The organism is Leifsonia sp. Root1293 (genome assembly GCF_001425325.1).
Lineage (GTDB): Bacteria > Actinomycetota > Actinomycetes > Actinomycetales > Microbacteriaceae > Orlajensenia.
The window spans coordinates 56,724-113,165 of record NZ_LMEH01000002.1 but is presented as its reverse complement, the minus strand read 5'-3'; the positions used below and the strand labels follow the sequence as shown (position 1 = coordinate 113,165).

52 protein-coding genes (1 of these 52 cut by a window edge) are annotated in these 56,442 nt (G+C 69.2%); 27 read left to right on the top strand and 25 right to left on the bottom strand.

The window, feature by feature from the left end; all coding sequences use genetic code 11:
• Together ASC59_RS12345 and ASC59_RS12340 are read left to right on the top strand one after the other, a co-directional pair.
• Positions 1–336: the 3' end of a GAP family protein gene (locus ASC59_RS12345; RefSeq protein WP_055823555.1), read on the top strand. Its footprint begins 336 nt before the window's first position; 336 of the gene's 672 nt are visible here — the last part of the coding sequence; the start codon falls outside the window, past its left edge; the stop codon is at positions 334–336.
• Positions 337–446: 110 nt separating this feature from the next.
• Positions 447–2,606 carry an ATP-dependent Clp protease ATP-binding subunit gene (locus ASC59_RS12340; protein ID WP_082513656.1) on the top strand — a complete coding sequence of 720 codons (2,160 nt, stop codon included), beginning with the start codon at positions 447–449 and terminating at the stop codon, positions 2,604–2,606.
• A gap of 7 nt (positions 2,607–2,613) precedes the next feature.
• Here the strand turns inward: ASC59_RS12340 and ASC59_RS12335 are convergent, their stop codons facing one another.
• Positions 2,614–3,930 carry an MFS transporter gene (locus tag ASC59_RS12335; protein ID WP_082513655.1) on the bottom strand — a complete coding sequence of 439 codons (1,317 nt, stop codon included), beginning with the start codon at positions 3,928–3,930 and terminating at the stop codon, positions 2,614–2,616.
• A gap of 132 nt (positions 3,931–4,062) precedes the next feature.
• On the opposite strand from ASC59_RS12335, the gene ASC59_RS12330 reads away from it, so the two are divergent.
• Positions 4,063–5,112 carry a zinc-dependent alcohol dehydrogenase family protein gene (locus tag ASC59_RS12330; RefSeq protein ID WP_055823551.1) on the top strand — a complete coding sequence of 350 codons (1,050 nt, stop codon included), beginning with the start codon at positions 4,063–4,065 and terminating at the stop codon, positions 5,110–5,112.
• Positions 5,109–5,576, top strand: a complete 468-nt coding sequence (locus ASC59_RS12325; protein WP_055823547.1) for a heme-degrading domain-containing protein — start codon at positions 5,109–5,111, stop codon at positions 5,574–5,576. Before ASC59_RS12330 ends, ASC59_RS12325 begins: the two co-directional genes overlap by 4 nt.
• Positions 5,577–5,801: 225 nt before the next feature.
• On the opposite strand, the gene ASC59_RS12320 is transcribed toward ASC59_RS12325, so the two are convergent.
• Entirely contained in the window at positions 5,802–6,392 is a 591-nt protein-coding gene (locus ASC59_RS12320) for a nitroreductase family protein (protein WP_055823545.1), read from the bottom strand.
• Positions 6,393–6,529: 137 nt separating this feature from the next.
• A complete protein-coding gene (locus ASC59_RS12315) occupies positions 6,530–7,600 on the bottom strand; it encodes a threonine aldolase family protein (protein WP_055823543.1) in 1,071 nt (356 codons plus the stop codon).
• Between the two features lie 80 nt (positions 7,601–7,680).
• Between ASC59_RS12315 and ASC59_RS12310 the strand changes: the two genes are divergently transcribed.
• Positions 7,681–8,301 (top strand): TetR/AcrR family transcriptional regulator, encoded by a 621-nt coding sequence (locus ASC59_RS12310; protein ID WP_082513654.1) that lies wholly within the window; start codon positions 7,681–7,683, stop codon positions 8,299–8,301.
• A gap of 94 nt (positions 8,302–8,395) precedes the next feature.
• On the opposite strand, the gene ASC59_RS12305 is transcribed toward ASC59_RS12310, so the two are convergent.
• The 6 genes from ASC59_RS12305 to ASC59_RS12280 form a co-directional block, all read right to left on the bottom strand.
• Positions 8,396–9,508 (bottom strand): ABC transporter permease, encoded by a 1,113-nt coding sequence (locus tag ASC59_RS12305; protein ID WP_055823537.1) that lies wholly within the window; start codon positions 9,506–9,508, stop codon positions 8,396–8,398.
• Positions 9,505–10,389 carry an ABC transporter ATP-binding protein gene (locus ASC59_RS12300; RefSeq protein WP_055823534.1) on the bottom strand — a complete coding sequence of 295 codons (885 nt, stop codon included), beginning with the start codon at positions 10,387–10,389 and terminating at the stop codon, positions 9,505–9,507. The genes ASC59_RS12305 and ASC59_RS12300 overlap by 4 nt, the downstream gene beginning before the upstream one ends.
• A 226-nt stretch (positions 10,390–10,615) precedes the next feature.
• Positions 10,616–11,335, bottom strand: coding sequence for a response regulator (locus tag ASC59_RS12295; RefSeq protein ID WP_055823531.1), 720 nt, complete (start codon positions 11,333–11,335; stop codon positions 10,616–10,618).
• Positions 11,332–12,726, bottom strand: coding sequence for a sensor histidine kinase (locus tag ASC59_RS12290; RefSeq protein WP_082513653.1), 1,395 nt, complete (start codon positions 12,724–12,726; stop codon positions 11,332–11,334). Before ASC59_RS12290 ends, ASC59_RS12295 begins: the two co-directional genes overlap by 4 nt.
• A gap of 67 nt (positions 12,727–12,793) precedes the next feature.
• The gene (locus ASC59_RS12285; RefSeq protein WP_055823528.1) at positions 12,794–13,180 is read right to left on the bottom strand and encodes a phage holin family protein; all 387 of its coding nucleotides are present in this window, start codon (positions 13,178–13,180) and stop codon (positions 12,794–12,796) included.
• Between the two features lie 33 nt (positions 13,181–13,213).
• Positions 13,214–14,842, bottom strand: a complete 1,629-nt coding sequence (locus tag ASC59_RS12280; protein WP_055823525.1) for an FAD-dependent oxidoreductase — start codon at positions 14,840–14,842, stop codon at positions 13,214–13,216.
• 103 nt (positions 14,843–14,945) lie between these two features.
• Between ASC59_RS12280 and ASC59_RS12275 the strand changes: the two genes are divergently transcribed.
• Both ASC59_RS12275 and ASC59_RS12270 read left to right on the top strand, forming a co-directional pair.
• Positions 14,946–16,241, top strand: coding sequence for an MFS transporter (locus ASC59_RS12275; protein WP_055823522.1), 1,296 nt, complete (start codon positions 14,946–14,948; stop codon positions 16,239–16,241).
• A 211-nt stretch (positions 16,242–16,452) separates the two neighbouring features.
• A complete protein-coding gene (locus ASC59_RS12270; RefSeq protein ID WP_055823519.1) occupies positions 16,453–18,612 on the top strand; it encodes a M1 family metallopeptidase in 2,160 nt (719 codons plus the stop codon).
• Positions 18,613–18,737: 125 nt separating this feature from the next.
• Here the strand turns inward: ASC59_RS12270 and ASC59_RS12265 are convergent, their stop codons facing one another.
• The gene (locus ASC59_RS12265) at positions 18,738–20,180 is read right to left on the bottom strand and encodes a DUF6421 family protein (RefSeq protein WP_055823517.1); all 1,443 of its coding nucleotides are present in this window, start codon (positions 20,178–20,180) and stop codon (positions 18,738–18,740) included.
• 273 nt (positions 20,181–20,453) lie between these two features.
• On the opposite strand from ASC59_RS12265, the gene ASC59_RS17520 reads away from it, so the two are divergent.
• Positions 20,454–20,990: a hypothetical protein gene (locus ASC59_RS17520; RefSeq protein WP_055823515.1), complete on the top strand. Its 537-nt coding sequence runs from the start codon at positions 20,454–20,456 to the stop codon at positions 20,988–20,990.
• Positions 20,991–21,056: 66 nt separating this feature from the next.
• Positions 21,057–21,818 (top strand): DNA alkylation repair protein, encoded by a 762-nt coding sequence (locus ASC59_RS12255; RefSeq protein WP_055823511.1) that lies wholly within the window; start codon positions 21,057–21,059, stop codon positions 21,816–21,818.
• A 378-nt stretch (positions 21,819–22,196) separates the two neighbouring features.
• Here ASC59_RS12255 and acs read toward each other — a convergent pair whose 3' ends face one another.
• From acs to ASC59_RS12230, 5 genes are all read right to left on the bottom strand, one after another.
• Complete coding sequence (acs, locus tag ASC59_RS12250; protein ID WP_055825425.1) at positions 22,197–24,179, bottom strand: acetate--CoA ligase; 1,983 nt, start codon at positions 24,177–24,179, stop codon at positions 22,197–22,199.
• Between the two features lie 137 nt (positions 24,180–24,316).
• Positions 24,317–25,222, bottom strand: coding sequence for an ABC transporter permease (locus tag ASC59_RS12245; protein ID WP_082513652.1), 906 nt, complete (start codon positions 25,220–25,222; stop codon positions 24,317–24,319).
• A gap of 77 nt (positions 25,223–25,299) precedes the next feature.
• Positions 25,300–26,358, bottom strand: a complete 1,059-nt coding sequence (locus ASC59_RS12240) for an aliphatic sulfonate ABC transporter substrate-binding protein (protein ID WP_055823508.1) — start codon at positions 26,356–26,358, stop codon at positions 25,300–25,302.
• A 99-nt stretch (positions 26,359–26,457) separates the two neighbouring features.
• Positions 26,458–27,303, bottom strand: a complete 846-nt coding sequence (locus tag ASC59_RS12235) for an ABC transporter ATP-binding protein (protein WP_055823507.1) — start codon at positions 27,301–27,303, stop codon at positions 26,458–26,460.
• A gap of 89 nt (positions 27,304–27,392) precedes the next feature.
• Positions 27,393–27,881, bottom strand: coding sequence for a GNAT family N-acetyltransferase (locus tag ASC59_RS12230; protein WP_055823501.1), 489 nt, complete (start codon positions 27,879–27,881; stop codon positions 27,393–27,395).
• A 69-nt stretch (positions 27,882–27,950) separates the two neighbouring features.
• Between ASC59_RS12230 and ASC59_RS12225 the strand changes: the two genes are divergently transcribed.
• Entirely contained in the window at positions 27,951–28,787 is an 837-nt protein-coding gene (locus ASC59_RS12225) for an SDR family oxidoreductase (RefSeq protein WP_055823498.1), read from the top strand.
• Here ASC59_RS12225 and ASC59_RS12220 read toward each other — a convergent pair.
• Entirely contained in the window at positions 28,784–29,620 is an 837-nt protein-coding gene (locus ASC59_RS12220; protein ID WP_055823495.1) for an exodeoxyribonuclease III, read from the bottom strand. The two genes, ASC59_RS12225 and ASC59_RS12220, sit on opposite strands and share 4 nt — an antisense overlap.
• Positions 29,621–29,934: 314 nt before the next feature.
• Between ASC59_RS12220 and ASC59_RS12215 the strand changes: the two genes are divergently transcribed.
• From ASC59_RS12215 to ASC59_RS12140, 16 genes are all read left to right on the top strand, one after another.
• Positions 29,935–30,453 (top strand): cell wall protein, encoded by a 519-nt coding sequence (locus ASC59_RS12215; protein WP_235492717.1) that lies wholly within the window; start codon positions 29,935–29,937, stop codon positions 30,451–30,453.
• Positions 30,454–30,457: 4 nt separating this feature from the next.
• A complete protein-coding gene (locus ASC59_RS12210; protein WP_157488126.1) occupies positions 30,458–32,242 on the top strand; it encodes a DUF4012 domain-containing protein in 1,785 nt (594 codons plus the stop codon).
• 99 nt (positions 32,243–32,341) lie between these two features.
• On the top strand, positions 32,342–33,418 hold the full coding sequence (locus ASC59_RS12205) for a LacI family DNA-binding transcriptional regulator (RefSeq protein ID WP_055823474.1): 1,077 nt from the start codon (positions 32,342–32,344) through the stop codon (positions 33,416–33,418).
• 40 nt (positions 33,419–33,458) lie between these two features.
• Entirely contained in the window at positions 33,459–34,739 is a 1,281-nt protein-coding gene (locus tag ASC59_RS12200) for an ABC transporter substrate-binding protein (protein ID WP_055823472.1), read from the top strand.
• An 8-nt stretch (positions 34,740–34,747) separates the two neighbouring features.
• Complete coding sequence (locus ASC59_RS12195) at positions 34,748–35,692, top strand: carbohydrate ABC transporter permease (RefSeq protein WP_055823469.1); 945 nt, start codon at positions 34,748–34,750, stop codon at positions 35,690–35,692.
• Entirely contained in the window at positions 35,689–36,522 is an 834-nt protein-coding gene (locus tag ASC59_RS12190) for a carbohydrate ABC transporter permease (RefSeq protein ID WP_055823467.1), read from the top strand. The genes ASC59_RS12195 and ASC59_RS12190 overlap by 4 nt, the downstream gene beginning before the upstream one ends.
• A gap of 2 nt (positions 36,523–36,524) precedes the next feature.
• A complete protein-coding gene (locus ASC59_RS12185) occupies positions 36,525–37,613 on the top strand; it encodes a glycoside hydrolase family 130 protein (RefSeq protein ID WP_442915098.1) in 1,089 nt (362 codons plus the stop codon).
• Positions 37,610–39,631 (top strand): hypothetical protein, encoded by a 2,022-nt coding sequence (locus tag ASC59_RS12180; RefSeq protein WP_055823462.1) that lies wholly within the window; start codon positions 37,610–37,612, stop codon positions 39,629–39,631. The genes ASC59_RS12185 and ASC59_RS12180 overlap by 4 nt, the downstream gene beginning before the upstream one ends.
• Positions 39,632–39,696: 65 nt before the next feature.
• A complete protein-coding gene (locus ASC59_RS12175; RefSeq protein WP_055825421.1) occupies positions 39,697–40,668 on the top strand; it encodes a TIGR03557 family F420-dependent LLM class oxidoreductase in 972 nt (323 codons plus the stop codon).
• A 2-nt stretch (positions 40,669–40,670) separates the two neighbouring features.
• A complete protein-coding gene (gene cofE / locus ASC59_RS12170) occupies positions 40,671–41,441 on the top strand; it encodes a coenzyme F420-0:L-glutamate ligase (RefSeq protein ID WP_055823459.1) in 771 nt (256 codons plus the stop codon).
• 49 nt (positions 41,442–41,490) lie between these two features.
• Positions 41,491–42,510 carry a glucose-6-phosphate dehydrogenase (coenzyme-F420) gene (gene fgd, locus ASC59_RS12165; RefSeq protein WP_055823456.1) on the top strand — a complete coding sequence of 340 codons (1,020 nt, stop codon included), beginning with the start codon at positions 41,491–41,493 and terminating at the stop codon, positions 42,508–42,510.
• Complete coding sequence (cofC, locus tag ASC59_RS12160) at positions 42,507–43,136, top strand: 2-phospho-L-lactate guanylyltransferase (RefSeq protein ID WP_055823453.1); 630 nt, start codon at positions 42,507–42,509, stop codon at positions 43,134–43,136. The genes fgd and cofC overlap by 4 nt, the downstream gene beginning before the upstream one ends.
• Positions 43,133–43,918, top strand: coding sequence for an SGNH/GDSL hydrolase family protein (locus ASC59_RS12155; protein WP_055823449.1), 786 nt, complete (start codon positions 43,133–43,135; stop codon positions 43,916–43,918). Before cofC ends, ASC59_RS12155 begins: the two co-directional genes overlap by 4 nt.
• 70 nt (positions 43,919–43,988) lie before the next feature.
• The gene (locus ASC59_RS12150) at positions 43,989–45,098 is read left to right on the top strand and encodes a LolA family protein (RefSeq protein WP_082513651.1); all 1,110 of its coding nucleotides are present in this window, start codon (positions 43,989–43,991) and stop codon (positions 45,096–45,098) included.
• On the top strand, positions 45,079–46,053 hold the full coding sequence (locus ASC59_RS17660) for an ABC transporter ATP-binding protein (RefSeq protein WP_055823444.1): 975 nt from the start codon (positions 45,079–45,081) through the stop codon (positions 46,051–46,053). The genes ASC59_RS12150 and ASC59_RS17660 overlap by 20 nt, the downstream gene beginning before the upstream one ends.
• A 4-nt stretch (positions 46,054–46,057) precedes the next feature.
• Positions 46,058–46,855 (top strand): ABC transporter permease, encoded by a 798-nt coding sequence (locus ASC59_RS12140; protein ID WP_442915108.1) that lies wholly within the window; start codon positions 46,058–46,060, stop codon positions 46,853–46,855.
• A 15-nt stretch (positions 46,856–46,870) separates the two neighbouring features.
• On the opposite strand, the gene ASC59_RS12135 is transcribed toward ASC59_RS12140, so the two are convergent.
• Genes ASC59_RS12135 through ASC59_RS12115 form a run of 5 tightly spaced genes read right to left on the bottom strand, consistent with a single transcriptional unit; the run spans position 46,871 to position 51,297 of the window.
• Positions 46,871–47,530 carry a histidine phosphatase family protein gene (locus tag ASC59_RS12135; protein WP_235492715.1) on the bottom strand — a complete coding sequence of 220 codons (660 nt, stop codon included), beginning with the start codon at positions 47,528–47,530 and terminating at the stop codon, positions 46,871–46,873.
• A 2-nt stretch (positions 47,531–47,532) separates the two neighbouring features.
• A complete protein-coding gene (gene cofD / locus ASC59_RS12130; RefSeq protein ID WP_055823440.1) occupies positions 47,533–48,531 on the bottom strand; it encodes a 2-phospho-L-lactate transferase in 999 nt (332 codons plus the stop codon).
• Positions 48,528–49,388 (bottom strand): ABC transporter ATP-binding protein, encoded by an 861-nt coding sequence (locus ASC59_RS12125; protein WP_055823438.1) that lies wholly within the window; start codon positions 49,386–49,388, stop codon positions 48,528–48,530. Before ASC59_RS12125 ends, cofD begins: the two co-directional genes overlap by 4 nt.
• Complete coding sequence (locus ASC59_RS12120) at positions 49,385–50,458, bottom strand: putative F420-0 ABC transporter permease subunit (RefSeq protein ID WP_082513649.1); 1,074 nt, start codon at positions 50,456–50,458, stop codon at positions 49,385–49,387. Before ASC59_RS12120 ends, ASC59_RS12125 begins: the two co-directional genes overlap by 4 nt.
• Complete coding sequence (locus tag ASC59_RS12115) at positions 50,458–51,297, bottom strand: putative F420-0 ABC transporter substrate-binding protein (protein ID WP_442915097.1); 840 nt, start codon at positions 51,295–51,297, stop codon at positions 50,458–50,460. Before ASC59_RS12115 ends, ASC59_RS12120 begins: the two co-directional genes overlap by 1 nt.
• Before the next feature lie 484 nt (positions 51,298–51,781).
• On the opposite strand from ASC59_RS12115, the gene ASC59_RS12110 reads away from it, so the two are divergent.
• The gene (locus tag ASC59_RS12110; RefSeq protein ID WP_157488119.1) at positions 51,782–52,732 is read left to right on the top strand and encodes a hypothetical protein; all 951 of its coding nucleotides are present in this window, start codon (positions 51,782–51,784) and stop codon (positions 52,730–52,732) included.
• 124 nt (positions 52,733–52,856) lie between these two features.
• Here ASC59_RS12110 and ASC59_RS12105 read toward each other — a convergent pair whose 3' ends face one another.
• The 4 genes from ASC59_RS12105 to ASC59_RS12090 form a co-directional block, all read right to left on the bottom strand.
• Positions 52,857–53,618, bottom strand: coding sequence for a hypothetical protein (locus tag ASC59_RS12105; protein ID WP_055823429.1), 762 nt, complete (start codon positions 53,616–53,618; stop codon positions 52,857–52,859).
• The gene (locus tag ASC59_RS12100) at positions 53,615–54,520 is read right to left on the bottom strand and encodes an ABC transporter ATP-binding protein (RefSeq protein ID WP_055823426.1); all 906 of its coding nucleotides are present in this window, start codon (positions 54,518–54,520) and stop codon (positions 53,615–53,617) included. The genes ASC59_RS12105 and ASC59_RS12100 overlap by 4 nt, the downstream gene beginning before the upstream one ends.
• Entirely contained in the window at positions 54,517–54,876 is a 360-nt protein-coding gene (locus ASC59_RS12095; protein WP_055823423.1) for a GntR family transcriptional regulator, read from the bottom strand. Before ASC59_RS12095 ends, ASC59_RS12100 begins: the two co-directional genes overlap by 4 nt.
• Before the next feature lie 100 nt (positions 54,877–54,976).
• Positions 54,977–56,377 carry an aminotransferase class I/II-fold pyridoxal phosphate-dependent enzyme gene (locus ASC59_RS12090; protein ID WP_055823421.1) on the bottom strand — a complete coding sequence of 467 codons (1,401 nt, stop codon included), beginning with the start codon at positions 56,375–56,377 and terminating at the stop codon, positions 54,977–54,979.
• Positions 56,378–56,442 lie beyond the last annotated feature (65 nt).

Genomic DNA, 56,442 nt, shown 5'->3' with positions numbered 1-56,442 from the left:
ATCGACACGATGACCACCACCCGTGGCTTCATCCTCGGGTTCGTGCTCGCCGCGGTGAACCCCAAGAACCTGCTCATGGCCGTCGGGGCCGGCGTCACCATCGGAACGGCCGGCCTCGAGATCGGCGAGATCGTCGTCGTCACCATCGTCTTCGTGATCATCGCCGCCATCACAGTGGCGCTGCCCGTGATCGCGTACCTGGCGGCATCGTCGAAGATGGCGGCACCCCTCGAAGCACTGCGCGCTTGGCTGGTGCAGAACAACGCCACGGTGATGGCCGTTCTGCTGCTCGTGATCGGCGTCGTGATGATCGGCAAGGGTATCGGCAGCTTCTAGGGCGACATCCGAAAGTCCCGATCCGGCCCGAAATAACGCGACACTCGTGGAATACATCGCCGCGCGATAAAGTTGATATAAGCAGACTCAACTTATCGATTGGAACTGCCATGGCGAACATGCAGGGCGCGCCGAGCTCTCAGGAGGAGCAGAAGTCGGCGCTGGAACAGTACGGCATCGACCTCACGGCCATCGCGGCGGCCGGCAAGCTCGACCCCGTGATCGGACGGGACGCCGAGATCCGGCGCGTCAGCCAGGTGCTGACTCGTCGCACGAAGAACAACCCCGTGCTCATCGGCGAGCCGGGCGTCGGAAAGACCGCTGTCGTCGAGGGCCTCGCCCAGCGCATCGTCGCGGGAGACGTCGCCGAGTCGCTGAAGAACAAGCGACTCGTCTCGCTCGACATCTCGGCCCTCGTCGCCGGTGCGATGTACCGCGGCCAGTTCGAGGAGCGCCTGAAGGCCGTGCTCAAAGAGATCAACGACGCCGCCGGTGAGATCATCACCTTCGTCGACGAGCTGCACCTGCTCATGGGCGCCGGAGGCGGAGAGGGCTCCGTCGCGGCGTCGAACATGCTGAAGCCCATGCTGGCTCGCGGCGAGCTGCGCCTCATCGGAGCCACGACCCTCAACGAGTACCGCGAGTACATCGAGAAGGACGCCGCGCTCGAACGGCGCTTCCAGCAGGTGTACGTCGGCGAGCCATCCGTCGAGGACACCGTCGCCATCCTGCGAGGACTGAAGGGTCGGTACGAGGCCCATCACGGTGTCACGATCACGGATGCCGCCCTCGTCGCCGCGGCATCCCTCAGCAATCGCTACATCTCGGCCAGGCAGCTGCCCGACAAGGCCATCGACCTCGTCGACGAGGCCATGAGCCGGCTCAAGATGGAGATCGACTCGTCGCCCGTGGAGATCGACCAGCTCAAGCGCGCCGTCGACCGGATGCGGCTCGAGGAGCTCGCGCTCAAGAAGGAGAAGGACGACGCCTCGAAGGCGCGCCTGGCCAAGCTCCGCGACGAGCTCGTCGAGAAGGAGCACGAACTGCTCGGCCTCGAGGAGCGATGGACGCGGGAGCGCGCATCGCTCAACCGTGTCGGCGACCTCAAGAAGCAGCTCGACGAGGCGTACACCGCCCGTGACCGCGCCATGCGCGAGGCGAACTACGCCGAGGCGTCACGGCTGGAGTACACCACCATCAAGGAGTTGCAGGAGCACCTGCTGGCAGCAGAGCAGGCCGAGAGCGCTCCGGACGAGGAGCGGATGGTCAACGAGCAGGTGACCGAGGAGGACATCGCCGCCGTGATCGCGGCCTGGACGGGCATTCCCGTCGGCCGCCTGCTTCAGGGCGAGACCGAGAAGCTACTGCACCTCGAGAGCGAGCTGGGTCGTCGTCTCATCGGGCAGAAGCCCGCCGTCGCCGCGGTGGCGGATGCCGTCCGCCGGTCGCGCGCCGGCATCAGCGACCCGAACCGGCCCACGGGCTCCTTCCTGTTCCTCGGCCCGACGGGTGTCGGCAAGACCGAGCTGGCCAAGGCGCTCGCCGACTTCCTGTTCGATGACGAGCGTGCCATGGTGCGCATCGACATGTCGGAGTACGGCGAGAAGCACAGCGTCTCGCGACTCGTCGGTGCCCCTCCCGGCTACATCGGCTACGAGCAGGGCGGCCAGCTGACCGAGGCCGTGCGGCGTCGGCCGTACTCGGTCATCCTGCTCGACGAGGTGGAGAAGGCGCATCCGGAGGTCTTCGACATCCTCCTGCAGGTGCTCGACGACGGCAGGCTCACCGACGGTCAGGGTCGCACCGTCGACTTCCGCAACGTCATCCTCGTGCTCACCTCGAACCTCGGGTCGCAGATCCTCATCGACCCGTCCATCGAGTGGGAGGAGAAGGAGCGCGCCGTGCAACAGCTCGTGCGCCAGGCCTTCAAGCCGGAGTTCGTCAACCGCCTCGACGACATCGTGGTGTTCTCCGCGCTGTCGCAGGACGAGCTGGCAGAGATCGTGAACCTCTACATCGACAGGTTGTCGACGAGGTTGGGCGAGCGTCGCCTGCAGCTCGGAGTGACTCCGGATGCCCGGGCGTGGCTGGCCGAACGCGGCTACGACCCGATCTACGGAGCTCGGCCGCTCCGCCGTCTCATGCAGCACGAGATCGACGACAGGCTGGCCCGGGCGCTGCTGGGCGGCGTGATCCGCGACGGCGACAGCGTGCTGGTCGGCCTCGCCGACGACGGGGAGTCCCTGACGGTCGAACGCGCCGAGGCGTAGTCGCTGCTCAGTCGGCGGCGTGAGTGTCGGCGTCGGCAGCACCCGTGGGCTCGGCCGAGCCCACGGGCCCGGCGCCCTCGTGCGCGGTGACGCCGTTGGCGCTCGCCGGAATGCGGCGCTCGAGCACTGCGGCGAGAACGCAGATGGCCGCGCAGCCGGCGACCATGAGTGCGATGTACCAGCCTCCGAGGTCGGCGTCGAGCAGGAGCCCTGCTGCCACAGGGCCCGTGATGGCTCCGCCCTGGAAGGCCGCCGAGTTGACGGCGTTGTACCGTCCGCGGGTGCGGTCTGTCGCGAGGTCGTTGTAGACGGCGGGAACCGTCGGCTGCAGGAGCGTCTCGCCGAAGGCGAAGATCCCCATGAAGGCGAGCACGCCGATCGCGGCGGCGAGGGAATCGGGAAGCAGCCCGGTCGCGCCGAGCACCAGCCAGGACGCCCCCCACACAGCGGCCATCACCTGCATGGCGCGCGTGCGTCGGCGCCCGGTCAGCCGTTTCAGCACGGCGAACTGCAGCAGCACGATCACGGCGGTGTTCACGGCGAAGGCGAAGCCGATCACCTGCGTCGACACCCCGGACACCTGCCGGGCGAATGCGGGGAACCCGGCCTCCATCTGTCCGTAGCCGATGAACACGGAGACGAAGGTGAGCAGGGTCAGCCAGCGGATGGCGGGCTGCCGGAGGATCTCCCGGTACCCGCTGGTCGGGGCGTCGTCCCCATCGGATGGGCTCTGCGTGTTGATGCGCCGCAGCGGTCCGAGCAGCAGCGCCATCGGGACGAGCGAGCTCGCGGCATCGATGAGGAAGACCGTGACGAAGGTGCCGGGGTCGGCCACATCGACGTAGAAGCCGCCGATGATGCCTCCGACCCCGATGCCGAGGTTCACGAGGGCGAAGTTGACGCCGAAGTACTGCTGGCGCAGGTCGCCCTGCACGACCGTCGCGATGAGGGCGTTGATGCCCGGCCACGAGACTCCGAAGTTCACGCCGATCAGCACCAGTGCCACGGCCGCCACGGCAGGGTCGGTCGAGAAGGCGAGCAGCGTGCATCCGGCCACCATCGAGGTCAGCCCGACGAGCAGCACGATCCTCGCGCCGAAGCGGTCGATGAGGGTGCCGCCGGGCCCGGTGACGATGAGGCCGGTCAGGGCGATCAGGCTCATCAGCGCACCCGAGAGCCCGAGGTCGAACCCGCGCACCTCGTGCAGGTAGATGATCGTGAACGGCAGGGTGAGACCTCGGCCGAACGTCGAGATCGCCACAGTGGACAACAGCCACCGCCCGGCCGTGGGCAGGGCGCGCCAGAATTCCGCGATACCGCTCATGGATCAAGTCTTGCGGATGCCGCCGACACGGTGCCAGCAGTGCGCCGAGTCCCGGCACCCGTCGGCCGTATCCGTGCTCGTATCCGTCGCCCCGACCCTCGGTGACCCGCGTCGGAGGCATAGGCTCGAGACATGCTGGCTACCCTCATCTATGGCGAACGTGACATCCGGGTCGAAGAGGTCGCAGACCCCGTTCTCTCCACGGGCGGTGACGCCATCGTGCGCGTCGTCGCCGCGTGCGTGTGCGGCTCCGACCTCTGGCCGTACCGGGGAGTGACCCCGACAGACGAACCGCACCGCATCGGTCATGAGTTCGTCGGCATCGTCGAGGAGGTGGGCCCGGACGTCGCCCGGATCAAGCCGGGCGACTTCGTGATCGCGCCGTTCTACGTCTGCGACGGCACCTGCGTGAACTGCCTCAACGGCGTCAGCACCTCGTGCCTGCAGGGCGGCTGGTGGGGTGGCGACGACAGGGTCGGCGGGTTCGCCGACGGCGGGCAGGGCGAGCGCATCCGCGTGCCCCTCGCCGACGGGACCCTGTTCGCGCTCGAGGAGCAGCCTGACGAGGCCCTCATTCCGAGCCTGCTCACCCTCAGCGACGTATTCGGCACCGGGCATCACGCGGCGGTGTCGGCGGGCGTCGGTCCGGGATCCGTCGTGGCCGTCGTGGGAGACGGAGCGGTCGGCCTCTGCGCCATCCTCGCGGCGAAGCGCCTGGGCGCCACCACGATCGTCGCGATGTCGCGGCACGCCGACCGCCAGGCCATCGCCCGCGAGTTCGGCGCCACCCACATCGTGGAGGAGCGCGGGGACGCCGGCGTGAAGGCCGTCAAGGCGCTCACCGGCGGCATCGGGGCAGACCAGGTTCTCGAGTGCGTCGGCACCAAGGAGTCGATGGACCAGGCGCTGCGCTCGACTCGTCCCGGCGGCATGGTGGGCTACGTCGGTGTTCCGAACGGCGGCCCCGAGCTTCCCGTGCGCAGCATGTTCGGCCGCAACGTGGGCGTGAACGGCGGGGTCGCGCCCGTGCGCGGCTACATCGCCGAGCTGCTGCCCGACGTGCTCTCCGGCAAGCTCAACCCGGGTCTGGTGTTCGACCTGACGCTCCCGTTGACGGATGCCGCAGAGGCCTACGCCGCGATGGACGAGCGCCGCGCCACGAAGGTGATGCTGCGCCCATGAGCTTCTACGACGATCTCCTCGCCCAGGAGCAGGAACTCCAGTTCGCCTCGTTCACTCACGACGATGCGTGGACGTTGGGCAGCGGCATCCGTGCTGCGGCGCACGAGGCGGCGCTGCCCGTCGCCATCGCCGTCTGGTTCGGCCCCCAGCGGGTGTTCCATGCGGCGCTGCCCGGGGCGAACGCCGACAACGACGTCTGGCTCGAACGCAAGTACCGCGTGGTGCAGCGCTACGGCCGCGCGTCGATGGCCGTCGGCGAGATGTTCCGCGAGGGCGGCAAGAACTTCGACGTCGACTCGCGGCTCGACCCGCGGGAGTACGCGGCGCACGGCGGCGTCGTGCCGATCAGCATCCGGAACGCCGGCATCATCGGTGCCGTGGGAGTGTCGGGACTGCCGCAGCGCGACGACCACGCGCTCGTGGTCGAGCATCTGCGGAGCCTGCTGGCCGCGCACCGGCTCTAGCGCGCGCAGCACCGGTGGTTGAGTAGCGCCGACGAAGTCGACGCGCACCCCGGTGGTTGAGTAGCGCCGACGAAGTCGACGCGTACCCCGGTGGTTGAGTAGCGCCGGCGAAGTCGACGCGTATCGAAACCATGATCTCGATACACGGCCGACTTCGTCGGGCGCTACTCGATCGGCGACATACGCGGCCGACTTCGTCGGGCGCTACTCGATCAGCGACACGGCTTACGCGGACTTCAGCACGATCTCGTCGAGCGACAGGCGCGTGCGCGGAGCGACCTCGCGCTCACGCAGGGCGTCGGGAAGCGACGCGGCGTCGCCGAGCACGCCGAGAGCCGTGATCGAGACGATCTCGAAGCGCTCCTCGAGACCGAGGGCCTCGTGCAGCGCGGCGATCTCGATGCCGCCCATCTGGTGGGTGTGCAGGCCCTCGTGCTGCGCCTGCACGGTGAGGTGGGCGACGGCCTGGCCGAGGTCGTAGCGCGCGAAGGGGCGCGGCTTGCCCTCGGGGTCGATGATCTCGGCGATGTTCACGATGAGAACGGCTGCCGAGTCCGCCCAGACCTTGTTGAAGCCCATGAGGTTCTCGTGCACCGTGGTGAAGACGTCGCTTCCCCGGCTCGCCACGACGAAGCGCCACGGCTGCACGTTGTTGGCCGAGGGGGCCCAGCGGGCGGCCTCGAGGATGGAGTGCAGGGCGGCGGGATCGACCACCGCTGTCGGGTCGTACGCGCGCGGGCTCCAGCGCTCGACGAGCGGGGTGATGAGAGCAGCCGTGGTGTCGGCGTGACGCGAGGTGTCTGTGATGAGAGTCATCGGGAGAGCAGCTTTCCAGTGGATGCGAATGGGCCGGGGCGACGCTGTCCCACGCTCTACAACACCACGCGCCGCTGCTTATTCCATGAGTGCGCATGGAACGGCACCCCACCGGCAGCGCCGGTGGCGGCGCGAGACTACGCCGTGGTCTCCCGGGCGATCGCCGCGACGAACGTGTCGATGTCGGCCTCCGTGGTGTCGAAGCCGCACATCCAGCGCACCTCGTTCTTCGCGGCGTCCCAGTCGTAGAACCGGAACTGCGACCGCAGCCTGTCGGCCACGCCGTCGGGGAGGATCGCGAACACGCCGTTGGCCTCCGTCGCCTGCGAGAACGAGACCCCGCGGATGCTCCCATCGGCCACGCCCGCCTCGATGGAGGAGCGGAGGCGCGCCGCCATGGCGTTCGCCTGTGAGGCGTTGCGGTGCCAGAGGTCTCCCTCGAGGAGGGCGATCAACTGCGCCGAGATGAAGCGCATCTTCGAGGCGAGCTGCATGTTCATCTTGCGGAGGTAGATGAGTCCGTCGGATGCGGCCGGGTCGAGGACGACGATGGCCTCACCGAACATCAGGCCGTTCTTGGTGCCGCCGAAGCTCAGCATGTCCACTCCGGCATCGCGGGTGAAGGCGCGGAAGTCCTGGTCGAGCGCGGCTGCCGCGTTGGCGAGCCTGGCTCCGTCCATGTGCAGCTTCATGCCGTGGATGTGGGTGTACTCGGCGATCGCCGCGATCTCGTCGACCGAGTACAGCGTCCCGAGTTCGGTCGACTGAGTGATCGAGACCGCGAGGGGCTGTGCGCGGTGTTCGTCTCCCCAGCCCCATGCCTGCTGGGCGATGAGCTCGGGGGTCAGCTTGCCGTCTGGGGTGTCGACCGTGAGCAGCTTGATGCCGCCGATGCGCTCGGGGGCTGCATTCTCATCGGTGTTGATGTGCGCGGTCGATGCACAGACCACGGCGCCCCAGCGGGGGAGCATCGACTGCAGGGCGTTCACGTTCGCCCCCGTGCCGTTGAACACCGGGAAGGCCTGCACCCCGGGTCCGAAGTGCTGGGCGAAGACCTCCTGCAACCGCTCCGTGTAGGCGTCCTCGCCGTAGGAGATCTGGTGGCCGCCGTTGGCGGCCGCGATGGCCTCGAGGATCTCCGGGTGCACGCCGGAGTAGTTGTCGGAGGCGAAGCCGCGGATGTTCGGGTCGTGGAGCGTTTCAGTCACCCGTCCATCCTCCCATCGACGTCGAGTGCCTCGTGACTGGGTACGCTGGGGCAGCGCCTCGTGGCGCGGACGTGAGGCGGATGATGGCGACGGATGCAGGGACACGGCGTCGCTCGCGCGCCGACACCGCCCGAGCCATCGAGGGTTCGGCGATCGCCCTGGTGCTGGCGCACGGCTATGCCGACGTGACCGTCGACATGATCTGCGACGCCGCGAAGGTCTCGCAGCGCACCTTCTTCAACTACTTCAAGACCAAGGATGCCGCCCTCCTCGGCAATGCGCTGCCCGAGGTCGACGCCGCCAGGGCTCGCGCCTTCGCCGATTCGACCGGCCCCTTCCTCGCCGAGGCGATCGCGCTGATCCGGGTGGACACCGAGTTCGTGTTCGACGACGAGAAGATGTTCGCCGACCGCATCCGGGCGATCTCGTCGCACCCCGAGCTGCTGGCCCGCCAGATGGAACGGCTCGCCGGCATCGAGACGGAACTGCGTCAGCTCATCGGCGCCAGGCTCACGCGGCAGCATCCGGAGCTCGATGCAGCCGACCTCGCCCTGCAGACCGATTTCATCACCAACATCGTGGCCGGGGCCATGCGGTTCCTCGGGCAGGCGATCGCCCGGTCGATCGAGAGCGGTGAGCCGCCCCTCGACCAGGCCAGGCTCGGCAGCCTCATCGCCGACGTGCTGCCGCGCCTCGGCTGACGGCCGGGTCTCCCCGACCGCCAGCCGACCGGCCGCAGCCCTCCCCCGAGGGATCGCAGCCGCCGGACGGATTCCCCCGAATCCGGCCGGACGTTCAGCCCTTGATCGCGTCGGCCAGCTTCACGCGGCCGCCCATCTTGAGCAGGGAGTTGGAGTAGACGCGCTCGCCGATCCAGAGCACAACGGCCGTCGTGACGAGCAGGATGCCGAGCGACAGGAACGGCTCCCACCATTCCGCCTGTCCGAGGAAGATGCGCATCGGCATCCCGACGGGAGCCGAGAACGGGATGTAGCTCATGATGGCGAGCACCGTGGCGTTGTCGTTGAAGAAGATCACCAGGAAGTACGGGATCATCACCAGCATGGTCACCGGAGAGGTGACGCTGCCCACGTCTTCGGCACGGGACACGAGCGCCGCTGTGGCTGCGAAGAGGGCGGCGAGCATGACGAAGCCGACCAGGAAGAAGATCACGAACCAGACCACCGACTCGCCGAGGCCGCCGATGAGCACGCGTTGGCCGGTGACCATCAGCCCGCCTATGGCGATCACCGCTATCGCGACGATCTGGCCGATGGCCAGCACGCTGTTGCCGATCACCTTGCCGGCGAGCAGAGCCCGCACGGGAACCGTCGACAGCAGGATCTCGACCACTCGGGTCTGCTTCTCCTCGACGACGCTCTGCGCGATGGTCGAGCCGAAGGTGATGGCCGACATGAAGAACACCAGGCCGAAGCCGAGAGCGACGATGTAGGTGAGGAACGGATCGGGCGCGTTCGGGTCGAGCAACTCGACGCCCGGAGCAACGCTCAACGTCGAGACGACGGTATTGGGGATGGAGTCGTAGCCGATGACGGTCACCCCGGTTCCGCCCGATCCCGGCACGACGATGGCTTCGATGTCCCCGTCGCGCAGCATCTTCTCGGCGGCGGCCCGGTCATCGGCAGGCACGACGTCGAGCTTGGTCTCGCCGACGAGCTGCGCGGCCGAGCCGATCACGGCCACCTTCGGCTCCGACTGGTTCGCGCTGGCGATGCTGCCGAACAGCACCGATGCGAGCACGGCCAGCATGAGGATGCCGGTCGAGATGAGGAACGCCTTGCTGCGCAGGCGCATGCGGATCTCGCGACCCGCGACGAGGGCGATGCTCGACCCGAGCGATGGCGCCGTGTAGTCGGTGGTTCTGGTGGTGCTCTGGGTGGTGCTCATCGCACGACCTCCTTGAAGATCTGGGCCAGGGTGACCTTCTGACGACCGAAGCTGACGACGTCGCCGTGCGTCAGCGCTTCACGCAGCACCGCCTGGCGGGCGGCATCCGTCTCGGCCTCGAACAGGGCATAGCCGCCGTCGAACTCGATCACCCGGATGCCGGGGAGGCCGCGCAGCCACCCGACGTCGCTGTCGAGCAGCAGCTCGTAGGTGGCCGGTGCGTGGATGTCGCGCAGTTCGGAACGGGGTCCGGCGGCGCGGATGCGTCCGTCGGCGATGATCACCAGGTCGTCGCAGAGCCGCTCGACGATGTCGAGCTGGTGGGAGGAGAACAGCACGGGCGCTCCCTGACCGGCGTAGTCGGTCAGCACCGCCTGGACGGCCTCGACGGCGATGGGGTCGAGGCCGGAGAACGGCTCGTCCAGCACGAGCACATCCGGGTGGTGGACGAGCGCCGCGGCGATCTGGGCGCGCTGCTGGTTTCCGAGCGACAGGCTCTCGACGGTGTCGTCGATGCGCTCGGCGAGCCCGAGCCGCTCGAGGAGGTCGAGGGCGTTGCGGCGAGCGGATGCCGGATTCCAGCCGTGCAGCCGGCCGAAGTAGACGATCTGCTCGAGCACCTTCATCTTCGGGTACAGGCCGCGTTCCTCGGGCATGTAGCCGAAGCGGCGCCGGTCGACGGCCGTGAGTGGAGACCCGTCGGAGGTGACGGTGCCAGCGTCGGCCCCGAGCACCCCGAGGATGATGCGCATGGCCGTGGTCTTGCCTGCGCCGTTGCCGCCGACGAAGCCGGTCATCCGGCCGTCGCCGACCGTGAAGCTCACGTCGTCGAGAGCGGTGCGTTCGCCGTAGCGTTTGGTGATGTGCGTCAGTTCGAGCATGGCTCAACGCTACGGACGCCGTACGGCGTGCGCATCCGTCTCACGGATGGTTCGCATCCTCGATCTGGGCGGCGGTATCACCCGTGCGGCGGAGGTCGACGCTTCGAGCGCGGCAGTTCACAGGAGCGCGTCAGTGCACAGGATGAGGAGCACGTTGAGGGCTGTGCGCCGGGCATCCTGCTCGTGGTCCTGTAAAGGAAAGCCGGCTTCGGCGCGGCCCGCCGCGCTACTCGGCGGGCCGCACCACGCCGTTCTCGTAGGCGTAGACGACCGCGTGCACCCGGTCGCGCAGGCCGAGCTTCTGCAGCACCTTCGACACATGGGTCTTCACCGTCGCCTCGCCCACGAAGATGCGGGAGGCGATCTCCGCGTTCGAGAGCCCCTCGGCCAGCAGCACCAGCACCTCCTGCTCACGGTCGGTGAGCGGCGTCGCCGGTGTCGCAGACCGCGTGGTCGGCGGTTCCGGGGCATGCGGAATCTCAACGGATGCGCCGCTCGAGGCGCCCCCGTCCCCGCCTCCGCTCCCGCCTCCGAACGCGGCGATCACACGCCTGGTCACGGCGGGCGAGAGCAGCGCCTCGCCGCGCGCGATCACCTGCACGGCCTCGATGAGGTCCTCGGGCGTGGAGTTCTTGAGGAGGAAGCCGCTGGCTCCGGCCCGCAGCGCCGTGAACAGGTAGTCCTCGCGGTTGAAGGTTGTGAGCACGAGCACCGCCGAGTGCAGTGCGGCATCCGTCGTGATGATGCGGGTGGCCTCGAGGCCGTCCATGCCGGGCATCTGCACGTCCATGCAGACGACGTCGGGGCGCAGCTCTCGGGTGCGTTCGACGGCCTCCGCGCCCGATGCGGCCTCGCCCACGACCTCGATGCCCGGCTCCGAGGCGAGGATGGTGCGGAATCCTCCGCGCACCAGAGCCTGGTCGTCGACGATCAGCACCCGGATCATGCGCCGCCCTCGCGTCCGGATGCCGCGGCCTCAGCCCCGGCGCCCACGCCGATCCCCAGAGGGAAGCGCGCTCGCACGAGCCAGCCGCCTCGGCTGCGCGGCCCGGCCTCGACGACGCCGCCGACGGCATCGGCGCGTTCCAGCATGCCGATGATGCCGAGACCGGACCCCGTGCCGCCGCGAACGTGCGCCCGCCCGGCCGCGGTGGAGAGCCCGGTGTTCGCGACCTCGAGCTCGAGAGCGTCGTCGAGATAGCGCAGTCGCACATCGGCCGTCGCCCCGGCGCCGGCGTGCTTGCGCGCGTTCGTGAGTGCCTCCTGCGTGATCCTGTATGCGGTGAGTTCCACCGTCGCCGGCACCGGGCGTTCGGCACCGATCACCGTGAAGGCGGCCGGCAGTCCGGCCGCCTCGGCCTGGCCGACGAGCGCCGGCAGCTGAGCCAGCCCGTGCGTGCTGGCGGCATCCGTCATCGCGACCGCCCCGGTGTCGAGACTGTCGTCGCGCAGGGTCCCGAGCAGGCGGTGGAGCTCGTCGACCGCTGAGCGCGCGCTGTCCTCGATGGCGCTCAGGGCATCGGATGCCGCCCGGGGATCCGTCGCGACGACGCGACGTGCCGCCCCGGCCTGAACCCCCATGACGGAGACGTGGTGGGCGACGACGTCGTGCAACTCCCTGGCGATGCGCACCCGCTCGAGAGCGACGGCCTGCCCCTCGGCCCGGGCGCGGGCTCCGGCCAGCTCGGCCGTGCGTTGCGCGAGGGCGGCCCGCTCCCTGGCGGCGCGGTAGGCGGAGTCGCCGAAGTACCAGGCGCCCCAGAAGAACAGGAGGTTCGTGAAGATCTGGATGGCGCCGAAGGCGATGTAGGGCGACATGAAGCCGTCCCCGTCGGTCGACCGCTCCAGGTCGGGGAGGTAGTCCTGCACGGCCGAGAAGAAGATGAGCTGCCAGAACAGCCAGGCGAACATGCCCACCACGATCAGTCCGCGCGTGATGTTGGCGAGCAGGCGGCTGCGCCCCCACGCCCCCACCGTGTACACGGAGATGAACAGCACGATCTGGCTGATCAGCAGCTCGGCGACCTGCCCGATCACGCCCGCGGCGTAGACGATGCTCACCACGACGGCGATGATCTCGGGGAACCGGCGGCGTGCGGCGAGCGGCAGGCTCATTCCGGCAGCCCAGAGCAGAGCCAGCCACCACGGTTCGTCGGCGTAGGTGCCGCTCGCCCTGTAGAAGACCAGGCTCACGGCGCTCCCGACGAGCAGAACCAGGGCCAGGATCGCGTCGTTCCTGTAGCCGTGGGTGTCCGGCCTGGGACGCACCCACTCGACGCCCTCGATGACCGCGGGCGCTCCGGGGCCGGCGGTGGGCGCTGCGGTGGAGGAGCTCATGCCTTCACGCTAGCGAAACGGCGGTGGGGCGCCATCCGTCGCGCGGGGGAGAGGCGACCTTCAGCGGTCAGCGAGCGGATGCCGTCTTCGGCGCCGGGAGCACGTACTTCAGCAGCAGCCAGGTGGCGAGGGCGGTGATGACCCAGACGATGACTGTGGCCAGGATCCATGCGAAGACGCCGTCGAAGCTCAGTCCGTCGGTGACCAGCGATGCGACCAGCAGGGCCACGAAGGTCGACAGGAGGCCGGCGATCCCTGCGACGACAGGCGCCTGACGCGACGTCAGCTTGCGCACGAGCCATTCGACGAGCGCCTGCACGAGCGCGAACACCACGATGGCCACGAAGAATCCGGCCGTATGCAGGTGGAAGTCGGGGATGATCAAGGAGGCCACAAGCAGGCCGAGCGCCGCGCTCCCGAGGAAGATCGCCGCTCGGATCAGGATTCGCACCATGTGATGACGGTAGCGGCTCGACGCCCGCGACCGCTACGCCGGTTCGGCCGCCCGCTGGAGGGCCAGGTACTGGTGCACCATCGCGATCGCCATCCCGCCCTCGCCGACTCCTGCCGCCACCCGCTTGACCGACCCGGAGCGGACGTCGCCGATGGCGAAGACTCCCGGGGCGCTGGTCTCGAGGGCGAAGGGGCGACGTCGCCCCGTCCACTCCGGCGAGTCTGCGGCATCCGGTCCGGTGAGGATGAAACCGTCGGCGTCGCAGGCGACGGCTGCCGGGAGCCACTCCGTGGAGGCGTCGGCGCCGATCATCACGAAGACGATCGAGAAGGCCCTGCGGGTCGTCGTGCCCGATGCCCGGTCGATCACGTCGACACCGGTGAGGCTGGACTCGCCGTGCAGCGCGACCACCTCGCTGCGCGTCTCGACGCTGATGGCGTCGGTCTCACCGATCTGATCGATCAGGTACTGCGACATGCTCGATTCGAGCGACTGACCGCGCACCAGCATGGTGACCGAGCGGGCGTGCCGCGAGAAGAAGATCGCCGCCTGGCCGGCCGAATTGCCCGCACCGATGATGCAGACCTCTGCACCCTGTGCGAGAGCAGAGTCGCTGCGCGCTGCGCCGTAATAGACCCCGTTGCCCAGGAAGTGCTCGACCTCGGGCAGAGGCAGCGTTCTCCAGTCGACTCCGGTGGCCACGATGACGACGGGGGAGCGCAACACGTCACCTCCGTCGAGCACGATCTCGTTGCTGTCGGGCCGCAGCGCCTCGACCGTGCGTGTGACCACGATCTCCGCACCCAACCGGCGGGCCTGGGCGAGCGCCCGGCTGGCGAGGTCGTCGCCCGAGATGCCATAGGGGAAGCCGGTGTAGTTCTCGATGCGGGTCGAGGTGCCGGCCTGGCCACCCGGGGCGAGGGATTCGATGACCACGGTGCGCAGGCCCTCGGCGGCGCCGTTGACCGCGGCTGTCAGGCCGGCCGGGCCGGCGCCGAGGATCACGACGTCGTAGTCCGTGGCCGTCGGCTCGACGGTGAGCCCCACGGCGATGGCCAGGTCGCGCATCTCGGGGGCGATCAGGCGGTCGCCATTCGCCAACTCGACCACGGGATAGCTCGCTCCGGCGACGGCCGCGTCGAGCACCACCCGCTCGTAGGACACCTGGTTGCGCGTGAGGAATCCAGCGACCCTGTGCAGCCGGGCGTCGAAGCGCGGCCCGATCAGGCGCACCTCGATGGCCGGCTTCTCGGCCGCGAGTTCCTGCAGGGAGTCGACGTATCGTCGAGCGAGGACGGCCACCTTTTGCGGAACCGACGGAGCCATCGCAGCCAGCGTATAGAACGCCCTCACGTCGAGCTTGATGATGCGCGACGCCTGCGTGGTGCGGCCGCTCGCCGGGAACTGCGTGCTGAACGTCATCGGCACCTCGCCGAAGAACTGCCCGGGCTCCCGCACGCCGATCACGCGCTCCCGTCCGTTGACGATCTTGGTGATCTCGGCGCGGCCGTCCACCACGATGAAGAGTGCTCGCTCGTCGCCCTCGTGCGCGAAGTACTCTCCGGATGGCACGTGGATGTCCTCCACCACGCCGGCCAGGTATTCCAGCGCTTCGGTTCCCACGGGGCCGAAGAGCTGGCGGAGTTCGTCGACGGAGATCATGGGCCGAAGCTAACGGGCCGAGGCGGATGCCGTCAACGAGATCAGCTGCCTGCATCCGCGGCGCACTAGCGGAAGAGGCCGTATCGGGTGGACCATGGGCAGAATGAACCCCGCCGCCCGCCGCGTCCAGCGCATCTACCTGGTTCTCATGCTGGGCAATACCCTGGCGGCATCGCTCATCTGGGGCATCAACACCCTGTTCCTGCTCGACGCCGGTCTCACGAACTTCGAGGCATTCGCCGCCAACGCCTTCTTCACTGCCGGCATGGTGCTGTTCGAGGTGCCGACCGGAGTGGTCGCCGACACTGTGGGGCGCAAGGCTTCGTACCTGCTCGGCACGGTGACACTCGCCATCACGACAGCCATGTACTGGATGCTCTGGGTGTGGCACGCCCCCTTCGTCTGGTGGGCGATCGTGTCGGTGCTGCTCGGCCTCGGATTCACCTTCTTCTCGGGTGCCGTGGACGCGTGGCTGGTGGATGCGCTCGCGTTCACGGGGTTCACCGGTTCTCTCGAGGGGGTGTTCGGGCGAGGGCTGATCGTGACGGGCATCGCCATGTTCACGGGCTCCGTCCTCGGCGGCTTCATCGCGCAGCTGACGAACCTCGGGGTGCCCTTCGTGCTCCGGGCTGTCGTGCTCGTGATCATGTTCATCGTGGCTGCGCTGGTGATGAAGGATCTCGGCTTCACGCCCGACCGTTCGGAAGGGCCGATCCTGGCGACCCGCACCGTGCTGCGGGCATCCATCCAGTACGGCCTGAAGAAGCGATCGGTGCGCTTCATGATCCTGGCGGCGCCCTTCGCGTCTGGCGTCGGAATCTACGCCTTCTACGCACTGCAGCCGTACCTGCTCGAGCTCTACGGCGACACCAGCGCCTACGGGATCGCGGGTCTCGCGGCCGCCATCCTCTCGCTCGCGCAGGTGGCGGGAGGCGTGCTCGCCCCGCGAGTGCGCGGCATGGTCCGCAAGCGCACGACCGTCGTGATCTCGGCATCCGTCGCCAGTGTCTGCCTGCTCATCGCCCTGGGCCTCAACTCGATCTTCTGGCTGGCCCTGGTGCTGCTGGTGCTCTGGGGCTTCGTCTTCGCCGTCGTCGGCCCGGTGCGCCAGGCCTACCTCAACGGCATGATCCCGTCGAAGCAGCGCGCCACGGTGCTCTCGTTCGATTCCCTGTTCGGCAGCGCCGGCGGCGTCGTCATCCAGCCGGCCCTCGGTCGGGCGGCCGACCTGTGGGGCTACGGCACGTCCCTCGTGATCGGCGGCGTCATCGAACTCGCCGCGATTCCGTTCCTGGTCGCGAGCCGGGCCCAGAACGATCCGTCGGACACGGCGGCCTCGGTGTCGGATGCCGACCCAGGGCCTGTCGCTGATGCCGACCCGGCGGTGCCGCAGCCCTGAGGCCCCGCGCCGCCGCCGGCCTCGTGCTGGAAAGCGAGGACTTTCCGCGTTTCCGGCGCGCCTTCGAGTCGTTCGGGCCTGCTTTCGCGAGAAGTTCCTCGCTTTCCAGAACGTCATCACGCGCTGACGGCAACCGGCCCTTGTGAGGATTCCTCAACAGGTCCACCATGGGCTGGTACGGTCTCCCGCCCGACGACTGCTAGGTATTCCGATGTCTCATCGCACGCTCCCCTTCATCGCCATCCTCGCCGGCGCGGCGCTGGCGATCACCCCGGCACTTGCGGCCTCGGCGGCTCCGTCGAGCGCTCCGATCGCCGCGAAACCGAGCCCTGGTGCACCGGGCATCGGCGACCCGTACTTCCCGCTGTCGGGAAACGGCGGCTACGACGTGAAGCACTACGGCCTGAACATCGACTACGTCCCATCGACCGATCTGCTCACCGGGCACGCGCTCATCACGGCCAAGGCGACGCAGAACCTGAGCCGGTTCGACCTCGATCTGCACGGGTTGAGCGTGAAGTCGATCACGGTCAACGGGAGGAAGGCCACCTGGAAGCGTTCCGGCGACGAGCTCGTGGTGACGCCGGCCTCGACTCTCCGGAAGGGGTTCCCGTTCTTCACGACGGTCTCCTATGCCGGCGTCCCGCAGCTCTACGAGGACTCGGTCCTCGGAACCGCCGGCTTCTTCAACACCGACGACGGCACCCTCGTAGCCGGCCAGCCGTTCGTGGCGGCGAGCTGGTTCCCCTCGAACGACCACCCGGCCGACAAGGCCCTGTACTCCATCCGGATCACGGTCCCCCGGGGCGTCGAGGCGATCTCGAACGGCAAGCTGCTGGGTCACGGGCGCATCGGGAACAAGGACCAGTGGGTCTGGAATGTCGACGAGCCCATGGCCAGCTACCTGGCGACGGCCACCATCGGCCAGTTCGACATCGATCAACGCGACGTCGCCGGGATCCACTACCTCGACGCCATCGATCCCGACCTGTTCGCGGCGCCGGTCACTCCCCGCACCGGCACGGCCTTCGCCTACACCCAGAGGGCCGACGACGCCTACAAGCGGCTCGGCCGCACCATCGCAGTCCCGGCCGCGGGTGGTTCGCTGACCTTCTGGATGGACCGCTCGGTCGAGCAGGGCTGGGACTTCACCTTCGTCGAGGCTGCTCCGACCGGCACCGACGATTGGACCACACTGCCCGAGGCATCCGGTATCACGACCCCGGATGCCGGGAACTCGGGCTGCGCCGACCTTCTCGCGCAGCATCCGTTCCTCGCCCACTACCTCGGCGACGACGGCTCGGGCGACGCCTGCCTGCCCTCGGGAACCACCGGCACCTGGTCGGCCGCAACGGGATCGGGCGACGGCTGGGAACTCTGGACGATCGATCTCGGCGACTACGCCGGCCAGTCGATCGACCTGTCGATCGCCTCCGTCAGCGACTACACCTTCCAGGGCGACGGCGTGGCTCTCGACGACGTCACCGGCCCCGGCGGGCAGGGGACGACCTCGTTCGAGGCGGATGCCGACCCGCTCGACGGCTGGACTGTTCCGGGCGCGCCAGAGGGCAGCCCCGGCAACCTCAACGACTGGATCGCGACGAGTGAAGGGCCTGCCCCGGTCGGCGAGCAGGTCAGCGCGAGTCTGGCCCGGGAGCCCGAGGTCATCGGCTTCCTGGCGGCGCAGTTCGGCCCGTATCCCTTCGACGAGGCCGGTGGGATCGTCGACGACGCCCAAGGCCTCGGCTTCGCTCTCGAGAACCAGACCCGGCCCATCTACGACCAGTCCTTTTTCAGCGGCGCGCCGGAGCAGGGAGACGGTGTCGTCGTGCACGAACTGGCTCACCAGTGGTTCGGCGACGACGTGGCGCTGAAGCGCTGGAGCGACATCTGGCTGAACGAGGGCTTCGCCACCTACGCCGAATGGCTGTGGGCCGAGCACGAGGGCTACGCAGATCCGCAGGCGTACTTCGACGACCTGTACTCGATACCTTCCGACGACGAGTTCTGGAGCCTCACCATCGGTGATCCGGGACCGGACGCCATCTTCGACGGCGAGGTCTACGACCGGGGTGCCATGACGGTGCACGCGCTGCGACTCACCGTCGGCGACGATGCCTTCTTCGACATCCTGCAGACGTGGACGCGGGAGCATTCGGGCGGCACCGGCACGACGGCGCAGTTCATCGCGCTCGCCGAGTCGGTCTCAGGCGCGGACCTCGGCGGTCTCTTCGACGCCTGGCTGTTCACGGGTGAGAAGCCAGCGGCACCGGATGCGGCAGCCGATGCGCGCACCTTCGGGGCGCCGGGCGCTCACGTGAAGCTGCTCGCGCCCTCGCATCCGGAGCAGCGCAAGTCGCCGGTCGAGTAGCCCGCGAGCGAAGCAAGCAGGCGTATCGAGACCACGCCCCACCGCGGAATCCACGGAGGGGGCGTGATCTCGACACGCGTTCGACTTCGTCGGTCGCTACTCGCTCAGCGGGCGGCGAGTGCCGGTCAGGCCGTGGCGGCCGTGATCCCGACGGTCGACTCGATGACGGTCTTCATCTTCTTGTCGAGCGCCTCGAAGAACATCGACAGCGGGAACTCGTCGTCGAGCACGAGATCGGTGTAGCCCTTCGGAGCTCCGGCGAGCACCTCGAGCGGCAGCCCACGGGCCCAGTTCGACGCCGGGTTCGGCGTCAGCACCCCGGCAACGAGGTCGTAGGCAGCGAGCCAGTGCGCGGTCTTCGGGCGGTCGATCGATTTCCAGTAGAGCTCGTCGATGGCGTCGCCGAGAGCGACGACGGCATCCGGAACAGCCTCCCAGTCGAAGGTCAGCTGGGTGTCGGTCCAGTGCAGCACGTGGTGCTGGTGCAGCCAGGCGAACAGCAACTGACCGCCGAGGCCGTCGTAGTTGCGCACGCGCGAGCCGGTGATCGAGAAGCGGAAGATGCGGTCGAAGATCACCGCGTACTGAACCAGCGTCGAATGGTGCAGCGTCTCGGCGTCGATCTCGCCGAGAGTCTCCCCCTGGGCGACGCGTGCACGCAGTGCCCGGGTGATCTTCACCGACTCCCGGAACGCCGTGAGGTCGCAGCGCAGCTCCTCGAGCGAGTAGAGGAAGAAGGGCATCCGCTGCTTGATCATGAACGGGTCGAACGGCAGGTCGCCGCGCATGTGCGTGCGGTCGTGGATGAGGTCCCACATCACGAAGGTCTCCTCCGTGAGCCGCTGGTCGTCGAGCATGGCCGCGGCATCATCGGGCAGGTCGAGCTTGGTGATCTCGGATGCCGCCCGCACGACGCGGCGGTAGCGCGCTGCCTCGCGGTCCTGGAAGATCGCGCCCCACGTGAACGTGGGGATGGCGCGCATGGCGACGGTCTCGGGGAACAGGACCGCCGAGTTGGTGTCGTAACCGGGCGTGAAGTCGACGAAGCGGATGGGCACGAACAGCTTGTTCCCGTAGTCGCCGGCCTCGAGCGCCGAGATGAACTCGGGCCAGATGACCTCGACCAGTACGGCCTCGACGAAGCGGTTGGTCGAGCCGTTCTGCGTGTACATCGGGAAGACGACGAGGTGACGCAGGCCGTCGATGCGGTGCTGCTGCGGCTGGAACGCCATCAGCGAGTCATGGAAGTCGGGAACGCCGAAGCCCTCGGCGGCCCAGCGCTCGAAGTCCACGACGAGGGCGTCGAGATAGGCGGCGTCGTGCGGGAAGGCCGGGGCCAGCTCGGTCACGGCGCTCGTGAGCATCGACACCAGGCCGTGAGCGTGCGCGTGAGCCTCGGCATCCGGAACCGAACCGTCCTTGACCTGCAGGGTCTGCAGTGTGGTCGCGGCATCCTTCAGGCGGAGCCAGGCGGGATGGGTCTCGACCTCCGCGGCGAGGTGGCGCACATCCTCGAGGACCTCGGGCTCTCCGATGACGGCCTGCGTTGACAGCGTGGCGTTGGACAATGTGAACCTCCGATCCTTCTGGGCGCGCAGGGGAATCCCCGCTCATCCAAGGCTAGACGGGCTGACCGGGCGTTTTCTTGAGGGTCGACGCGGCTTTACTGCGTGCGTTCCGAGTGGCGAGCGGATTCCCGCTGCTGCGCGCAACGGATGCGGCGGAGCGTCATGTGCTGTCATGGCGGGGTCGCTTCACAGCTTGCTCATAGGCTGGTCATAGCGTGCGTGCCTAACGTGGCCCGCATCCACAACCCTTCGAAGAAGTCAGAGGTTCGTTTCGTGTCAACTCCCCGCTCCAGCAGCATCTCGCCGGCCAAGCTCGCCCTGCCGATCATCACCCTCGTGCTTGCGCTCGTTGCGGCCGTGGTGGGCTACGTGCAGACGACCACCGGCCTGGCCGACCTCAGCAAGGCGCTCGAGAGCCAGACCGCCACGGCGACAGACGTCTACGGCGGCCAGTCCGCCATCGGTGTGGCCTCCGCCATCCTCTCCGCCGGAATCATCGGCGTCGTCATCTCCCTCGCCGCCATCGGCATCCTCATCGGCCTCAACGGTTTCCGCCGTGACGTCGTGGTCGAGGACGTGATCCTCGACGAGGAGTTCCTCGACGATGACGTCGACGGCATCGACGAACTCCAGCTCGACCAGGCCGCTGCGCCTGCTGCGCCCGCCGCCCCGGCTGCCGCTGCACCCGCCGCTCCCGTTCACGCCGAGCCCGCCATCGTGACCGAGCCCGCTGCCGCTCCGGCTAAGCCCGCCGAGCCCGCCGCGGCTCCGGCCGAGCCGGCCGAGCCCGAGGCGCCGGCCGCTCGCTAGTCGGCACCGCACTCTCGACGGCCGCGGACTGCGGTGCGTCATCCGTCAGCGGTAGAGTCCGCTGGCATGACGGATGCCGTACCCCAGACCGCGGCCGTCGTGGTCTCTGCACTGGCCGAGCTCGCCGATCCCGCACGAGCGGCGAGCAGCCAGGGCTTCTTCAAGACGGCGCCGGGCCAGTACGGCGCGGGTGACGTCTTCCTCGGCGTCACGGTTCCGGCTCAGCGCCGGGTGGCGAAGCTCGTCCCGTCGCTGCCGCTGGCTGAGCTCGAAGTGCTGCTCGATTCCGAGGTGCACGAACACCGCCTGACCGGCCTGATCATCGCAGGCAACAGGTTCGAGCGCGCGTCGCGGACGGGCTCGCGCGACGAGACGCGGCGTGCCGAGCTCGCGGACTGGTATCTGGCGGCGGTGCATCGTGGCCGGGTGAACAACTGGGACCTCGTCGACTCATCGGCCGCTGTTATCCTCGGCGGGTGGTTGTTCGACCGCTCACGTGACGTGCTGTTCGAGCTCGCGGGAAGCCCCGTGCTCTGGGAACGCCGCGTGGCCATCATCGCGACACAGGGATTCATCAACCGCGGCGACGCATCGACCACACTGGAGCTCTCGCCCCTGCTCCTCGGCGACACCGAGGATCTCATGCACAAGGCCGTCGGCTGGATGCTGCGCGAGGTCGGCAAGCGCGTCGATCGCGAGCTGCTGATCGGCTTCCTCGACGAGTACGCCGGGCGGATGCCGCGCAAGGCGCTCTCTTACGCCACCGAGCACCTCGCCCCGGAGCAGCGCGCGCACTACAGGGCCGTGCCGCGTACGCACGCCCGCTGATCGAGTGGGCCGCGAGCCCAACCCCGCTGATCGAGGGGGCCGCATCCAAACCTCGCTGATCGAGTAGGCCGCGAGCGGAGCGAGCAGCCGTATCGAGATCGCATTCTCCGACCGTTCCCGCAGCGGCGCCAGCATCCTGCCGCCTGACAGGTGGTCTCGATACGCGTCCTCGCTGCGCGCGGTCGCTACTCGACCAACGGGGGCGTGACAGGTGGTCTCGATACGCGTCCTCGCTGCGCNGACAGGTGGTCTCGATACGCGTCCTCGCTGCGCGCGGTCGCTACTCGACCAACGGGGGCGTGACAGGTGGTCTCGATACGCGTCCTCGCTGCGCKCGGTCGCYACTCGACCAACGGGAGGGGACCCCAACGGTGGGACTCAGCGACCGGTGGCAGCCACGAGCTCCGCGATGCGACCCGGCACGCTCTCGTCCTGCAGCGACGTGGTGTCCCCGAGCGGGCGCCCATCCACGATGTCGACGAGCAGGCGCCGCATGATCTTGCCCGAGCGGGTCTTCGGCAGGTCGGGCACCAGCACGATGTCGCGCGGCTTGGCGATCGGACCGATGAGGTGCGCCACATGGCGGCGCAGCTCGTCGAGCAGCTCGGCGTCATCGAGCGCACCGGAGGACGGCACGACGAAGGCGGCGATAGCCTCGCCCGTGAGCGCATCCGTCACCCCCACAGCACCGGCCTCGCCTACGGCCGGGTGCGCGACGAGCGCCGATTCGATCTCGATCGTCGACAGTCTGTGGCCGGACACGTTGATCACGTCGTCGACGCGTCCCAGCAGCCAGATGTCGCCGTCGGCGTCGTACTTGGCGCCGTCGCCGGAGAAGAACAGGCCCTGTTCGGCGAAACGCGCCCAGTACGAGTCGCGGTAGCGCTCGGGGTTGCCCCAGATCGTGCGGGCCATGCCGGGCCAGGTGCCCGCGATCACGAGATAGCCGCCGGTTCCCCGCTCGACCTCGGCGCCGTTCTCGTCGACGACGGATGCCCGCAGCCCCGGCAACGCTCGCAGGGCGGATCCGGGCTTCAACGTGGAGACCCCGGGAAGCGGCGCCATGATGGCCGCACCGGTCTCCGACTGCCACCAGGTGTCGACGATCGGCGCACGACCGGCGCCGATGGTGTCGCGGAACCACATCCAGGCCTCGGGATTGATCGCCTCGCCGACGGATCCGAGCAGGCGGATGCTCGACAGGTCGTGCGCGGCCGGAACACCGTCGGGGAACCAGGTCATCAGGCTGCGGATCAGCGTGGGCGCCGTGTAGTACGTCGAGACGCCGTACCGCTCGATGATCTCGAAGTGCCGCCCCGGATGAGGCGTGTTGGGCGTTCCCTCGTAGATGACGCTCGTGACGCCGTTCGAGAGTGGACCGTAGAGCACGTAGCTGTGCGCCGTCACCCAGGCCAGGTCGGCAGTGCACCAGTACACATCGGTCTCGGGCTTGGCGTCGAAGACGGCCCAGTGCGTGTACGACGCGTGCGTGAGGTAGCCGCCGCTCGTGTGAACGAGGCCCTTGGGCTTCCCCGTCGTCCCGCTCGTGTAGATGATGAACAGCGCAGTCTCGGCGTCGAAGAACTCGGGCGTGTGCACGTCGGATGCCGCTGAGACGACGTCGTGCCACCAGACGTCGCGGCCCTCGGTCCACGGGATGTCGGGCGTCTCATCGCCGGTGCGGCGGATGACGAGCACGTGCTCGATCGACGCGACACCCGCGACGGCGGCATCCGCGGCCTCCTTGACGGCCACGGCCCGGCCGCGACGGAACTGGCCGTCGGTCGTGATGAGCAGCTTCGCCCCGGTGTCCTCCACCCGGAAACGGAGGGCCTCGGCCGAGAAGCCGCCGAAGACGAGGGAGTGCACGGCTCCGATGCGCGCGATGGCCAGGGTGGCGATCACGGTCTCGAGCAGCACGGGCAGGTAGACGACCACACGGTCGCCCTGCGTGATGCCGAGGGCGGTGAGGGCGTTGGCTGCTCGAGCGACCTCGCGCTGCAGCTCGGCGTAGCTGAGGGAACGGCGGTCGCCGCGCTCGCCCTCGAAGTGGAGGGCGATGCGCTCGCCGTGGCCGGCGTCGACGTGCCTGTCGACGCAGTTCACGGCGACGTTGAGGCGTCCGCCCGAGAACCACTCGGCACGCGGGACCGAGAGCTCGCCTGCGGCATCCGGCACCGCGGGCTCCCAGCTGTGATCCGTGTGCCAGGGCTCGGCCCAGTCGAGGCGTTCGGCCTGCTCGGCCCAGAAGGCGATGGGGTCGGATGCCGCCCGCTCGTACTCGGAGTGCTGAACGTTCGCCTGTGCGGCGAACTCCGCCGCTGCCGGGAACCGGCGCTGCTCGTCGAGGAGGGCGCTGATCGTCGCCGACGTGCTGGAAAGCGAGGAACTTCTCGCGGAAACAGGCCCGAGCGGCTCGGAATCGAGCCCGGAGGCCCGAAAGTCCTCGCTTTCCAGCGACGGGGCCGGGCGGGCGGCGGCGGCGGCGGTGAGGTCGTCTACGCCCACTTGCGCACCGCCCACTTCTCGAAGAGGCCGACCAGAGCGTCGGTCAGCTTGCCCAGGAGGGCGAGCAGGATGATGGCGAGGAAGATGCGGTCGATGCGTCCGCTCTGCCCGGAATCGAGCAGGAGGAAGCCCAGCCCCATCGACGACGCGATGAGCTCGGCGGCCACGAGGAACAGCCAGGACTGGGCGAGGGCGAGGCGGAGTCCCGAGATGACCGACGGAACCACGGCGGGGAGCTGCACCGTCGTGAACAGCCGAACGCCGCTGAGGCCGAAGGCCCGGCCGGCCTCGATGAGGTGGCGGTCGACGTGCCGCAGGGCGGACGCGACGATCGTGTACACGGGGAAGAATGCGCCGATCGCGATGAGGATGATCTTCGATTCCTCGCCGATCTTGAACCACAGGATGAGCAGCGGGATCCAGGCGAGCGACGGCACGGCCCGAATGGCGCCGAGCGTGGGAGCGAGCAGGATGTCGGCCAGGCGCGAGAGGCCGACGATGGCTCCGATGAGGAGGCCGAGCGCCCCGCCGATGGCGAAGCCGAGCAGCACGCGCTGGGTGGAGATCGCCACGTAGAGTCCGAGCAGTCCGCGTTGGGCGAGGTCGACCGCGGAGAGCCACACCATCTCGGGCGACGGAAGCTGCGAGATCGGCACCAGCCCGGTCGTGGATGCCACCTGCCAGGCCGCGAGGATGAGCACCGGAAGGATGGCGCCGCCGACGATCACGAACCAGCGCCGGTTGGTGAGGCGCCTGCGCCCGTTCGGCCGCGGATCGGTTTCGCGCTGGGGCCGTCGGATGCCGGCATCCGGAGCGGCGGGTCGCTCGGCGAAGGAGCTGCCGAAGACTCCAGCGACCACCTGCGTGGGCGCATCGGCATCGGTCTGATAGCTCATCGGTCTCTCCTCTCGGGTGCGGGAACTCGTACCTGGCTCGTGCGGAGCACCGGGCGGTGCCCCGCACGAGCCGGTGGCTAGCCGATCGCGTCGGCGTCGGCGGCCTTCGCGTAGGTGTCGTTCACGATGGTGTCGATGGCGTCGTCGACCTGCTTCTGGGTCTGCACGTCGCCGTTCTCGACGAACACGGGGCCGATGGTCGTCAGCACCGCGATCTGGGCGTCGCCGGGAACGTTGTCGACGTCGAGGTTCGAGCGCTCCGAGATGACCTTGGTGGCCACGGCCGGGTCGAGTCCGGCGACGGATGCCAGGATCTCAGCGGTCTTCTCGGGGTTCTCGAGCGCCCACGCGCGAGCGTGCTCGTAGGCGTTCACGACGGTCTGGGCGACATCGGGCTTGGACTCGAGGAACGACTCTGTGGCGTTGAGGAAGCCATAGCTGTTGAAGTCGACGTTGCGGTAGATGAGCTGCGCGCCCGACTCCTCGGCGCCGGCCATGATCGGGTCGAGCCCCGCCCACGCGTCGACGGAGCCGTTCTGCAGCGCCGCCCAGCCGTCGGCGTGCTGCAGGTTCTGCACCGTCACGTCGGAAGCCGTCAGGCCGGCCTCCTCGAGCGACTGCAGCAGGAAGAAGTACGGGTCGGTGCCCTTGGTCGCAGCGACCTGCTTGCCCTTGAGCTCCGCAACGTCTGTGATGGGCGAGTCCTTGCCGACCACGATGGCAGACCACTCGGGCTGCGAGTAGATGTCGATGACCTGGATGGGCGAACCGTTCGAACGGGCGAGCAGAGCAGCCGAGCCCGCGGTCGATCCCACGTCGATGGCGCCGGCGCGCAGGGCCTCGTTCGCCTTGTTCGAGCCGGCGGACTGCACCCAGTTGACGGTGATGTCCTGGTCGGCCAGGGCGTCCTCGAGCCAGCCCTGGTCCTTGATGACGAGGCTCAGCGGGTTGTAGGTGGCGAAGTCGATGTTGAGGGTTCCGCCCTGGGTGACGACGGCGTCGCCGTCGGTCGAGCTGCTCTCGGCCGGTGCTGCCGCCGAGCCCTCACCGGCGACGCATCCGGTGAGCATGAGAGCGACGGATGCCGCTGCGGCGACGATGGCCGCGGTCGTTGATGTCTTGCGAAGGAAGGTCATGGCGTATCTCTCCTGGTGCTGTGAAACGGGGACGTGGTGCAGGGAGGTGCTGTGGTGCCGGAGTGCTGATGCTTCGGTGATGTGAGTCCTGGTGCGTGTTCAGTACGGGAAAGCGGGGATGGTGGTGCTGCTCGCGATGCCCCGCGCGTGCCCGTGCCGATCGATGCCGAGGCCAGCGAGCAGGCGGGCGCGCAGCTCGGCGAGCTCCGCGGAGCCGCGGTCGCGCGGACGGCGCCCGGGCACGGTGACGGTCTCGAGCACCGATGCCGCGGCATCGCCGTCGGCCCGTCCGAGGAGCACGATGCGGTCTGCCAACTGCAGCGCCTCGTCGACGTCGTGGGTGACGAGCAGCACTGTGGTGGGCTCGGTCGCATGGATGTCGAGGAGCAGGTCCTGCATCTTCAGGCGGGTCAGGGCGTCGAGCGCTCCGAACGGCTCGTCGAGCAGCAGCACTCCGGGGCGCCGGGCCAATGCGCGGGCGAGCGACGCCCGCTGGGCCATGCCACCCGAGACCTCCCGCGGCCGCTGGGTGGCGGCATCCGCGAGGCCGACGAGCTCGAGCAGGTGCGCGACCCCGGATCGAGCGGCGCCCTTGGCAGTGCCCCGCGGAACGCCGAGTGCGACGTTGTCGGCGATGCTGCGCCAGGGGAGCAACCGCGGCTCCTGGAAGCCGACGGCGGTGCGGGCGTCGTACGTGGCGACGGGTGTGCCGTCGATCCTGACGCTGCCCGAGGTCTGGGTGTCGAGTCCGCCGGCGATGCGCAGCAGGGTGGACTTGCCGCATCCGCTCGCCCCGATGATCGCGACGATCTCACCGGGCTCCACGCGGAGGTCGACGTCGGCGAGCACCGGTCTCGTGGGATCGAATGCCCGCCCGACCCCTGCGAACTCGACTGACACCGCAACGCCGGCGGGCGTCGCGGGAGTCACGGAATCGGAGGACATCCTCCGAAATTACCCACCGTATGCAGGCACCCGCCGGGTCGGCGAGACACGACGTAACAGTGCGTTGCCCGACGTCGCAGTGCGCCTCGCTAGAGCGTCTTGCGCATGTGCACGCTGGTGACGGCGTACCCGACGCGGTCGTAGAGCCGGCGCGCGGTGTCGTTGCCTCCGAAGACGTTGAGCCCGATGGCGCCGACTCCGGCGGCCCTGGCGACGTCTTCCGCGAGCTCCATTGCCGCCTCGGCGATTCCGCGACGCCGGAAGGCCTCGTGCACCTCGATGTCCCAGATCCACCAGTCGCCGTTGGAGCCCTCGCCCGTCGGCCCGATCCACAGCCAGCCGGCGTCCTTGCCGTCGTGCTCGGCGCCGACGGTGATGGTGAAGATGCGGTGGCCCTCGGCGGGCTTGTCGCCCGGAAAGAACCGCGCCCGGGAGCCGGCCGCGGCGGCTGCGGCTGCCTCAGGGGTGTCGCCGGCATCGATGCGTGCCTGCTCGTAGAGCGAGATCGACAGCGGCAGCCACTCGGCGAGCTGCTCCGGTGTCTTGTCGACCAGGGTGACGGATGCCGCGGGGTTCATGGCTCCATTCTGTTCGACGTCGGCGGTCGCTGAAGGCTCGCGACCATCGTGTCCTGAGACAATGAAGCCATGACGAGAACCGTGCGTGGCGCATCCGTACTGATCACCGGGGCGGCCATGGGCATGGGGCGCCTGTACGCGGAACGAGCCGTCGCAGAAGGGGCGGCATCCGTCGTGCTCTGGGATCGCGACGCCCAGGCCCTGGCCCAGACGGTCGGCGATCTCGGAGCGGCATCGAAGGGTCGCACCCGCATCCACTCCTACGTCGTGGACGTGGCCGATCTCGGTGCCATCGCCAAGGCCGCCCAGAAGGTGCGCAAGGAGGTCGGCAATCCCGACGTGCTCATCAACAACGCCGGCGTGGTTCGAGGCAACGGCTACTTCTGGGAGACCGACAACGGCGACGACACCCGCCCGACCATGCAGGTGAACGCCCTCGCCCCGATGTACATCACCCGCGAGTTCCTGCCCGGCATGGTGGCCCGCGCCTATCGCGCCTCGCGCATCGTCAACATCGCCTCGGCTGCCGGCCTGATATCGAACCCCCGCATGAGCGTCTATGCGGCGTCGAAGGCCGCGCTCATCGGCTGGAGCGATTCGTTGCGACTCGAGCTGGTGCGCGACGACCATGCGAACGTGAAGGTCACCACTGTGGCACCCAGCTACATCTCCACCGGAATGTTCGAGGGCGCCCGCGGGCCGCTGCTGACGCCGGTCATGACGCCGGAATACGTCGTCGACCAGGTCTGGAAGGCGATGCTCGCCGGTCGCCCGATGCTCATGCTGCCGTGGACGGTCGGGTTCTCGAAGGTTCTGCGGGGCGTGCTGCCCGGAGCCGCCTTCGACGCCGTCGCCGGCCGATTCTTCGGTGTCCATCGCTCGATGGACCGCTTCACCGGCCGCTAGAAGATCATCGGCCGATCGTCGTCGTCGCCCGCGAGCTCGATGTCGACGAGCACGGGAACATGGTCGCTGGGAGCATCGCCCTTGCGCTCGTTGCGGTGGATCGATGCATCCGTCACGAGATCGGCGAAGGCCGCCGAACCGAGGATGAAATCGATGCGCAGGCCCTCGTTGCGCGGGAACCGCAGCTGCTTGTAGTCCCAGTACGTGTAGCCGGTGGGCAGGATCGGGCGCACGACATCGCTGAGTCCGGCCGCCTCGAGCGCGGCGAACGCGGCACGCTCCGGTGGCGAGATGTGCGTCGACAGGCCGGGGACGAGCGCTGGATCGCCCACGTCGGCGTCGGTCGGAGCGACATTGAAGTCGCCCATGAGGGCGAGGGGCAGGTGCGGATCGGATGCGAGCGCATCGCGCGTGTACGCCGCGAGCGCCGCGTACCAGTCGAGCTTGTACGTGTAGTGCGGGTCATCCAGCGAGCGCCCGTTGGGCACGTACAGGCTCCAGAGGCGCATGCCGTCGATGGTGACGCCCATCGCGCGCGCCTCCTGCGGCTGATCGGGACCCTCGATGCCCTTGAGGAACCCCGGCATGGCGGGAAAGGCGTGCTCGACGTCGGTGATCGGCGTGCGGCTCGCGAAGGCCACGCCGTTCCACTGGCTCAGTCCGTGCGCGACGACCTCGTAGCCCGCCTCCTCGAACTGCTCGTAGGGGAACTGCTCCGGCTTGCACTTGATCTCCTGCATCGCGAGCACGTCGACGTCTTCACGCACCATCCAGTCGACGGTGCGGCCAACGCGGGCGCGGATCGAGTTGACATTCCAGGTGGCGATGCGCATACCGAGAACGCTACCGGCTGCCCATGACGCAGATCGAACCCGCAGAAGTCGAGGATGCGTCACCACAATTGGGGGGCGCCCGAACGGGGGTCGGGGGCATAGGGTGGGCAGCGTCTATCACCCGAAGACAGACCGGAACCCGAATCCGAAATGCGGAGGCCATTGTGCTCCGAAGTATCCCTGCTGCCCTATTTCTCGCTGCCGCCATCGTGCTCACGCCGACAGTGGCTCATGCGGAGGACTATGTCCCCCGCACACCTCCGGTGGAGCCATCCATCGCCGGATCGGTGGCCACGAGTGTCTGCGATGGGGACGTGCCGTACATCGTGTACGACGTCGTCCTCACCGATCCCGACAACAAGGCCACCAGCCACACCGCCTACCTCACGTTGTCCGGAGGGGGTCAGACCGAGACGTTCCTGCTCGGTGAGATCGTCGACGGCACCCTGAGCGGAAGCATGCTCTGGCCAGGCGCCAGCGTCGGCCCGAACGGAGAGCCGACCGGCTGGCCCGGTTGGATGCAGATCGACGGCACGTGGGTGCAGACCGATGGCAACTTCGGCTGGACCCGCGGCGTCACCTCGGCCGAGATCACGGTCAACCCCGAGACGACCGTGCCGCTGAGCTACCCGGCCGCGTCACCGAACTGCGTCATGGCTCCTCCCGGAACCGACCCGACGCCTCCGGGATCGACCACGACCTCGGCGTCCGGAACCGGACTGGCCGAAACGGGCGTGAGCCCGGTGCTGCTGCCTCTCGGCGTCGGCTCGGTCCTGGTGATCCTCGCCGGCCTCGTGTTCTTCCTCGCGCGCCGTCGCACCAGCACTCGCTGACAGCGTGAGTGAGGACGTGCCGGCAGGCGAGCCGGCCACTGCGACACGTCGTCGTGGCCGGCTCGCCTGGCTGATCGTCGGTGTCGTGCTCGTCGCGGTCGTCGGTGCAGTCATCTGGGTCGGCGTGCGCGGTTGGCTGGCCAAGGGCGAGCTGGAGTCCGCGGCGGCCGCAGCCGAGAAGCTGCAGGCCCAGATCGTCTCCGGCGACACCGTTGCGGCGGGCGAGAGCGCCGATCGTCTGGTGGCGCACACCCACGAGGCCGCCGGGCTGACCGGCGACCCCGTCTGGGCGCTGGCCGAGGTCGTACCCGTCGTCGGGCCGAACCTGAGTGCTGTTCGGGTGGTGTCGGCACAGCTCGACGCCGCATCCAGTGAAGCCATCCTGCCGCTCACGAAACTGGCGCAGTCCGTCTTCGCCGAATCGTTCCGCCCGGTCGACGGCCGTATCGATCTCGAGCCTCTCATTGCCGCGCGTCCGGCTGCCCACTCGGCGCGAACCGTGCTGACGGATGCCGCTGCAGCGGTCGACGAGATCGACGACGACGGTCTCCTCGGCCCGGTCGCGACGGCCAAGGACTCGCTGGCCGCAGCGCTCGGCAAGGCGGCCGGTCTGAGCGCGACCCTCGACGACGCGCTGGTGGTCGCCCCGGTAATGCTGGGTGCCAACGGGCCGCGCAACTACCTCGTGCTGTTCCAGAACAACGCCGAACTCCGCAGTGCCGGGGGAATCCCCGGAGCGTTCGCGCTCGTTCACGCTGAAGACGGGCTGCTGCAGCTGGTCAGGCAGGCGAGCACCACGGACTTCTCGCCGAAGGACGGACCTCCGCTTCCCGCGCCCGCCGCGATGTCCGCCGTCTTCGGCGACGGCATGAGCAGCCACATCCAGGACGTCACGATGACGCCGGACTTCACTGTGAGCGCCGACCTCGCGTCCTCCATGTGGGAGCGGAAGTTCGGCGGCACCGTCGACGGCGTCATCGCCGTCGATCCGGTCGCCCTGAGCTACCTGCTGGGAGCGACGGGCCCCGTGACCCTGGGCGACGGCTCGCAGCTCACGAAGGAGAACGCCGTGAAGTCGCTCCTCATGGACGTCTACACGCGGTTCCCGGATGGCGCCGCGCAGGATGCGTTCTTCGCCGAGTCGGCCGCCGCCAGCTTCAAGGCGATCACCGGCGGTGCCGCAGACCCGAAGGCCCTGGTGTCTGCGCTCGCCCGCGCCGGCGATGAGAACCGCGTCTCGCTCTGGAGCGCCGACGAGTCGGTGCAGAGCGTGCTCGACGGAACCACCCTGGCCGGCCTCGACGCCGCCCAGAAGGCCATGGGGCCGGAGGCCTACGGCGTCTACCTCAACGACGCCACCGGCGCGAAGATGGATCCGTATCTCGACGTCGCGATGGCCGTGGGCACGAAGCCGCGCGGAGACGGACGGTCGGATGTGATGGTCACGGTGACCCTCACCAGCAAGGCAGCGGCCAACGCTGCGACGAGCTACCCGCCCGTGGTCGCCGGCACAGGCTTCTACGGAGTGGCACCGGGCCAGATCGCTACCAACGTGACCGTCTTCGCCCCTGCCGGTGCCTTCGACGCCGGAGTGAAGCGCGATGGAGAACGGGTCGAGTACGCGCCGGCCACAGTGGATGACCGGGCCGTGAGTTCGCTCGGCGTCACCCTCGCTCCGGGAGAGAAGGCGGTACTGGTCTTCCAGTACACCTCGGCCGAGAAGGGGCAGTCCGACCCGACCCTGCTGCACACTCCGCTGATGAGGAACATCACCGTCGGCACCCACTGATCCCGCGACCCCCTCGCGCATCACCCCCGAAAGGGGTATGGTCCCTTAAACCGGTTTAGGTGAGCAATGCTCACCCGCCGGCCTCGACGAGGAGGACCGATGGCTGAGGACCCTGGGGTGCCGGATGCGCCCGCATCCGGTGTGCGCCCGACCATTGCCGATGTCGCTCGCCGCGCCGGAGTGAGCAAGGGCCTCGTGTCGTTCGCGCTCAATGACAGGCCCGGCGTCAAGGCCGAGACCCGCGAGCGCATCCTGGCCGCAGCGGAGGAGCTCGAGTTCACCCGGAGCGTGCGGGCCAGATCGCTCAGCGTGGACCGCTCCTTCGCGCTGGGGCTCGTCATCGCCCGCGATCCGTCGATCGTGGCAGCGGATCCGTTCTTCCCCACGTTCATCTCGGGGGTGGAGAGCGAGCTCTCCGAGGTCGGCCATTCGCTCGTCCTCGCCTCGACCACCTCGGAGCGGCAGGAGACCGCGACCTACCGTCAACTGGCCCGGGACAAGAGGGTCGACGGCGTGTTCCTCACCGACCTGCGGGCGAACGACGAGCGCATCGCGCTGCTGCAGGAACTCGGTCTGCGAGCCGTCACCCTCGGACACCCCGATGTCGCGTCGCCCTTCCCCGCCGTGCAGAGCGACGACGGCGCCGGCATCCGTGCCGTCGTCGCGCACCTCGTGCTCCTCGGCCACACCCGCATCGCGCACGTCGCCGGACCCGCCGAGCTGCTGCACGCCACCCATCGCCGAGCGGCCTTCGAGGAGGCGATGACGGATGCCGGTCTCGACCCGAGCCGCGTCGTCGAGACCGACTTCTCCGCACGCGAAGGCGCAGAGGCGACTCGGCGCCTCCTCGCGGTGCGCTCCTCCCAGCGGCCGACGGCGATCGTCTACTCGAACGATCCCATGGCCATCGCCGGCATCGCCGTCGCACGTCGCGCCGGGCTCGATGTTCCGCGCGACCTGTCCGTTGCCGGCTTCGACAACACCGACCTGGCCGAGCACGTCTACCCCTCGCTCACCTCTGTCGCGACCGATGTCGCGCTCTGGGGCGCGACGGCGGCGCGGGTGCTGCTCGCGGCCGTCGTCGGTGAGCCGCTCGACGGACGCGCACGGCTGCCGACGCGACTCGTCATCCGCGAATCGACCGCCGCGGCACCCGTGACCACTCGAACACAGTGAAGAACCGACGGCTCGGCCGTCGCAACGAAAGGAAGAAATCATGCGAAGAGGCATGACGATCGGAATCCTGGCCGCCGCAACGGCTCTGGCGCTCGTGGGCTGCTCCGGTGGGGGCGGCGGGGGAGACGCGAAGACGAAGGGCCCGATCACGATCTGGTACTCGAACAACCCGGCCGAGATCGAGTGGGGCAAGCAGATGGTCGAGGCGTGGAACGCCGACAACCCCGACGAGCAGGTGAAGGCTCAGGAGATCCCGGCCGGTGACAGCAGCGAAGAGGTCATCAGCGCGGCGATCACAGCGGGCAACGCACCCTGCCTGATCTTCAACACCTCGCCCGCGGCGGTGCCCCAGTTCGAGAAGCAGGGCGGACTCGTCTCGCTCAGCGACTTCGAGGACGGCGACGACTACATCACCTCGCGCACGGGTGATCTGGCCGAGCAGTACGCGTCGGCCGACGGGAAGTACTTCCAGATGCCCTGGAAGTCGAACCCGGTCATGATCTTCTACAACAAGGACCTGTTCGCGAAGGCGGGACTCGACGCCGAGAACCCGAAGCTCTCGACCTACGACGACTTCCTCACCGCCTCCCGCGCGATCGTGGAGTCCGGCGCGGCCAAGTACGCGATCCACCCGGCCCCCACGAGCGAGTTCTTCCAGAGCTGGTTCGACTTCTACCCGCTCTACGCGGCCGAGACCGGGGGCACGCAGCTCGTCGAGGACGGCAAGGCCACCTTCGACACCGATGAGGGTGAAGCAGTCTCCGAGCTCTGGCGCACCATGTACGAGGAGAAGCTCGCCGGCCAGGAGCAGTACCAGGGCGACTCCTTCCTCGACGGGGAGGCCGCCATGGCCATCGTCGGCCCGTGGGCCATCGCGGTCTACGGCGACGACGTGAACTGGGGCTCGGTGCCCGTTCCCACCTCGGAGGGAACGGATGCCGCCTCGACCTACACCTTCAGCGACGCGAAGAACATCGGCCTCTACAGCGCCTGCAAGAACCAGCAGACCGCCTGGGACGTCCTGAAGTTCGCGACCAGCGAGGAACAGGACGGCAAGCTGCTCGAGCTCACCGGCCAGATGCCGCTGCGGAGCGACCTGACGACGGTCTACCCCGACTACTTCGAGGCCAACCCCGCCTACACGGTCTTCGGTGACCAGGCCGGCCGCACCGTCGAGGTGCCGAACGTCGCGAACTCCATCGAGATCTGGCAGAACTTCCGTGACGGCTATTCCAAGGCCGTCATCTTCGGCGAGGGCGAGATTCCCGCCTTCCTGAAGGACACCGCCGCCAAGATCGACACTCTCGCAACCGGGAACTGAGACCGATCATGACCACCATCACCCGGCCGACGGAGGTCGAGGCGCAGCGACATGACGCGCCTCGGCCCCGCCGCCGGCGCTGGCTCGGGCGGAATCCGCTCGGGCTGCTGTTCACGGCGCCGTACCTGATCTTCATCTGCGCGATCTTCGCCTATCCGATCGTCTTCGCGGTCTGGATGTCGTTCCAGGACTACTTCTTCTCCGCTCCCGGCGTCGAGGTGGACCGGCCGTTCGTCGGCTTCCAGAACTACGTCACCGTGCTGCAGGATCCTGCCGTCTGGCAGTCGTTCCGCAACGTCGGCGTCTTCCTCATCATCAATGTGCCGCTCACGGTGGTGCTGTCGATCGTGCTGGCGTCAGCGCTCAACCGTGTCGTGCACGCCAGGGCCTTCCTGCGGGTCAGCTACTACGTGCCCTATGTCGCGGCCTCGGTCGCCGTCGTCGGCGTCTGGCTGTTCCTGTTCAGCGGTGGCGGCCTGGTGAACCAGATCCTCGGGCCGTACGCCCCCGAGCCCTCCTGGCTCATCAACTCCCAGCTCGCCATGCCGGTCATCGCGCTCTTCGTCACCTGGAAGCAGCTCGGGTTCTACATCCTGCTCTACCTCGCCGCGCTGCAGAACGTGCCGAAGGAGCTCTACGAATCGGCGGCGACCGACGGAGCCGGCGGCATCCGCACCTTCTTCTCGGTCACGGTTCCCGGGGTGCGCTCGGCGACCCTGCTGGTGCTGCTGATCTCGACGATCACCGGTGCGAACCTGTTCACCGAGCCGTACCTGCTGACAGGAGGCGGCGGGCCCAACGGCGCCTCGGCCAGCCCGGTGCTGCTCATGTACCAGAAGGGCATCGAGCAGGGGAATCCGGATGTCGCATCCGCGATCGGCGTGATCCTCATCATCTGCGTGCTGATCATCGCCTTCATCCAGCGTCGCCTCGTGGGAGATGAGGAATCATGACCAGGTTCGGATTGATCGTTCGGTACATCCTGCTGTTCCTGGGAGCCCTCGTGTTCCTGTTCCCGTTCTACTACATGGTGGTCGGCTCGCTGCAGACGACTCCCGATCCGACGCCGGCCGGGGCCTTCCCGGCGCCGGGGAACCTGACGCTCGACAACTACGTCGCCGTGAATGACCGGATCAATCTGCTGCAGGGGCTGGTCAACTCCGGCATCTTCACCGGCGGCGTGCTCCTCGGAACGGTCGTGTTCGGGCTGCTCGCCGGCTACGCGCTCGCGGTGCTCTCGTTCCGCGGCCGAGGAGTGGTGTTCGCGCTCGTTCTGCTCGTGCAGGTCATCCCGTTCCAGCTGCTGATGATCCCGCTCTATGTGATGATCGCCCGCAACTACGGCCTCAGCGACAGCTACCTGGGCATGATCCTGCCGTTCTTCATCAGCTCGGTGGCCGTGCTCATCTTCAGGCAGTACTTCCTGCAACTGCCGAAGGACCTCTTCAACGCGGCTCGTATCGACGGTGCCGGCGAGCTGCGGATCCTCTGGAGCGTGGCGATCCCGCTGGTGCGGCCGGCGCTGCTGACGGTCGTGCTGCTCACCTTCATCGGACCGTGGAACGAATTCCTCTGGCCGTTCCTCATCACCAAGGAAGCGTCGATGCAACCCCTCGCCGTCTCGCTCGCCAACTACATCTCCTCGATCGCGGCATCGACGGCGAACCCGTTCGGCTCGCTGCTCGCCGGGGCCGTGGTGCTCGCTCTGCCCGTCGTGGTGCTGCTCATCATCTTCCAGCGCCAGTTCGTCTCGAGCGACATCGGATCGGGAGTGAAGGGATGACCATGCAGATTCCATACACACTCACCAGGGCCGGAGTCATCATGACTCCGGAGCCGGGCAACGAGCTCGAGGCCGAGGGGGTGCTCAATCCGGCCGCGGCCCGCTCGAGGAACGGAGAGCTGTACCTGTTCCCCAGGCTCGTGGCATCCGGAAACGTCTCCAGGGTCGGCATCGCGCGCGTCCTTCTCGACGACGGCGTGCCCGTCGGGGTGGAACGCGAGGGCATCGTGCTCGAGCCGGACCGTGGCTGGGAACGCGGCGTCGGAAACGCCGGGGTCGAGGATCCGCGCATCACGCGCATCGACGAACTCGGCCTGCACGTCATGACCTACGTCGCCTACGGTCCGCTCGGCCCCCGCACGGCCATCGCCGTGTCCGAGGACCTGCGCGACTGGCAGCGCCTCGGCCCGGCGCTGTTCGCCTACGACGACGCCCTCGACGCCGACCTCAACCTGTTCCACAACAAGGACACGGTGTTCTTCCCGAAGGCTGTCACCGGCCCGGACGGCGTGCGCAGTCTCGCCGTGCTGCACCGGCCGATGTGGGACCTGGACGAGGTCAAGGCCGGGCAGGGAGTGCGCACCCCCGCGAACGTGCCCGACGCCCGGCAGTCCATCTGGATCAGCTTCGTGCACCTGGCCGATGTTCAGAAGGACCTGGCCGCACTCACGTTCTGGCGCAACCACCGCTTCCTGGCCGGACCGGAGTACCCGTTCGAGGCCCTCAAGATCGGGGGCGGACCGGCCCCGCTGCGGGTCCCGGAGGGCTGGCTGCTGCTCCACCATGGGGTGACCGGCACCATCACGAGCGCCTTCGACCAGCAGCAGAACGTGAACTACGCCGTCGGTGCCATGCTGCTCGACGGCGACGACCCCACCCGGGTGATCGCCCGCAGTGCTGAACCGCTGCTCGCACCCGAGACCGAGGAGGAACGCAGCGGCATCGTGCCGAACGTGGTCTTCCCCACGGCCATCGAACTGATCGATGGCGTGCACTGGCTGTTCTACGGAATGGCCGACTCGAAGATCGGCGTCGCCAGGCTGGACCGCGGCGGGGCCTCGACCGAAGGACCGGAAGGCTCACGACGATGACCACTCTCACGACACGACGGATGAGGCTCGGCACCCTGCTCACCTCCGGCGCCGCTGTCGCCGCGCTCGCGGTGACCGGCATCTCCGGCCCGGCGGCCGCGGCATCCGCCGCCCCGCTCACCAACCTCGCCCACCTCGACTTCCTGCTCGACACCGCCGAGCCGGAGGCGGTCGACGGCCACACCACCTACAGGCTCGCCGAGGAACCGCAACTCGTGCTGCCCTGGACCTACGCCGACGCGCGCGACGGCGGAACGTTCGAGCGCGTCGGAGGCGGGCCGCTCGACGCGACCACCGGCGACTGGGGCCAGGGCGCCTACAACGCCGACGACGTGGCGCGCGCCGCCGTCGTCTACCTGCGGCACTGGGAGCTCACCGGCGAGGACTCCAGCCGCACCAGCGCCTACGAGCTGCTGCGATCGCTCGCCTACCTGCAGACGTCGTCCGGCCCGAACTCCGGCAACGTGGTGCTGTGGATGCAGCCCGACGGAGAGCTCAACCCGAGCGCGGAGCCGGTCGAATTGCCCGACCCGTCGGACTCCGGCCCGAGCTACTGGACCGCCCGCACTCTCTGGGCCTTCGGAGAGGGCTTCGCCGCCTTCGAGGACAACGATCCGGACTTCGCGGCCTTCCTCGCCGAGAGGCTCGCGCTCTCGCGCACGGCCGTCGACACCCAGGTGCTCGACCGCTACGGAGAGTACGAGCAGAGCGACGGCCTGAAGGTGCCGGCCTGGCTGATCGTCGACGGGGCGGATGCCTCCGCCGAGGCCGTCCTCGGGCTGTCGGCCTACGTCGACGCGAGCGGCGACCCGGCTGCTCGCGAAACGCTGCGCAAGCTCGCAGAAGGCATCGCGGCGATGGGGGCGGCATCCGGAGCGGACACCAGGGCGTGGCCGTACGGCGCGATCCTCCCCTGGGCGCAGTCGCGCTCGATGTGGCACGCGTGGGGCTCGCAGATGCCGGCGGCCCTCGCCGCGGCCTCCGGCACCCTCGGCTCGTCGAAGCTCCTGAAGCCGGCCGTGCGCGATGCCGCCGTCTTCACCCCGACGCTGCTGCTCGCAGGCGGGCCGGACAACGGCTGGTTCCCGGCCCCGACCGACACCACGCAGATCGCCTACGGGGCCGACTCGAGGGTGCAGTCGCTGCTCGCCGTCTCGGACGCCACGGGGTCACCGGCATTCGATCAGCTCGCGGCCATCCAGGCCGCCTGGTTCTTCGGGGCGAATCGGGCGTCAGCGCCGATGTACGACCCGGCGACCGGTGTCACCTTCGACGGACTGGCTCCTGACGGCACGATCAACCGCAACAGCGGTGCCGAGAGCACGATCCACGGGCTGCTGAGCATGATCGCCCTCGATGCCCGGCCCGATGTCGCGGCCAGGGCGCAGGGCGTCACGACGGTGTCCCAGCGTGACGGGCTGCGCCTGCTTGATGCGGAGACCGGTTCCGGCGGCGAGATCTCGACACCGGAGTCCGCCTGGACGGGCGAGTCGCTGTACAGCGGCGACGTGCTCGCCGTGAAGGCGGGCTCGAAGGCGGTCTTCCCGATCGGCGCGGACGACCAGCCGCGCGTCGTGGAGTCCGTGCAATGGATCGAGCCGGGCGACCGGATGGTGTCGGGGTGGACCAGCGGCATCCTTCCGCTCGGCCTGCTCTCGATCCGCGGTCCCGAGCAGGGCATCAGCCCGACGCCCGGGGTGCTGCTGCCGCAGGCCCTGCAGCTCCCGGTGCCGGCACGGGCCACCACGGTGACGGTGCGCCCGCTGATCGGCACGGCGCACATCGACGATCTCATCGTGCGGCCTCTCGTGTCGCGGATGCTGGTGACCGGGGCATCGGGTGTCACGCAGCTGCTGCAGTCGGCCGCCCGCATCCCCTGGCGGACGACTGTCGGAGTCGGGTCTCCCGCGTCCCTGAGCGTGTACGACGCGTCTGGACGCCTGGTGACCCACCGCGACATCGGTCCGTCGGCCAGGGCCGTGCTGCCCGCCGGAGGCTTCGCCGTGGTCACGCGGTAGATCGGGAGGGGTGCGGCGAGTGGCAGGATGGAGGGGTGGGTGACCTCCAGCTGGGCTACGCGGCGATGCTCGAGCAGTTCGCGCCCGCGGAAGCTGTCGCGCTCGCCGCTTTCGCCGAGCAGCACGGCTTCCGCGGCGTCATGGCGGACGACCACTTCCAGCCGTGGGTTCCGCAGCAGGGGCAGGCCGGTTTCGTGTGGAACGTGCTCACCGCCGTCGCCGAGCGCACGACGGGCGACATCGGACCCGGCGTCACGGCTCCGACCTACCGCTGGCATCCGGCGATCGTGGCGCAGGCGTCGGCGACGCTCGCGTCGATGTATCCCGGCAGGCACTGGCTGGGCATCGGATCGGGTGAGGCGCTCAACGAGCACATCGTCGGCGCGTACTGGCCGGAGCCGGCCGAGCGCATCAATCGCATGTTCGAGGCCATCGAGGTGATCTCGAAGCTGTTCACGGCGTCGATCGCGGGCCGGGACGTCAAGCATTCCGGCCCGCACTTCACCCTCGAGTCCACGCGCCTGTGGACGATGCCGCCGGTCGCCCCCGAGATCCTGGTCGCCACGAGCGGACCGTTGACGGCCAGGCGCGCCGGTCGCGTCGCCGATGGGCTCATCACCGTTGCGGCACCCCTCGAGCGCATCGCCGGACTGTTCGATCGATTCGCCCTCGGCGCGCGCGACGCCGGCAAGGACCCCGCGGCGATGCCCAAGGTGCTGCAGCTGCACCTGTCGTGGGCGCCGACCGACGAGGAGGCCATGCGCAACGCGCTCGTCGAATGGCCCAACGGCGGCATGCGGTTCCCCAAGAGCGACATCCGTTCCCCGTTCGAGTTCGAACAGGTCGCGCGCATGGTCCGACCGGAGGACTTCGACGGCAGAATGGTGATCTCGAGTGACACCGACGTGCACCGTGCGTCGATCCAGAGGTACGCCGACCTGGGCTTCGACCGCATCTACCTGCACAATGTGGGCCGCAACCAGCGGGAGTGGATCGAGGTCTTCGGCCGCGATGTGCTGCCAGCCATCAGGAGGTGACGATGTATTCCGTCAGTGTGATCGACGACATCCCCGAGGTGCGTCCCGGTGACGACCTCGTCGAGCTGATCGGCTCCAGGGCCGAACTCGTCGACGGCGACATCGTGGTCGTCACCTCGAAGATCGTGTCGAAGTCCGAGGGGCGGTTCGTCGCGGCCGACGACCGGGAGCAGGCGATCTCGGACGAGACCGTGCGGGTCGTCGCGACCCGCACCACGGCCGACGGCGGAACGACCCGCATCGTCGAGAACCGCCTGGGCATCGTGTCCGCCGCTGCCGGCGTCGACGCGTCGAACACCCCCGACGGCACCGTGCTGCTGCTGCCCGTCGACCCCGACGGATCGGCCCGGTCGATCTGCGTGGGCCTCCGTGAGCTCAGCGGGGCATCCGTGGGCGTGATCGTCTCGGACACCCTCGGCCGCGCCTGGCGCCAGGGACAGATCGACGTCGCGATCGGTGCTGCCGGAGTTCATGTGTTCGACGACCTGCGCGGCACGCTCGACAACAGCGGCAAGCCCATGGCCGTGACCCAACCCTGCGTCGCCGACGAGATCGCCTCGGCCGGCGACCTGGCCAAGGGCAAGACGGGCGGGACCCCCGTGGCCATCGTGCGCGGACTGGGTCGTCTCGTCGGAGACCTCGACCTGCCGGGCGCTGCCACCATCGTGCGGCCCGTCGACCAGGACATGTTCCGCACCGGAAGCGAGGAGGCCTACGACGAGGGCTATCGCGACGGCTTCGCCGAGGGCCAGCAGGAGGCCGTCGGCTCATGATCCATCCCGTACGGCGTCGGACGCCGGGCACGACGAAAGGCAGCACAGCATGACTCTCACCCTGGGATACAAGGCATCGGCGGAGCAGTTCGCACCGCGGGAGCTGGTCGAGATCGCCGTCGCGGCCGAGGAGCACGGCTTCGAGTCAGCGTTCGCGAGCGACCACTTCCAGCCGTGGCGGCACGAGGGCGGGCACGCTCCGTTCTCGCTGGCCTGGATGGCTGCCGTCGGAGAGCGCACGTCGACGTTGCGCATCGGAACGAGCGTCATGACGCCCACCTTCCGCTACAACCCCGCCGTGCTCGCCCAGGCCTTCGCCACCCTGGGCTGCCTGTACCCGGGCCGCATCATCGCGGGGTTCGGGACCGGTGAGGCTCTCAACGAGATCGCGACGGGGTTCCGCGGCGCCGGCGAACAGGACTGGCCGGAGTTCAAGGAGCGTTTCGGGCGGCTGCGCGAATCCGTGCGCCTCATGCGAGCGCTGTGGAGCCAGGACCGTGTCGACTTCGAGGGCGAGTACTACTCGACCCACGGTGCCTCCATCTACGACCGCCCCGATGGCGGCATCCCGGTGTACATCGCGGCCGGCGGCCCGACCGTCGCCAAGTACGCCGGACGCGCGGGCGACGGGTTCATCTGCACGTCGGGCAAGGGCTGGGACCTCTACACCGAGAAGCTGGTGCCCGCGGTGAAGGAGGGCGCCGAGGCCGGCGACCGCTCCTACGACGAGATCGACCGCATGATCGAGATCAAGCTCTCGTATGAGGAGACCGAGGAGGCTGCACTCGAGAACACGCGGTTCTGGGCGCCGCTCGCCCTCAGCGCCGAGCAGAAGTCGAGCATTCACGACCCCATCGAGATGGAGAAGGCGGCGGACGCGCTGCCGATCGAGAAGATCGCCTCGCGCTGGATCGTGGGCAGTGACCCCGACGCCGTGACGGCGGAGATCGCGAAGTACGTCGACGCCGGCTTCAATCATCTGGTCTTCCACGCCCCCGGCGAAGACCAGCGGCGCTTCCTCGGCCTGTTCGAACGCGACCTGGCACCTCGCCTGCGCGCCCTGCCGTGACAGCCGGATGGTCCCTGGTCGTGCCGGTGAAGGGCACGATCGACGCCAAGAGCCGACTCGGCGACGAGCTCCCGGCGGCTGAGCGGTCGTCGCTGGCGCTCGCGTTCGCCTACGACACCGTTGCGGCTGCTCTGGCCGCGGAGCGAGTCGAGCGCGTCTACGTCGTGACGGATGCCGAGGTCGACTGGCCCTCCTCCGTCACCGTCGTGCCCGAGGGCGGTCGACGCGGCCTGAACGCGGCGATCGAGCTGGGCATCGACGCGGCCGGGGGCGGGCCAGAGCCGGAGACGGCGGGCATCGCCGTGCTCCTCGGCGACCTGCCCGCCCTCCGCAGCGACGACCTGGACGCGGCTCTCACTTCGGCAGAGGGCGTCGACCGGGGTTTCGTCCCGGATGCCGAGGGCACCGGAACCACGCTGCTCACTGCCCGTGCGGGTCTGGCACTGGAACCCCGCTTCGGCGAGGCATCCGCCGTGGCGCACGCGGGCCTCGGCCACGCCCGCCTGGAAGCGGCGCCGTCGCTCCGCCGGGACGTCGACGTGCCCGCCGCCCTGGACGAGGCCGTGAGACTGGGAGTCGGCGGACGCACGAGCGCCGCCCTGGCATTGCAGGGGATCCGATCATGACGCCGTTCCGCCATCGGTCCCAGTCCCGCGCCGGCGCCAGACTGGCGGGTGCTGTCGTCGGCGTCATCGGGAGCTTCGTCACCGTCGCGCTCTGGGTGGCCTGGCTGCGGGGTCGGCGCGAGCACTGGCGCGGCACGCTCTCGGGAACCATCCCCGTGAACTCCGCCTACTGGCGGGATCTCGGATCCCAGCCGGGCGAGATCCTCTACGCCGCGATCGGCGACTCCGCCGCGCAGGGCATCGGTGCGAGCCGCCCGGCCCACAGCTACGTCGGATTCCTCGCCCGCGAACTGCGCAACCGCACCGACCGCACGGTGCGCGTCGCCAATCTCAGCGTCTCGGGCGGCACCGTGCGCACAGCCATCGACATCGAGCTGCCGCTGCTCGCAGCGCTCGGTGACGAGCCCGACATCCTGACCGTCTGCATCGGGGCGAACGACATCGCCGATTTCGACCCGGTGCGCTTCGACAGCGAGATCCACGAGCTGTTCGCGGCCCTCCCGAAGCACGCCATCGTCGCCGACCTGCCGAGCTTCTACTTCCTGCCGGGTGAGCGCAAGGTCGTCGTGGCCAACAGGTTGTTGCGGGCGGCCGCCGCCGAGGCCGGCCTCGAGGTCGTCGACCTGCATCGGATCACCAAGAGGCAGGGCCTGTGGGGCGTTTCGACCCAGTTCGCCGGCGACCTGTTCCACCCCAATGATCGCGGCTACGCACTGTGGGCGCGGGCGTTCACGCCGGCGGTCGACCGGCGTCTCGACGAGGTGCTGGCCGCACGGGACTAGCCGGAGTCTCCTCGCTGGGGGTTTGGTGGGGAACCCCCATCGCCGGCCGGTCCGGACGTACGCTGGAACGATGACGAGGCGTTCTGCGATGTGGCTTCCGGGGGTGATCGTTCCCGTGGTGATCGGGGTCGGCGTGTTCGCCGTGCCGCTGACGGCCGGCGCCTCCGTCGATCTGCCGGACAAGACGGCGGCGGAGGTTCTCGAGCTCGCGCAGAACGCCGAGGTCACGGCCTTCTCCGGCACCATAGAGCAGAGTTCCGACCTCGGACTGCCCGACCTGTCGTCGCTCGGAGGCGTCGGCGGCGCCAGCTCCGGCCCGGCCGGCTCGGCGGCATCCGGAACCGATGTCTCCAGCGCCCTCGAACTCCTCACCGGATCCCACACCGCCCGCGTCTTCGTCGATGGAACCGACGCGCGCCTGCAGGTCATGGACTCCCTCGCCGAGCGCGATGTCGTCGCCACGCCGGACGGCGTGTGGATCTACGACTCCGAGGCGGCATCGGCGACCCACGCCCCGGCACCGACGGGCGGCTTCGATGCGAAGCAGGCTCCGGATGCCGCCGACATCCCGACCCCGAGCGCCGTCGCGGATGAGCTGCTCGCGAAGCTCGATCCGAGCACCACGGTGAGCGTCGGCACTGACGCGACCGTCGCCGGCCGCACGGTCTACGAACTCATCCTCACGCCGCGGTCGTCCGACACCCTGGTCGGATCGGTCTCGATCGACGTCGACTCCGCCACCGGACTCCCCATTGGGGTGGCCGTCACGGCCGCCGGCTCCGATGCCCCCGCCTTCTCCCTCGCGTTCTCGGAGCTCTCGCTCGATGCTCCGGATGCCGCCCTCTTCGACTTCACCCCGCCGGCCGGCACGACCGTGACCGAGCAGCCCCTGCCGGATCCCGACGCGTTCGCCGACCGCGGCGACGTCGGCACTCCCGAGCACGACGGGGCCGAGCCCACGGTTCTCGGAACCGGCTGGTCGTCGATCGTCGAGATCGCGGCATCCGAGGTTCCGACCGAGCTGGCCGACTCTCCGCTGCTCGACACCGCTGCCGAACCCGTCGACGGCGGCAGGGTCATCTCGACGACGTTGCTCAGCGTTCTCTTCACCGACGACGGGCGCATCCTCGCCGGTGCCGTCTCGCCCGCCGCGCTGGAGGATGCCGCTGCCGGGCGGTGAGTCCTCCGATCTCGCGATCGAGACTCACGACCTGACCAAGCGCTTCGGCCGCCAGACCGCCGTCGCCGGCATCGATCTCGCGGTTCCGCGGGGATCGGTGTTCGGCTTCCTCGGGCCGAACGGGTCGGGCAAGACCACCAGCATCCGCATGATGCTCGGCCTCGTCAGTGCGAGTAGCGGGTCGGTGCGCCTGCTGGGCGAGGAGATGCCGCGCCGGCTGGCCGAGGTGCTGCCTCGGGTCGGCGCCCTGGTGGAGGGGCCGGCGTTCTCGCCGTTCCTGTCCGGCGCGGCCAACCTGAGGCGCTTCGACTCGGCTGATCCCCTCGCCCCCTCCCGCACCCGCGGGGCCCGGGTCGATGCGGCACTGGAACGCGTCGGGCTCGGCCACGCCGCCGGCAAGAAGGTGCACGCGTACTCCCTCGGCATGAAGCAGAGGCTCGGGCTGGCGAACACCCTGCTCATGCCGCGTGAGCTGCTCGTTCTCGATGAACCCACCAACGGGCTCGATCCGCAGGGAACACGCGAGGTGCGCGCCCTCATCCGCTCGCTCGCCGAGGGCGGAACCACCATCTTCGTCTCCAGCCACCTGCTCGCCGAGATCGAGCAGATCTGCACCCACGTCGGCGTGATGAGTGCGGGCGCGCTGGTGGCCACGGGCACTCTCGACGACCTGCGGCGGGTCGGCGCGGCCCGCGTCATCGTTCAGACTCCGGATGCCGCGGACGCGCGTCGGGTGCTGTCGGGACTGGGCCTGACGCTTCTCGAGGAGGAGGAGCCCGACCACGTGGCGGCATCCGTGCCCGAGCAGGCCCGTGGCGATGACATCCGGCCCGAGGCCATCGTCGCCGCCCTCGTCGAGGCCGGCGTGCGGGTGCGCGGGTTCGCCCTGGAGCAGCCCAGCCTCGAGGATCGCTTCGTCGCCCTCACCGGAGAGGGGTTCGACGTTGTTCAGTAGCCTGCTGCTCTCCGAGTTGCGCATCCTCTTCTCGCGCCGCCGCACCGTCGCGCTGCTAGGAGCGCTCGCGGCCATCCCCATCCTCATCGCCGTCGCCATCAGGCTCGCGTCGTCCCCGGGAACCGGCCGCGGCCCGGCCTTCCTCGACCAGGTGACCCAGAACGGCCTCTTCGTCGGGGTCTCTGCGCTCGTCGTGGCCATTCCCCTCTTCCTGCCGCTCACCGTCGGCGTCGTCGCCGGCGACACCATCGCGGGCGAGGCAGCCCACGGCACCCTGCGCTACCTGCTGGTCGCGCCGGCAGGGCGAGCGAAGCTCCTCGGAGTGAAGTACCTCGGAGCCGCCGCCTTCTGCCTCGCGGCAGCTCTCACCGTGGTCATCGCCGGCACCCTCATCGGAGCCGCCCTCTTCCCCGTCGGACCCGTCACGGTGCTCTCGGGGACGACGATCGGTGTGGGCGAGGCGCTGCTGCGCTTCCTGGCCATCGCGGGCTACGTCGCCGTCTCGCTGCTCGGGCTCTCGGCCATCGGGCTGTTCTTCTCCACGCTCACGAACGTTCCGGTCGGGGCCATGGCCGCGACGATCTCGTTCTCGGTCGCGTCGCAGATCCTCGACGCGCTGCCCCAGACCGAGTGGCTGCATCCGTGGCTCTTCAGCCACTACTGGTTCGGGTTCGCCGACATTCTGCGCGACCCCGTCTCGTGGGCATCCTTCGGCGACAACGCGCTGCTGCAGGCCGGCTACATCGCCGTCTTCGGGGCGCTGGCCTTCGGGCGGTTCCTCACCAAGGACGTGCTCGCCTGAACGACGGTCTTCGACTCACCGACGAGCGAGAGCCTCGGGCGGGCAGTTCCACAACCTGATGACGTGGTGGGCGTGCTCGAACGCGAGCTCCGACACGGTGCCGGTCGACAGCGAGAACACGGCGCCATCCTGCGGCCGCAGTCCGAGCCAGGCCGCCGCGATCGCTCGCAGCATGTGCCCGTGCGCCACGAGCAGCACGTCGCCACCGGCGTCGAGCACGGCGTCGCACCGGGCGATGACGGTCAGCGCACGCTTCTGCACCTCTTCGGCCGTCTCGCCGGGAGTGTCGCCGGCCGGAACGCCATCGGTCCAGAGATTCCAGTCGTGGCCGAGGTCGGCCACGATCTGGGCGCTCGTCACGCCCTCGTAGGCGCCGTAGTCCCACTCCACCAGATTCGGATCGGTCTGCATCTCAGCGCCGTAGCCGGCCAGGCGGGCGGTCTCCCGAGCCCGCTGCAGGGGGCTGGAGATGACGAGGTCGAAGTGCTGACCGCCGAGGGCGCGTCCGAGCTCTCGGGCCTGGTCTTCCCCGGCTGGGGTCAGCGGCAGGTCGGTGGTGCCGGTGTGCTGGCCGCTGCGGCTCCACGCCGTCTCCCCGTGTCGCGCCATGATGAGGCGGGGTGTCGTCGGCACATCGTGCGACGCCTTCGGATCGGGGGAGGGTTGAGCGGTCACCCTCACGAGTGTCGCACGACTGCCAGTGCGAGCGCAGCGCCGGCGATCGCTGCAGTCTCCTCGACCGAACTGAACCAGAGCGGTCTGGCGGCCGAGCGGATGCCGTCGGCCTCCAGCACCGCGACAACATCGGCGTCCACCTCGTCGACCAACCAGCCGTCGATGAGCCCGCCGCTTCTCCGCGACCCGTAGTGCTGGGCGACCGCGGCGGCGCTGGTCTCGACGCCGATCGCGCTGAGGCAGGCGTCGGCCATGCCGCGCACGACTCCGCCGCCGATGATCGGCGAGACGCCGACGACCGGAGCCGGCGTCGAGCGGACGGCATCCGCGATGCCCGGGATCCCGAGGATGGTGCCGATCGAGACGACGGGATTCGAGGGGGCGAACAGCACCACGTCGGCCTCGGCGATGGCATCGAGCACGCCGGGTGCCGGCTGCGCAGCGAAGACATTCCGCTGGGTGAATGCGAGTGCCGGGCGGGAGGCGCGCAGGCGTACCCACCATTCCTCGAAGTGCATGTCCTCGGCGGAGGAGGCGGTGTCGGCAGGGTCTGCCGCCACCGTCACGATCGTCTCCACCTCGTCGTCCGTGGCCGGGAGGAGGGTCACGCCGAGGTCCCAGCGGGCGGCCAGCCGGCGCGTCGCCTCGCTGAGCGGCAGGCCGTCGCGCAGCCATGACGACCGGGCGATGTGCGTGCCCAGGTCGAGGTCGCCCAGAGTGAACCAGGGCCATCCGACGCCGTAGGCGGCGAGCTCGGCGCTCACCCTCTCGGTCTCCCCGGTGCGCCCCCATCCGCGCTCGTCGTCATTGGCGCCACCGAGCGTGTACATGATCGAGTCGAGGTCGGGGCAGACCCGCAACCCGGCCAGCCACAGGTCGTCGCCCGTGTTGGCGACGACGGTGACGGTTGCCGCGGGATCGGTGGCACTCAGGTGCGCCAGCAGGCCGCGCGTGAAGCGCGCCCCGCCGACACCGCCGGCGAGGATGGTGATCTTCGTCACAGGGAGGACTCCAGGTCGAGAGCGGTCGGGTCGGGTTCGTCGATGGACGCGATGGCAGGCGGGTTCTCGGCGAAGGCGAGCAGCGGTCGACCGGTCAGCGGATGCTGCAGCACGGCGGCGCGCACCCCGTAGACGTCGAGCACCAGTTCCGGCGTGAGCACTGTGGCAGGCTCGCCGGCCGCGACGACCCGGCCCGCGGCCAGCACGATCACGTGGTCGGCGTGCGCTGCGGCGTGGCCCAGGTCGTGCAGGGCGGCGAGAACAGTGAGCCCGCCCCGGGCGAGTTCCGTCAGCAGGGACAGCGCCGAGAGCTGGGACCTGATGTCGAGGTGGTTGGTCGGCTCGTCCGCGAGCAGCAGCGACGGCTGCTGAGCGAGCGCGCGGGCCAAGGTGACGCGCTGGCGCTCGCCTCCGGAGAGAGTGTGGAAGCGTCGCGTGGCGAGGTCGGCCGCCCCGACGGCGGCCAGGGCGTCGCGCACGACGGCGGCATCCGTCGCCGAGGCGCTGGCGAAGGCGCCGAGGTGCGGAGTTCGCCCGAGCATGACGGCCTCGAGCACGCTGAGGTCGAGTTCGGTGTCCGACTGCTGCTCGGCGACGGCGACGGTGCGTGCGCGCTCGCGACGCGCCATGGCGGGGAGTGCGGACCCGTCGAACACGATGCTGCCGGATGCCGCCCGCTCGATGGATGCGATGAGGTGCAACAGGGTGGACTTGCCCGCGCCGTTCGGCCCGACGAGGGCGCCGAATGCGCCGCGCGGCAGGGTCACGTCGACGCCGTCGATGATGAGCCGGCCCGCGCGGGAGAAGGCGACGCGGTCGAGGGACAGGCCGGACGACGGCCGGGGGGCATCCGTCATGAGATCCTCCGATCGCGCAGGATGAGCACGGCGAAGACCGGGCCGCCCACGAGGGCCGTGAGAATGCCGACCGGCAGCTCGCGGGGGTCGAACAGGGTGCGGGCGCCGGTGTCGGCCCAGATGAGGAAGATGGCGCCGGCGAGTGCCGAGAGGGGGAGGAGCGCGCGGTGACCCGGGCCCGTGAGCAGACGCACGGCGTGGGGGAGCACGAGGCCGATGAAGCCGATCGAGCCGCTCACCGAGACCATGGCGCCGGTGAGCAGTGCTGTGCCCCCGAGGAGGAGCCAGCGGGTGCGATCGACATGCACGCCCAGGGCCGCCGCAGACGAGTCGCCGAACGCGAAGGCGTCGAGAGTGCGGGCGCTCGCCAGGAGCGGCAGGCCGACGAGCGCGAGGGCTCCGGCCGAGATCGCGACGGCGGGCCACTCCGCCCCGGCGAGGGATCCGAGCAGCCAGTTGAGGATCTCCCGGTAGCTGTCGCCGGTGGCGCTCCAGAAGATCACGAGGCTCGTGATGGCGCCGAAGACGCTCGAGACGGCGAGGCCGGCGAGCACGGTGCGGGTCGGGGTGATGCGCCCGGCGGCGCCGGCGAGCACCAGGGTGAAGCCGAGGGCGACGAGCGCGCCGACGAAGGCGGCGAAGGGCAGGGCGAGGCTCACCCCGAGCACCAGGACGATGACGGCGCCGACGGAGGCTCCCGAGGAGAGCCCGAGCAGGTACGGATCGGCCAGGGGGTTGCGGGTGACGGCCTGCATGATCGCGCCGGCGAGGGCGAGGCCGGCCCCGACTGCTGCCGCCGTGAGGACTCGCGGCATCCGGAGCTGCCAGACGATGCCGTCGCGAAGGGGGGAGAGCGTCGGCTCGCCGAATCCCAGGTGGGCCAGGATGCTCGCCCAGACGTCGCTCGCGGTGAGGCCGGCGGGCCCGATCGTCACGGCCACGACGATCGAGACGACGAGGAGCGCGCTGAGGATGAGCGCCCACAGCGCTGCGGGCACCGGGCGCGAGGCCCGGGTGGCCTCAGCCTCCGGCGCCTGCTGCGCTGTCGCCATCCCCGTCGTGCCCGCCATCAGAGGCCCAGCTTCTCCAGTTGCCCGGTGATGCTCGAGACGGCGTCGACGTTGCGCACCCCGGCCTCACCGGCCGGGAACGGCACCGTCACGTAGTGCTTCTCCTTGACCGCTGTCAGCTCGGCTGTGGCGGGGTTCGCCTCGAGGGCCGCGATCTTCGAGGCCGCCGTGTTCCAGGTGGCGTCGATGAGCACGATGACGTCGGGGTCGTCGGCCACGATCGACTCCCAGCCGAGTGCCGACCAGGTGTCGTGCACGTCGGCGGCAATGTTCGTGAGACCGGCGGCCTGCATGATCATCTCTGGCGCTCCGATGCCGGCGCCGACGTAGGGGGTGTCGGTCCCCGAGCTGTACCAGAGGGCGGTGAGGCCCGACTCGTTCTTCGCAACGGCAGCGAGCTGCTTCTGCTGTTCGGCGACGAGGTCGGCGGCACGGTCGGGGACGTCGAAGATGGCCCCGACCTCCTCGATCTCTGAGAAGACATCGTCGAAGGTGAGCGGGTCGGGCTTGTACGCCTCGTCCTTGCAGGCCGATGGGGCGACGTAGCTGTTCACGCCGAGCCCGGCCAGGGTGGCTCGATCGCCGGCGCCCTCCGCGGTGAGGTTCGACTCCCAGCCGGCGTAGACCAGGTCGGGCTCGAGAGCGAGAGTCGCCTCCTGGCCCGGAACGAAGTCGGAGATCGATGGAATGGTGGCTGCCGCATCCGCCTGGTCGTCGGGCACGGGTCCGTCGGTGAACGCCGAGCCCACGACGTGCTCGCCGAGGCCCAGCGACAGCAGGGTCTCGAGGGTCGTCGACTTGATCGTCACGACCTTCTGCGGGGGCTGCGTGAAGGCCACCTCGGTGCCGCAGTTGTCGACGGTGAGCGGGTAACCGGTCGATGTGGTGTCGGCACCGGTGCCTCCTGTTCCGGAGGTCGAGTCCGGCGCCGGCGATGCTGCGCATCCGGCCAGCAGGATGCCGGATGCCGCGAGGGCGACGAGGGGAACGACGGATCGACGGATGATGGCCTCCGGAAGGGTGCAGCGACAGGACGAGGGATCGTACCCGGACAGTCGCGCTCATTCGACGCGATCCCCGGGCGACCTGCGGCTCAAGTCCAAGCCGGCGCAACCGGTCAAAGCCAACCGGTGGTCTGTGCACGATTCTAGCGCGACCTGCTCAGGTCCATCATGGCCGCACCCTCGTTCTTCGCGGGCGGCGATGGTGGTCACGCCAGGATGCGGCGGCCGTTCCCCCGAGTGGGGCGGGCATCGGCGCCTCCGCTCTCCTACGCTGGACCCGATGACGGCTTCCCGGATGCCGGCACGCGAGGGGCGGCTCATGGCTGAGTTCGAGGTGTGCGAACTGCTGTGCGTCGGCGTCGACGACACGGCGCTCGACGTCGTGCGCGAGCACCTGCGCCGGGAGGGGCATCCCTCCCTCGTCCGGTACGACGTCGAGTCGCGCACGGTCGAAGCCCGCATCCTGGCTCGCGTCGGTGGGCGCCCTGTGGTCGTCGCGCCGCGGGGTGAACGCGGGTTCCGGCTCGAGGAGCGTGCGTCGAGAGCCGGATTCGAGGCGCTGAGCCGCCGACTCGGGGCTCGCGTGATCGTCGATCGCAATCGCACCGGGTACGTGATCGGCGAGCAGTACGAGTTCCCCTTCGGCTCGTTCGCGCCACCTCGCGTGGTGTGGTTCTCGGCGGAGCCCCGCGCGATGGATGCCGCCCTCGTCGCGAGATCCGTCGGCTTCGGCGTGGTCGCTGCTCCCGTGGGAGGGGGCGAGGTGATCGTGGCGCCGCACGATGCCGGGATGCTGATCATGGCCTGGCACGCGATGCCCTCCCGTGCCTCACTGCTCTGGAGCAATGGCGTGCACGGCGGCTTCGGCGCCTGGGATGCCGCCGGCCGTATCGTCCACCGGTGGGGCGAGCACTGGTGGTGGGTCGACCCGAGCGACGGATCCGTGACGGATGCCGATGGCCGCATCGTGCGCGATGCCCTCCTCGAGATCGCCGACCCGCCGCCGGACTTCGACCGCATGGTGCGGGCCTTCGGGCTCGATGGCGCCGGTGCCCAGCGCCTCCGCCCGTTCATTGACCCACCGGAGTTCTCGAACGCCACCGTCGAGGGGTTCGCCGCTGCCGTCGGCCTGCCGGCCGAGCTCCCCGCGATGCTGGACGGTCGAGCGCTGGCTCATCGTCTGCCGGGCGCCCGAGAGGTGTTGCCGGCCTCGTGGCTGTCGGCATTGCGAGCGCGACTGTCACCGGTGCGCCCGTCGCCGACCCGGTGAGGCATCCGCTCGCCGGTTGTGGCCGCTCCCCCCGTCGCGCCTCGCCAGTTGTGGTCGCTTCGCGCGGGGCGAAGCGACCACAGGTGGCGACGGGGAGCGCGAGGTCGGCGAGCGGCGGCGCCTCCTAGCGCGGAGTCGCCCGGCGGATGACGATGTAGCCGCCGACGGCGCAGATCGCGGCGATCGCGAGCACGAGGCTGAACACCCCGATCAGGCCGAGGCTTGCGAACCAGGAGAAGACGGCGGCCCAGCTGCTCGTCAGCGTGGCCCAGGCGATGCCGCCGAGGAGGAGGACCGCGAACCCCGCCGTGACGATGAGCATGCCGGGAATGCGCCACCGCATGTAGATCGTGGTCACGCCGGCTCCGATGAAGAGCACGAGCGCCTGCAGGGCGAAGGCCGTGTAGAAATCGGTCAGCCAGCCCTGTCCGTACCAGAGCGCGTCGAACATGTGCACGCCGAGCCCCCATCCGTTCGTGGCGATCTCGAGCTGCACGAGGGTCGCGATGATCGCGGCGAACAGCACGGAGACGAGTCCGAACATGGCGGCTGTGCCGAGCCAGAAGTCCCGGCGCGTGGCGCCGAAGCCGAGGGCGAACGAGAACGTCAGGCCGACGGCCTGCACGCCGACGACGACGAGGTACCACTGCGGCGAGATGACCGCCCAGCTGTACCGCATGTCCTCGAGATCGCCCGGGGCGGCTCCGGCGCCCCTGGCGATCAGGCCGATGACCATCACGATCGCCCAGGCGCCCGCGAGGATGATCAGCGGGATGCCGAAGAACACCGAGGGATTGATGCAGTGCAGCCTGACGATGCGCCAGATCTCGTGGGCCCGTGATCGGGTCTCCGTGCGGGTGGCCGGTGGGGCGACGACGCTGGTCATGCTGCTTCCTCTCCTTCTGAGGTGCCGGCGAGCGCGCCGCCGGTGAGGTGGATGATGAGCTGCTGCAGCGAGACCGGCGCCAGTTCCAGGCCGAGCTCGGCTGCGTGCTGACGGTCGGACGACGAGAGCCTGCCGTCGATGGTGACGGATGCCAGCCCTCCGAGTGCCTGCCGGCCGATCACCGGCCGGTCGGCGACGAAGGTCTCGATGGCGGCGCTCGGGCCGGCGACCGTGGACGCCGAGCCCCGCACCTCCTCCGCGTCGCGGTCGAGGATGATGCGCCCCTGGTCGATGAGGATGACGTGCTCCAAGAGGTTGGCGACCTCGTCGATCAGGTGAGTGGACAGCACGATCGTTCGCGGGTGCTCGGCGTAGTCCTCGAGCAGGCGGTCGTAGAAGATCTGCCGCGCCACGGCGTCGAGCCCGAGGTAGGGCTCATCGAAGAAGGTGAGCGGGGCGCGTGACGCGAGCCCGACGATCACGCCGACGGCCGACAACTGGCCCCGGGAGAGCTTCTTGATGCGTCGCTTGACCGGCAGCCGGAAGTCGGCGATCAACCGCGTCGCGAAGTCGGCGTCCCAGTTCTCATAGAACCAGGGAGCTGCCGCGAAGACGTCCGCCGCCGTGAACATATCGGGGTAGCGCTGGGACTCCGCGATGAAGCACAGTCTGCGCAGCACGTCGGCGTGCTCGGCCGGCTCACGGCCGAAGACCTGCAGCGTGCCGTCGTTCGGGAACAGCTGGCCCGTGAGCATCTGCATGATCGTGGTCTTCCCGGCCCCGTTGCGGCCGAGGAGTCCGTAGATGCGGTCAGGCTCGATCGTCAGATCGACGGCGTCGACGGCGGTGAAATCGCCGTACCGCTTGGTGAGCCCACGCGCCTGAACAGCGGTGTCAGTCATGATTGCGTCCTTTCCGAGCGGATGAGCTCCGCGAGGTGTTCCACGTCGATGCCGAGCTTGAGTGCCTCGATGATGAGCGGCCTGATGTACTGGGCGGCGAACTCGGCCCGGCGACGCTCCACCAGTCGGGCGCGAGCACCCTCCACCACGAACATGCCGATCCCTCGCCGCTTCACCACGATTCCGGTGTCGACCAGCCGGTTCACCCCCTTCAGGGCTGTGGCTGGATTGATCCGGTGGAAGGCGGCGAACTCGTTGATCGACGGGATCTGTTCGTTCTCGGCGAGGACGCCATCGATGATGTCGTTCTCGACCTGTTCGGCGATCTGGAGAAAGATCGGACGGGAGTCGTCCATTCTGTCCACTCTGCTGCGAAGGCTCGCAACCTCGTTGGTTAGTTACTTGTGTAGTTAACCAACCACGACTCGACCTTCGTGTCAAGCGTCGATGCGACGCCTAGGACCAGCGCGATCCGAGTGAGTGCGATCCGGGCGGATGCGGCAGGGCTGCTGCGGCGAGCGCCGCGGCGACGTCGGTGGGGTCGTCGCGCACCAGTCCGGCCGTCACGCGCACGAAGGCGGGCGCACCGGGAACGTCGGTCGCCATGAAGGCGGAACCGGCAGCGACCCTGATGCCGACGGCCGCCAGCTGCACCAGCGCCGAGCGCTCGTCGGCGACGGGCAGCCAGGTGTTGATGCCGTCCGAGCGCATTGGTGATGCGATGCCCCAGGCTCCGAGCCCTGCCGCGAGCGCTCGCTGGCGCGTGTAGTACTGACGCCGCGCCTCGGCCACCTCGTCGATGGACTGGCCGTCGGTCAGGAGGTCGTAGAGGATGCGCTGCGTCATGCGCGAGGTCCACCCGGGCCCCAGCATCCGTCGTGCGACGATGCGATCGACGATGCGGGTGGGGCCACCCAGTGCGGCGATGCGCAGGTCGGGGCCGTGCGATTTCGAGAAGCTGCGCACGTGCAGTACCTGGTCGGGCAGCCACTCGCCGAGACTCACGTCGCCCGACGTCGAGATCTGCCCGGAGTGGTCGTCCTCGATCACGGTCGCGTCGGCGCCGTTCGGATGGCTGCGGATGATCCGCGCCAGCTCCTCGGCGCGAGCGCGGGACATCGACGCACCCGTCGGGTTCTGGGCACGGGGCTGCAGGATGACGGCACTCGGATGCGTTCCGAGCGCGGCGGCGAGAGAGGCGGGCAGGATGCCGTCGTCGTCGAGCGCGACGGGCACCCGGTCGGCCCCGAGGGCGTCGATCAGGTCGAAGAAGGGCGGGAACCCCGGGCTCTCCACGACCACCCGGTCGCCGAAACGCACGACGGATTCGAGTGCGCGTGAGACGGCGTCGAGGGCGCCGTCGACGACCGTGATCGCCTCGGCCGGGTAGGGCCAGGCTGCACGCAGCACCCCCTCGAGCTCCGGAATGAGCGGGAGATCGTGGTAGCTCGAGGTCTGGGCGCTGTGCGCACCGGCGGACACCCGAGCGAGCGCGCGGGTGAGGCCCGGCAGCAGGAGGGGGTCGGGGGTGCCGCGCGACAGGTCGAGCCTGGCGTCTCCGGGATGACCGGCCAGGCCCTGCGTGCGGGGAGGCAGCCAGGCAGCATCCGTGCTGCGGACGAAACTGCCTGCACGCCCGCGGGAGACGATGAGGCCGGCGCGCGCGAGAGCCTGCCACGCATGGCTGACCGTGGCCGGGCTCACTCCGATCTCGCTCGCGACATCCCGCACCGTGGGCAGGCGATCACCGGGCGCGAGCTCGCCCGAGGTGATCTGGCGCGCGATCGAGGCCGCGATGTCTCGAGGCGATGACCCGTCGATGTGCTGGATCCACGAGTGCATGGCTTCATCGTGCATGGGTCTTGCCCTCCGGGAGGTGGGGAACCACAATGACTTACACGTACGTCACACAGTGAAACAAA

What these genes read in the sequence shown, in the direction of transcription:
- ASC59_RS12155 (WP_055823449.1), top strand. Translation starts at nt 43,133, where the DNA reads ATGACGCCGTTCCGCCATCGGTCCCAGTCCCGCGCCGGCGCCAGACTG.
- ASC59_RS12110 (WP_157488119.1), top strand. Translation starts at nt 51,782, where the DNA reads ATGGCTGAGTTCGAGGTGTGCGAACTGCTGTGCGTCGGCGTCGACGAC.
- ASC59_RS12285 (WP_055823528.1), bottom strand. Translation starts at nt 13,180, where the DNA reads ATGGTGCGAATCCTGATCCGAGCGGCGATCTTCCTCGGGAGCGCGGCG.
- ASC59_RS12105 (WP_055823429.1), bottom strand. Translation starts at nt 53,618, where the DNA reads ATGACCAGCGTCGTCGCCCCACCGGCCACCCGCACGGAGACCCGATCA.
- ASC59_RS12270 (WP_055823519.1), top strand. Translation starts at nt 16,453, where the DNA reads ATGTCTCATCGCACGCTCCCCTTCATCGCCATCCTCGCCGGCGCGGCG.
- ASC59_RS12090 (WP_055823421.1), bottom strand. Translation starts at nt 56,377, where the DNA reads ATGCACGATGAAGCCATGCACTCGTGGATCCAGCACATCGACGGGTCA.
- ASC59_RS12280 (WP_055823525.1), bottom strand. Translation starts at nt 14,842, where the DNA reads ATGATCTCCGTCGACGAACTCCGCCAGCTCTTCGGCCCCGTGGGAACC.
- ASC59_RS12095 (WP_055823423.1), bottom strand. Translation starts at nt 54,876, where the DNA reads ATGGACGACTCCCGTCCGATCTTTCTCCAGATCGCCGAACAGGTCGAG.
- ASC59_RS12305 (WP_055823537.1), bottom strand. Translation starts at nt 9,508, where the DNA reads ATGAGCACCACCCAGAGCACCACCAGAACCACCGACTACACGGCGCCA.
- ASC59_RS12330 (WP_055823551.1), top strand. Translation starts at nt 4,063, where the DNA reads ATGCTGGCTACCCTCATCTATGGCGAACGTGACATCCGGGTCGAAGAG.
- ASC59_RS12240 (WP_055823508.1), bottom strand. Translation starts at nt 26,358, where the DNA reads ATGACCTTCCTTCGCAAGACATCAACGACCGCGGCCATCGTCGCCGCA.
- ASC59_RS12220 (WP_055823495.1), bottom strand. Translation starts at nt 29,620, where the DNA reads ATGCGCATCGCCACCTGGAATGTCAACTCGATCCGCGCCCGCGTTGGC.
- ASC59_RS12190 (WP_055823467.1), top strand. Translation starts at nt 35,689, where the DNA reads ATGACCAGGTTCGGATTGATCGTTCGGTACATCCTGCTGTTCCTGGGA.
- ASC59_RS12300 (WP_055823534.1), bottom strand. Translation starts at nt 10,389, where the DNA reads ATGCTCGAACTGACGCACATCACCAAACGCTACGGCGAACGCACCGCT.
- ASC59_RS12180 (WP_055823462.1), top strand. Translation starts at nt 37,610, where the DNA reads ATGACCACTCTCACGACACGACGGATGAGGCTCGGCACCCTGCTCACC.
- ASC59_RS12100 (WP_055823426.1), bottom strand. Translation starts at nt 54,520, where the DNA reads ATGACTGACACCGCTGTTCAGGCGCGTGGGCTCACCAAGCGGTACGGC.
- fgd (WP_055823456.1), top strand. Translation starts at nt 41,491, where the DNA reads ATGACTCTCACCCTGGGATACAAGGCATCGGCGGAGCAGTTCGCACCG.
- ASC59_RS12185 (WP_442915098.1), top strand. Translation starts at nt 36,525, where the DNA reads ATGCAGATTCCATACACACTCACCAGGGCCGGAGTCATCATGACTCCG.
- ASC59_RS12310 (WP_082513654.1), top strand. Translation starts at nt 7,681, where the DNA reads ATGATGGCGACGGATGCAGGGACACGGCGTCGCTCGCGCGCCGACACC.
- ASC59_RS12125 (WP_055823438.1), bottom strand. Translation starts at nt 49,388, where the DNA reads ATGACGGATGCCCCCCGGCCGTCGTCCGGCCTGTCCCTCGACCGCGTC.
- ASC59_RS12275 (WP_055823522.1), top strand. Translation starts at nt 14,946, where the DNA reads ATGAACCCCGCCGCCCGCCGCGTCCAGCGCATCTACCTGGTTCTCATG.
- ASC59_RS12235 (WP_055823507.1), bottom strand. Translation starts at nt 27,303, where the DNA reads ATGTCCTCCGATTCCGTGACTCCCGCGACGCCCGCCGGCGTTGCGGTG.
- ASC59_RS12335 (WP_082513655.1), bottom strand. Translation starts at nt 3,930, where the DNA reads ATGAGCGGTATCGCGGAATTCTGGCGCGCCCTGCCCACGGCCGGGCGG.
- ASC59_RS12325 (WP_055823547.1), top strand. Translation starts at nt 5,109, where the DNA reads ATGAGCTTCTACGACGATCTCCTCGCCCAGGAGCAGGAACTCCAGTTC.
- ASC59_RS12195 (WP_055823469.1), top strand. Translation starts at nt 34,748, where the DNA reads ATGACCACCATCACCCGGCCGACGGAGGTCGAGGCGCAGCGACATGAC.
- ASC59_RS12295 (WP_055823531.1), bottom strand. Translation starts at nt 11,335, where the DNA reads ATGATCCGGGTGCTGATCGTCGACGACCAGGCTCTGGTGCGCGGAGGA.
- ASC59_RS12225 (WP_055823498.1), top strand. Translation starts at nt 27,951, where the DNA reads ATGACGAGAACCGTGCGTGGCGCATCCGTACTGATCACCGGGGCGGCC.
- ASC59_RS17660 (WP_055823444.1), top strand. Translation starts at nt 45,079, where the DNA reads ATGCCGCTGCCGGGCGGTGAGTCCTCCGATCTCGCGATCGAGACTCAC.
- ASC59_RS12290 (WP_082513653.1), bottom strand. Translation starts at nt 12,726, where the DNA reads ATGAGCTCCTCCACCGCAGCGCCCACCGCCGGCCCCGGAGCGCCCGCG.
- ASC59_RS12150 (WP_082513651.1), top strand. Translation starts at nt 43,989, where the DNA reads ATGACGAGGCGTTCTGCGATGTGGCTTCCGGGGGTGATCGTTCCCGTG.
- cofE (WP_055823459.1), top strand. Translation starts at nt 40,671, where the DNA reads ATGTATTCCGTCAGTGTGATCGACGACATCCCCGAGGTGCGTCCCGGT.
- ASC59_RS12320 (WP_055823545.1), bottom strand. Translation starts at nt 6,392, where the DNA reads ATGACTCTCATCACAGACACCTCGCGTCACGCCGACACCACGGCTGCT.
- ASC59_RS12230 (WP_055823501.1), bottom strand. Translation starts at nt 27,881, where the DNA reads ATGAACCCCGCGGCATCCGTCACCCTGGTCGACAAGACACCGGAGCAG.
- ASC59_RS12200 (WP_055823472.1), top strand. Translation starts at nt 33,459, where the DNA reads ATGCGAAGAGGCATGACGATCGGAATCCTGGCCGCCGCAACGGCTCTG.
- ASC59_RS12340 (WP_082513656.1), top strand. Translation starts at nt 447, where the DNA reads ATGGCGAACATGCAGGGCGCGCCGAGCTCTCAGGAGGAGCAGAAGTCG.
- ASC59_RS12245 (WP_082513652.1), bottom strand. Translation starts at nt 25,222, where the DNA reads ATGAGCTATCAGACCGATGCCGATGCGCCCACGCAGGTGGTCGCTGGA.
- ASC59_RS12175 (WP_055825421.1), top strand. Translation starts at nt 39,697, where the DNA reads ATGCTCGAGCAGTTCGCGCCCGCGGAAGCTGTCGCGCTCGCCGCTTTC.
- ASC59_RS12255 (WP_055823511.1), top strand. Translation starts at nt 21,057, where the DNA reads ATGACGGATGCCGTACCCCAGACCGCGGCCGTCGTGGTCTCTGCACTG.
- ASC59_RS12120 (WP_082513649.1), bottom strand. Translation starts at nt 50,458, where the DNA reads ATGGCGGGCACGACGGGGATGGCGACAGCGCAGCAGGCGCCGGAGGCT.
- ASC59_RS12205 (WP_055823474.1), top strand. Translation starts at nt 32,342, where the DNA reads ATGGCTGAGGACCCTGGGGTGCCGGATGCGCCCGCATCCGGTGTGCGC.